Origin of the sequence: Pseudomonas sp. 18173, assembly GCF_050432945.1 — a bacterium.
In the GTDB taxonomy this organism is placed as follows: domain Bacteria; phylum Pseudomonadota; class Gammaproteobacteria; order Pseudomonadales; family Pseudomonadaceae; genus Aquipseudomonas.
This window is the reverse complement of sequence record NZ_JBKFTN010000002.1, coordinates 287,223-344,061: the sequence shown is the minus strand read 5'-3', so window position 1 is coordinate 344,061 and position 56,839 is coordinate 287,223. Positions and strand designations below refer to the sequence as shown.

General features: G+C 61.1%; 52 protein-coding genes (1 of these 52 running past the window's edge). 35 read left to right on the top strand and 17 right to left on the bottom strand.

Going from position 1 to position 56,839, the window contains the following annotated elements:
* A protein-coding gene (norR, locus tag ACLD1X_RS03695; protein ID WP_429366165.1) for a nitric oxide reductase transcriptional regulator NorR crosses the window boundary here: on the bottom strand, window positions 1–1,003 show its 5' portion. Its footprint begins 548 nt before the window's first position; only the first 1,003 of its 1,551 coding nucleotides appear in the window; its start codon is at window positions 1,001–1,003; its stop codon lies off the left edge, out of view.
* Between the two features lie 157 nt (window positions 1,004–1,160).
* Here norR and hmpA point away from each other — a divergent pair, with 157 nt between their 5' ends.
* The 8 genes from hmpA (at window position 1,161) to ACLD1X_RS03655 (ending at window position 9,397) form a co-directional block, all read left to right on the top strand.
* A complete protein-coding gene (gene hmpA, locus ACLD1X_RS03690) occupies window positions 1,161–2,342 on the top strand; it encodes an NO-inducible flavohemoprotein (RefSeq protein WP_429366164.1) in 1,182 nt (393 codons plus the stop codon).
* Window positions 2,343–2,631: 289 nt separating this feature from the next.
* Window positions 2,632–3,141 carry a disulfide bond formation protein B gene (locus ACLD1X_RS03685; protein WP_429366163.1) on the top strand — a complete coding sequence of 170 codons (510 nt, stop codon included), beginning with the start codon at window positions 2,632–2,634 and terminating at the stop codon, window positions 3,139–3,141.
* Window positions 3,142–3,978: 837 nt separating this feature from the next.
* Window positions 3,979–4,923 (top strand): ubiquinol oxidase subunit II, encoded by a 945-nt coding sequence (gene cyoA, locus ACLD1X_RS03680; RefSeq protein ID WP_429366162.1) that lies wholly within the window; start codon window positions 3,979–3,981, stop codon window positions 4,921–4,923.
* Between the two features lie 3 nt (window positions 4,924–4,926).
* Complete coding sequence (gene cyoB / locus ACLD1X_RS03675; protein ID WP_429366161.1) at window positions 4,927–6,957, top strand: cytochrome o ubiquinol oxidase subunit I; 2,031 nt, start codon at window positions 4,927–4,929, stop codon at window positions 6,955–6,957.
* Between the two features lie 3 nt (window positions 6,958–6,960).
* Complete coding sequence (locus tag ACLD1X_RS03670; RefSeq protein ID WP_429366160.1) at window positions 6,961–7,587, top strand: cytochrome o ubiquinol oxidase subunit III; 627 nt, start codon at window positions 6,961–6,963, stop codon at window positions 7,585–7,587.
* Window positions 7,588–7,926 (top strand): cytochrome o ubiquinol oxidase subunit IV, encoded by a 339-nt coding sequence (gene cyoD, locus ACLD1X_RS03665; protein ID WP_429366159.1) that lies wholly within the window; start codon window positions 7,588–7,590, stop codon window positions 7,924–7,926. It abuts the gene before it with no gap.
* Between the two features lie 11 nt (window positions 7,927–7,937).
* Entirely contained in the window at window positions 7,938–8,825 is an 888-nt protein-coding gene (gene cyoE / locus ACLD1X_RS03660; RefSeq protein WP_429366158.1) for a heme o synthase, read from the top strand.
* A gap of 362 nt (window positions 8,826–9,187) precedes the next feature.
* Window positions 9,188–9,397, top strand: coding sequence for a hypothetical protein (locus ACLD1X_RS03655; protein WP_429366157.1), 210 nt, complete (start codon window positions 9,188–9,190; stop codon window positions 9,395–9,397).
* Window positions 9,398–9,507: 110 nt separating this feature from the next.
* Here ACLD1X_RS03655 and ACLD1X_RS03650 read toward each other — a convergent pair whose 3' ends face one another.
* Window positions 9,508–10,926 (bottom strand): PLP-dependent aminotransferase family protein, encoded by a 1,419-nt coding sequence (locus ACLD1X_RS03650; protein WP_429366156.1) that lies wholly within the window; start codon window positions 10,924–10,926, stop codon window positions 9,508–9,510.
* 147 nt (window positions 10,927–11,073) lie between these two features.
* On the opposite strand from ACLD1X_RS03650, the gene ACLD1X_RS03645 reads away from it, so the two are divergent.
* The 10 genes from ACLD1X_RS03645 (at window position 11,074) to ACLD1X_RS03600 (ending at window position 20,394) form a co-directional block, all read left to right on the top strand.
* A complete protein-coding gene (locus ACLD1X_RS03645) occupies window positions 11,074–12,174 on the top strand; it encodes a hypothetical protein (protein WP_429366155.1) in 1,101 nt (366 codons plus the stop codon).
* Between the two features lie 43 nt (window positions 12,175–12,217).
* Window positions 12,218–13,498: a biotin carboxylase gene (locus ACLD1X_RS03640; RefSeq protein WP_429366154.1), complete on the top strand. Its 1,281-nt coding sequence runs from the start codon at window positions 12,218–12,220 to the stop codon at window positions 13,496–13,498.
* A 46-nt stretch (window positions 13,499–13,544) separates the two neighbouring features.
* Window positions 13,545–14,039 carry a RidA family protein gene (locus ACLD1X_RS03635; RefSeq protein ID WP_102701083.1) on the top strand — a complete coding sequence of 165 codons (495 nt, stop codon included), beginning with the start codon at window positions 13,545–13,547 and terminating at the stop codon, window positions 14,037–14,039.
* 83 nt (window positions 14,040–14,122) lie between these two features.
* Window positions 14,123–14,608 (top strand): cupin domain-containing protein, encoded by a 486-nt coding sequence (locus ACLD1X_RS03630; RefSeq protein WP_429366153.1) that lies wholly within the window; start codon window positions 14,123–14,125, stop codon window positions 14,606–14,608.
* Window positions 14,609–14,851: 243 nt separating this feature from the next.
* A complete protein-coding gene (yfcF, locus tag ACLD1X_RS03625) occupies window positions 14,852–15,496 on the top strand; it encodes a glutathione transferase (protein ID WP_429366152.1) in 645 nt (214 codons plus the stop codon).
* Window positions 15,497–15,528: 32 nt separating this feature from the next.
* On the top strand, window positions 15,529–16,869 hold the full coding sequence (locus ACLD1X_RS03620) for a KamA family radical SAM protein (protein WP_429366151.1): 1,341 nt from the start codon (window positions 15,529–15,531) through the stop codon (window positions 16,867–16,869).
* A 31-nt stretch (window positions 16,870–16,900) separates the two neighbouring features.
* The gene (locus ACLD1X_RS03615; RefSeq protein WP_429366150.1) at window positions 16,901–17,773 is read left to right on the top strand and encodes a branched-chain amino acid aminotransferase; all 873 of its coding nucleotides are present in this window, start codon (window positions 16,901–16,903) and stop codon (window positions 17,771–17,773) included.
* A gap of 21 nt (window positions 17,774–17,794) precedes the next feature.
* Complete coding sequence (locus ACLD1X_RS03610; RefSeq protein ID WP_429366149.1) at window positions 17,795–18,553, top strand: TauD/TfdA family dioxygenase; 759 nt, start codon at window positions 17,795–17,797, stop codon at window positions 18,551–18,553.
* Between the two features lie 66 nt (window positions 18,554–18,619).
* Window positions 18,620–19,579 (top strand): diiron oxygenase, encoded by a 960-nt coding sequence (locus ACLD1X_RS03605; protein WP_429366148.1) that lies wholly within the window; start codon window positions 18,620–18,622, stop codon window positions 19,577–19,579.
* Window positions 19,580–19,593: 14 nt separating this feature from the next.
* Window positions 19,594–20,394: an N-acyl homoserine lactonase family protein gene (locus ACLD1X_RS03600; protein WP_429366147.1), complete on the top strand. Its 801-nt coding sequence runs from the start codon at window positions 19,594–19,596 to the stop codon at window positions 20,392–20,394.
* Between the two features lie 114 nt (window positions 20,395–20,508).
* On the opposite strand, the gene ACLD1X_RS03595 is transcribed toward ACLD1X_RS03600, so the two are convergent.
* The 7 genes from ACLD1X_RS03595 to ACLD1X_RS03565 form a co-directional block, all read right to left on the bottom strand.
* Entirely contained in the window at window positions 20,509–21,939 is a 1,431-nt protein-coding gene (locus tag ACLD1X_RS03595; RefSeq protein ID WP_429366146.1) for a PLP-dependent aminotransferase family protein, read from the bottom strand.
* A 374-nt stretch (window positions 21,940–22,313) separates the two neighbouring features.
* Window positions 22,314–23,018 (bottom strand): hypothetical protein, encoded by a 705-nt coding sequence (locus ACLD1X_RS03590; protein ID WP_429366145.1) that lies wholly within the window; start codon window positions 23,016–23,018, stop codon window positions 22,314–22,316.
* A gap of 239 nt (window positions 23,019–23,257) precedes the next feature.
* Window positions 23,258–24,085: an ABC transporter permease gene (locus ACLD1X_RS03585; RefSeq protein WP_429366144.1), complete on the bottom strand. Its 828-nt coding sequence runs from the start codon at window positions 24,083–24,085 to the stop codon at window positions 23,258–23,260.
* 7 nt (window positions 24,086–24,092) lie between these two features.
* Window positions 24,093–24,965: an ABC transporter permease gene (locus ACLD1X_RS03580; protein WP_429366143.1), complete on the bottom strand. Its 873-nt coding sequence runs from the start codon at window positions 24,963–24,965 to the stop codon at window positions 24,093–24,095.
* 10 nt (window positions 24,966–24,975) lie between these two features.
* Complete coding sequence (locus tag ACLD1X_RS03575; RefSeq protein ID WP_429366142.1) at window positions 24,976–26,088, bottom strand: ABC transporter substrate-binding protein; 1,113 nt, start codon at window positions 26,086–26,088, stop codon at window positions 24,976–24,978.
* A 90-nt stretch (window positions 26,089–26,178) separates the two neighbouring features.
* Window positions 26,179–27,270: an ABC transporter ATP-binding protein gene (locus ACLD1X_RS03570; RefSeq protein ID WP_429366141.1), complete on the bottom strand. Its 1,092-nt coding sequence runs from the start codon at window positions 27,268–27,270 to the stop codon at window positions 26,179–26,181.
* A gap of 265 nt (window positions 27,271–27,535) precedes the next feature.
* Complete coding sequence (locus tag ACLD1X_RS03565; protein ID WP_429366140.1) at window positions 27,536–28,441, bottom strand: LysR substrate-binding domain-containing protein; 906 nt, start codon at window positions 28,439–28,441, stop codon at window positions 27,536–27,538.
* A gap of 150 nt (window positions 28,442–28,591) precedes the next feature.
* Between ACLD1X_RS03565 and ACLD1X_RS03560 the strand changes: the two genes are divergently transcribed.
* The 4 genes from ACLD1X_RS03560 (at window position 28,592) to ACLD1X_RS03545 (ending at window position 33,725) form a co-directional block, all read left to right on the top strand.
* A complete protein-coding gene (locus ACLD1X_RS03560) occupies window positions 28,592–30,196 on the top strand; it encodes a 5-guanidino-2-oxopentanoate decarboxylase (RefSeq protein WP_429366139.1) in 1,605 nt (534 codons plus the stop codon).
* An 81-nt stretch (window positions 30,197–30,277) separates the two neighbouring features.
* Window positions 30,278–32,026, top strand: a complete 1,749-nt coding sequence (locus ACLD1X_RS03555; RefSeq protein ID WP_429366138.1) for an amidohydrolase — start codon at window positions 30,278–30,280, stop codon at window positions 32,024–32,026.
* Window positions 32,023–32,973: a CobW family GTP-binding protein gene (locus ACLD1X_RS03550; protein ID WP_429366137.1), complete on the top strand. Its 951-nt coding sequence runs from the start codon at window positions 32,023–32,025 to the stop codon at window positions 32,971–32,973. The genes ACLD1X_RS03555 and ACLD1X_RS03550 overlap by 4 nt, the downstream gene beginning before the upstream one ends.
* A complete protein-coding gene (locus ACLD1X_RS03545; protein WP_429366136.1) occupies window positions 32,970–33,725 on the top strand; it encodes a class II aldolase/adducin family protein in 756 nt (251 codons plus the stop codon). Before ACLD1X_RS03550 ends, ACLD1X_RS03545 begins: the two co-directional genes overlap by 4 nt.
* Window positions 33,726–33,872: 147 nt before the next feature.
* Here ACLD1X_RS03545 and ACLD1X_RS03540 read toward each other — a convergent pair whose 3' ends face one another.
* Window positions 33,873–35,393 carry a HAMP domain-containing sensor histidine kinase gene (locus tag ACLD1X_RS03540; protein ID WP_429366135.1) on the bottom strand — a complete coding sequence of 507 codons (1,521 nt, stop codon included), beginning with the start codon at window positions 35,391–35,393 and terminating at the stop codon, window positions 33,873–33,875.
* Entirely contained in the window at window positions 35,390–36,109 is a 720-nt protein-coding gene (locus ACLD1X_RS03535) for a response regulator transcription factor (RefSeq protein ID WP_085714630.1), read from the bottom strand. The genes ACLD1X_RS03540 and ACLD1X_RS03535 overlap by 4 nt, the downstream gene beginning before the upstream one ends.
* A gap of 176 nt (window positions 36,110–36,285) precedes the next feature.
* Between ACLD1X_RS03535 and msrB the strand changes: the two genes are divergently transcribed.
* Genes msrB through msrA form a run of 3 tightly spaced genes read left to right on the top strand, consistent with a single transcriptional unit; the run spans window position 36,286 to window position 39,351 of the window.
* Complete coding sequence (gene msrB, locus ACLD1X_RS03530; RefSeq protein WP_429366134.1) at window positions 36,286–36,804, top strand: peptide-methionine (R)-S-oxide reductase MsrB; 519 nt, start codon at window positions 36,286–36,288, stop codon at window positions 36,802–36,804.
* A 33-nt stretch (window positions 36,805–36,837) separates the two neighbouring features.
* A complete protein-coding gene (locus ACLD1X_RS03525; protein ID WP_429366133.1) occupies window positions 36,838–38,613 on the top strand; it encodes a cytochrome c biogenesis protein DipZ in 1,776 nt (591 codons plus the stop codon).
* Between the two features lie 30 nt (window positions 38,614–38,643).
* Window positions 38,644–39,351 carry a peptide-methionine (S)-S-oxide reductase MsrA gene (msrA, locus tag ACLD1X_RS03520; RefSeq protein WP_429366132.1) on the top strand — a complete coding sequence of 236 codons (708 nt, stop codon included), beginning with the start codon at window positions 38,644–38,646 and terminating at the stop codon, window positions 39,349–39,351.
* Window positions 39,352–39,374: 23 nt separating this feature from the next.
* Here the strand turns inward: msrA and ACLD1X_RS03515 are convergent, their stop codons facing one another.
* Window positions 39,375–40,292, bottom strand: a complete 918-nt coding sequence (locus ACLD1X_RS03515; protein ID WP_429366131.1) for a LysR family transcriptional regulator — start codon at window positions 40,290–40,292, stop codon at window positions 39,375–39,377.
* Between the two features lie 102 nt (window positions 40,293–40,394).
* On the opposite strand from ACLD1X_RS03515, the gene ACLD1X_RS03510 reads away from it, so the two are divergent.
* Window positions 40,395–41,570, top strand: a complete 1,176-nt coding sequence (locus ACLD1X_RS03510; protein WP_429366130.1) for an aspartate aminotransferase family protein — start codon at window positions 40,395–40,397, stop codon at window positions 41,568–41,570.
* Window positions 41,571–41,578: 8 nt separating this feature from the next.
* On the opposite strand, the gene ACLD1X_RS03505 is transcribed toward ACLD1X_RS03510, so the two are convergent.
* The 4 genes from ACLD1X_RS03505 to ACLD1X_RS03490 all read right to left on the bottom strand — a co-directional run bounded on the left by ACLD1X_RS03505 (window position 41,579) and on the right by ACLD1X_RS03490 (window position 45,293).
* Window positions 41,579–41,833, bottom strand: a complete 255-nt coding sequence (locus tag ACLD1X_RS03505) for a Txe/YoeB family addiction module toxin (RefSeq protein ID WP_429366129.1) — start codon at window positions 41,831–41,833, stop codon at window positions 41,579–41,581.
* Window positions 41,830–42,084 carry a type II toxin-antitoxin system prevent-host-death family antitoxin gene (locus ACLD1X_RS03500; protein ID WP_057716335.1) on the bottom strand — a complete coding sequence of 85 codons (255 nt, stop codon included), beginning with the start codon at window positions 42,082–42,084 and terminating at the stop codon, window positions 41,830–41,832. The genes ACLD1X_RS03505 and ACLD1X_RS03500 overlap by 4 nt, the downstream gene beginning before the upstream one ends.
* 208 nt (window positions 42,085–42,292) lie before the next feature.
* The gene (locus ACLD1X_RS03495; RefSeq protein WP_429366128.1) at window positions 42,293–42,784 is read right to left on the bottom strand and encodes an adenylate kinase; all 492 of its coding nucleotides are present in this window, start codon (window positions 42,782–42,784) and stop codon (window positions 42,293–42,295) included.
* Between the two features lie 586 nt (window positions 42,785–43,370).
* On the bottom strand, window positions 43,371–45,293 hold the full coding sequence (locus ACLD1X_RS03490) for an alkaline phosphatase D family protein (protein ID WP_429366127.1): 1,923 nt from the start codon (window positions 45,291–45,293) through the stop codon (window positions 43,371–43,373).
* A 255-nt stretch (window positions 45,294–45,548) separates the two neighbouring features.
* Between ACLD1X_RS03490 and ACLD1X_RS03485 the strand changes: the two genes are divergently transcribed.
* The 8 genes from ACLD1X_RS03485 (at window position 45,549) to ACLD1X_RS03450 (ending at window position 54,726) form a co-directional block, all read left to right on the top strand.
* The gene (locus tag ACLD1X_RS03485; protein ID WP_429366126.1) at window positions 45,549–46,529 is read left to right on the top strand and encodes a quinone oxidoreductase family protein; all 981 of its coding nucleotides are present in this window, start codon (window positions 45,549–45,551) and stop codon (window positions 46,527–46,529) included.
* Window positions 46,530–46,542: 13 nt separating this feature from the next.
* A complete protein-coding gene (locus ACLD1X_RS03480) occupies window positions 46,543–47,391 on the top strand; it encodes a TauD/TfdA dioxygenase family protein (RefSeq protein WP_429366125.1) in 849 nt (282 codons plus the stop codon).
* 100 nt (window positions 47,392–47,491) lie between these two features.
* On the top strand, window positions 47,492–48,544 hold the full coding sequence (locus ACLD1X_RS03475) for a 3-keto-5-aminohexanoate cleavage protein (RefSeq protein WP_429366124.1): 1,053 nt from the start codon (window positions 47,492–47,494) through the stop codon (window positions 48,542–48,544).
* Window positions 48,545–48,635: 91 nt separating this feature from the next.
* Window positions 48,636–49,967, top strand: coding sequence for an MFS transporter (locus tag ACLD1X_RS03470; protein ID WP_429366123.1), 1,332 nt, complete (start codon window positions 48,636–48,638; stop codon window positions 49,965–49,967).
* On the top strand, window positions 49,964–50,626 hold the full coding sequence (locus ACLD1X_RS03465; protein WP_429366122.1) for a DsbA family oxidoreductase: 663 nt from the start codon (window positions 49,964–49,966) through the stop codon (window positions 50,624–50,626). The genes ACLD1X_RS03470 and ACLD1X_RS03465 overlap by 4 nt, the downstream gene beginning before the upstream one ends.
* Window positions 50,623–50,949, top strand: coding sequence for a Rieske (2Fe-2S) protein (locus ACLD1X_RS03460; RefSeq protein WP_429366121.1), 327 nt, complete (start codon window positions 50,623–50,625; stop codon window positions 50,947–50,949). Before ACLD1X_RS03465 ends, ACLD1X_RS03460 begins: the two co-directional genes overlap by 4 nt.
* Window positions 50,946–51,956, top strand: a complete 1,011-nt coding sequence (locus tag ACLD1X_RS03455) for a YeiH family protein (RefSeq protein ID WP_429366120.1) — start codon at window positions 50,946–50,948, stop codon at window positions 51,954–51,956. Before ACLD1X_RS03460 ends, ACLD1X_RS03455 begins: the two co-directional genes overlap by 4 nt.
* 211 nt (window positions 51,957–52,167) lie before the next feature.
* Window positions 52,168–54,726, top strand: a complete 2,559-nt coding sequence (locus tag ACLD1X_RS03450) for an RHS repeat-associated core domain-containing protein (RefSeq protein ID WP_429366119.1) — start codon at window positions 52,168–52,170, stop codon at window positions 54,724–54,726.
* Between the two features lie 50 nt (window positions 54,727–54,776).
* Here ACLD1X_RS03450 and ACLD1X_RS03445 read toward each other — a convergent pair whose 3' ends face one another.
* Window positions 54,777–55,829: an AraC family transcriptional regulator gene (locus ACLD1X_RS03445; protein WP_429366118.1), complete on the bottom strand. Its 1,053-nt coding sequence runs from the start codon at window positions 55,827–55,829 to the stop codon at window positions 54,777–54,779.
* A 355-nt stretch (window positions 55,830–56,184) separates the two neighbouring features.
* Here ACLD1X_RS03445 and ACLD1X_RS03440 point away from each other — a divergent pair, with 355 nt between their 5' ends.
* Window positions 56,185–56,751, top strand: a complete 567-nt coding sequence (locus tag ACLD1X_RS03440; RefSeq protein WP_429366117.1) for an RBBP9/YdeN family alpha/beta hydrolase — start codon at window positions 56,185–56,187, stop codon at window positions 56,749–56,751.
* Window positions 56,752–56,839 lie beyond the last annotated feature (88 nt).

Sequence of the window (56,839 nt, the reverse complement as noted above, 5' to 3'; positions counted from 1 at the left end):
TTGTCGCGGCGATCAGGCGTACGTCGACCTGATGCTCCTTGTCCGAACCCAGTCGCTGCAGTTGACCGCTCTGCAACACCCGCAGCAACTTGGCCTGCACGGTCAGCGACAACTCACCGACTTCATCGAGAAACAGCGTGCCGCCATTGGCCAGCTCGAACTTGCCACGGCGCTCGTTCATCGCCCCGGTAAAGGCGCCGCGGACATGGCCGAACAACTCGCTTTCCACCAGTGTGTCGGGCAACGCGGCGCAGTTGAGACTGATGATCGGTTTGTTGGCGCGGGGCGAGGCGGCATGGATGGCCTGGGCCACCAACTCCTTGCCGACCCCGGTTTCGCCAGTGATCAACACGGTCAGGTCGCTGCCGCCCACCAGGCTGATTTCCTCGACCAGACGTTTGTGGGCCTTGCTCTGGCCAATCATCTCGCGACTCTGCTGGCCGCTGGCCTGGCGGTAGACCTCGGCGCGTTGCTGTGCATCTTCGACCCGGTTGTTCAACCGCTCGATGCGTTCTGCGGCGTTGACCGTGGCGGCCGCGAGGCTGGCGAAGGCTTGCAGGGCATCCAGTTCGATGGGCTCGAAGCGTTCCGGATCGAGGGCGTCGAGGGTCAGCAGACCCCATGGCCGCTCGTCGATGAACAATGGGCAACCCATGCAGTCGTGGACTTCCAGGTGATCATCGAGGCCATCGACCAGACCGTCATAGGGGTCAGGCAAGTCGCAGTCGGTGGCAAAACGGGTCGGGCCGGGGCTGCTGAGCAGCGCCTGGAAACGCGGGTGCTCGCTGACCTTGAAGCGCCGACCGAGGGTGTCGGTGCTCAAGCCGTCGACGGCCAGTGGCACCAGCCATTCACCATCAAGGCGCAGCAGGGCGGCGGCGTCGCATGGCAGCAGGGCGCGCATGGCTTCCAGCAGGCGACGATAGCGTTCGCCTTCGGGCAGTTCGCGGGACAGGTCGGAGACCAGGGGCAGCAGGGCGGTGAGCAGCGGCTTTGCAGTCATAGTGACTCCGTGTAGTCGGTATGACTATAAAGCAGATAGTGTCTTAATGACTATTAAGTAATTAACCTATTGATTTATAACGATTAAAAAGTTGGCATGGAAGCTGATAAGCATAGGGTAATTCGTTAGCAACCCTAAGAAGACCTGGAGTCACCTTATGCTGAGCGTTCAAGACCGTGCAATCGTCAAATCCACCGTGCCGCTGCTCGAAAGCGGTGGCGAAGCGCTGATCACGCACTTCTACCGCATGATGCTCTCCGAATACCCGCAAGTCCGCCCGCTGTTCAACCAGGCCCACCAGGCCAGCGGTGATCAGCCGCGTGCCCTGGCCAATGGCGTATTGATGTATGCGCGCCATATCGACCAACTCGACCAGTTGGGCGACCTGGTGGCCAAGATCATCAACAAGCACGTGGCCCTGCAGATCCTGCCGGAACACTACCCGATTGTCGGCACCTGCCTGCTGCGGGCCATCGCCGAAGTACTGGGCGAAGAGATCGCCACCCCGGAAGTGATCGCAGCCTGGGGCGCGGCTTACGGCCAACTGGCGGACATTCTGATCGGTGCCGAATCCAGCATCTATGACCAGAAGGAACAAGCCCACGGCGGCTGGCGCGGGGCGCGGGAATTCATCGTGGCCGGCAAGGTCGAGGAGAGCGCAGAGATCACTTCGTTCTACTTCGAACCCGCGGACAAAGGCCCGATCCTGGTGGCGGAACCTGGCCAGTACATCGGCATGAAACTGATCCTCGACGGTGAAGAAATCCGTCGTAACTACTCGCTGTCTGCGCTGGCGAACAACGGCCAGTACCGTATCAGCGTCAAGCGTGAAGCCGGTGGTCGCGCGTCCAACTATCTGCATGACCAGATGCAGGTCGGGGCCAGCATCCAGTTGTTCCCGCCATCGGGCGATTTCACCCTGACCGCCAGCGACAAACCGCTGGTGCTGATCAGTGGCGGCGTCGGCATTACCCCGACCCTGGCGATGCTCGAAGCCGCGTTGGAAACCCGGCGGCCGGTACATTTCATCCACTGCGCGCGCAACGGCAGCGTGCATGCTTTCCGCGACTGGATTGACGGCCTGGCCGAGCGTCACCCGCAGCTCAAGCGCTTCTACTGCTATGCCGAAGATGACGGTGTGAGCCCGGCGGCGCACAAGGTTGGCTTGTTGAGCCAACAGCAATTGAATACATGGCTGCCGGAGCAGCGTGACCTGGACGCTTACTTCCTGGGGCCAAAAGGCTTCATGGCCGCGATGAAGCGTCACCTCAAGGCGCTGGGCGTGCCGGAGAAGCAAAGCCGTTACGAGTTCTTCGGGCCGGCGGCGGCACTGGAGTAAGCGGTTGGTGCGGTGAGTAAGCCCCACCGCGGCGCCTTCTTCGCGGGCAAGCCCGCTCCCACAGGGATTTGTGTCGATCCAGATTGATGTGAACGACACAAAACCTGTGGAAGCGGGCTTGCCCGCGATTGGGTCACCTCGATCCTGAACTGAAAAAAGCCAGAAAGTTAATCCCTTCTTAACCGTCTTGTCGTCTATTCCCCCGAATCCCCCCGACACGCTCCAGACTCTCAAAGGTCCGGGCCAGCGTGTAGACTGGCGGGCACTCGAAATCTTGAAGGGAAACGCGATGAGCGATGAATCCATGCGGTTGGGGCGTGAACGGCGCTACCTGGTGTTGTTGGGCATCATTTGCCTGGCGCTGATCGGCGGTGCGTTGTACATGCAAATTGTGCTGGGCGAGGCGCCTTGCCCGCTGTGCATCCTGCAACGTTATGCGTTGCTGCTGATCGCGATCTTCGCCTTCATCGGCGCGGCCATGCGCACCCGCCGCAGCATCACGGTGTTCGAAACCCTGGTAGTGATCTGCGCGCTGGCAGGCGCAGGCGTGGCCGGGCATCACGTCTTTACGCAGTTCTATCCGGCCGTCAGCTGCGGCATCGATGTGCTGCAACCGATTGTCGATGGGTTGCCGCTGGCGAAGATCTTCCCGCTGGGCTTTCAGGTCGATGGCTTCTGCTCCACGCCATACCCGCCGATCCTCGGTCTGTCGCTGGCGCAGTGGGCGCTGCTCGCCTTCGTGCTGATCGTAGTGTTGGTGCCATTGCTGACGTCGCGTAACCGCAAAGCGCTGCGCTGAGGTCATCTGCCACACGCATTGTCCGACAAAAAAGCCCCGGTCCTCGCAGAGGGAACCGGGGCTTTTTTTGTGCTGCCGGGCACATTTCAGAGGCCAGGTAAAAAGACCGTGATGTGTGGCAGCCAAGGGTGCGACACGTGTGCGACATGTTGTCACAGAGTCGGTGTCGCAGGGCGTTCGAGGAAGCCGGATTGGTGCGCGCAAACGTAACGAAATTGGGCTGTTTTGCAGGCTTGCGATTTTTTCCGTTGCGAACACAAACAGACAGTTTTAACACGCTCTGGCGAATGGCCAGAGCCCCCGTCATATCGGGGCTCTGGCAAGGTCACGGGCAGTGGAGAGGGACCCGATACTGTCTGAACTGTGGGTGGATGACCTACTTATTTTGGTGTTTTTGTTGAGAATCAATTTCGATAAGATGCGCCACTTTTGCGAAAACGGTTAATGATTGTTGCCGGTTCGGATAAAAATTATTTCGGGATGAGACATGGTTTATGGAGCGTTACATATCTACAATCGCCCGCACTGAATTCCCGGCACTGCTCAAATCTTAACCAGGTGTGAGCAGAAACAGGGTGTCGAGAAGTCTGGTGGCTTCAGGCGATGCCCAGGTGTCGGAGTCTCCAACTATCCGCACCAAATGGAATTGGTCTGTAACAAGGCCTTTGACCACGAATTCGAATAAGAACTCGCCGCAGGCCCAGGATTTGTCGAAACGCGTCTGACGCACGACGGGCATGCCCTTATTCAATCCAAGAAAATGCCAACCCTTGGCAGGGTGAAGTGTTGGCGATCAAAACCCAACTGCATTGCGCAAGCTGCTTTAGAGGTCGTGAGATGAGTAAAAACAGGTACCCCAGACTACTAGGCTTATTGCCGCTGATCGGCACGTTGCTGCTGTCAGGCTGCAACATGACCTTGCTCAATCCCAAGGGCCAGGTCGGTCTGGACGAGCGAAACCTGATCATCACCGCAACGCTGCTGATGCTGTTGGTCGTGGTTCCGGTCATCGTCATGACCTTCCTGTTCGCCTGGAAATACCGCGCGTCCAACACCAACGCTACCTACACCCCGAAATGGAACCACTCCACCAAGATCGAGATCGCGGTGTGGGCTGTTCCGGTGCTGATCATCATTGCCCTGGGGTACGTCACCTACAAGTCGACCCACGCCCTTGACCCGTACAAGCCGCTGGACTCCGACGTCAAGCCTGTGACCATCGAAGTGGTCGCGCTGGACTGGAAGTGGCTGTTCATCTACCCGGAACAAGGCATCGCCACGGTCAACAAGATCGTGTTCCCGGCGCACACCCCGGTTAATTTCAAGATCACTTCCGACGCCGTGATGAACTCGTTCTTCATCCCTGCTCTGGGCGGCCAGATCTACGCGATGGCGGGCATGCAGACCAAATTGCACCTGATCGCCAACGAGAACGCTGAAATGGACGGTATCTCCGCCAACTACAGCGGCGCTGGTTTCACCGGCATGAAATTCAAGGCGATCGCAACGACTCAGGAAGATTTCGACGCCTGGGTAAGCGAAGTCAAAAAGGCACCTAAACAGCTTGAACAAGCTGAATACGCAGCCCTTTCCAAGCCAAGCCAGAACAACCCAGTCGAGCTCTACTCCTCGGTGACGCCGAACCTGTTCCAGACCATCGTCGACAAGTACGAAGGCATGAAACCGGGTCCTAAGGTCAAGCACGAGAAAGAAGAGAAAGAAGAGAAAGAAGTGGCCGCTACGGACATGAACTCGCATTCAGCTGCCGGGGCAGAGGAGTAAACGATGTTTGGTAAATTAAGTTGGGAAGCGATCCCGTTCCACGAGCCGATTGTCATGGTGACCATCTCCATGATCGCGCTCGGTGGTCTGGCGTTGTTCGCTGCAATCACCTACTTCAAGAAGTGGACCTACCTGTGGACCGAGTGGCTGACCTCGGTCGACCACAAGAAAATCGGCGTGATGTACATCGTCGTCGCCATGGTCATGCTGCTGCGTGGCTTTGCCGACGCCATCATGATGCGTACCCAGTTGGCCATGGCCACCGAGGGTTCGCCTGGCTACCTGCCACCTGAACACTATGACCAGATCTTCACCGCTCACGGTGTGATCATGATCATCTTCATGGCGATGCCATTCTTCACCGGCCTGATGAACCTTGCAGTGCCGCTGCAGATCGGCGCGCGTGACGTTGCCTTCCCGTTCCTGAACTCCCTGAGCTTCTGGCTGCTGGTTTCCGGCGTGGTGCTGATCAACCTGTCCCTGGGCGTCGGCGAATTCGCCAAGACCGGCTGGGTTGCCTATCCGCCGCTGTCGGGCCTGCAATACAGCCCTGGCGTGGGGATGGACTACTACATCTGGGCGCTACAGCTATCGGGTCTGGGTACGACGCTAACCGGGGTCAACTTCCTGGCCACCGTGCTGAAAATGCGTACCCCTGGCATGAAGCTGATGGACATGCCGATCTTCACCTGGACCTGCACCTGGGCCAACGTCCTGATCGTGGCTTCGTTCCCGATCCTGACCGCTACCCTGGCGCTGCTGACGCTTGACCGTTACATGGATTTCCACATTTTCACCAATGAACTTGGTGGCAATCCGATGATGTACGTCAACCTGTTCTGGGCTTGGGGTCACCCTGAGGTGTACATCCTGATCCTGCCGGCGTTCGGTATCTTCTCCGAAGTCATCTCGACCTTCACCGGCAAGAAACTGTTCGGCCACCACTCGATGGTCTACGCATCGGGCGCGATCTCGATCCTGGGCTTCATGGTCTGGCTGCACCACTTCTTCACCATGGGTTCGGGTGCCAGCGTCAACGCCTTCTTCGGTCTGGCGACGATGCTGATTTCCATCCCGACGGGTGTGAAGCTATTCAACTGGCTGTTCACCATCTATCAAGGCCGTCTGCGTTTCACCAGCCAGGTCCTGTGGACCCTGGGCTTCATGGTGACCTTCGCCATCGGCGGCATGACCGGCGTACTGCTGGCCATCCCGGGTGCCGACTTCGTTCTGCACAACAGCCTGTTCGTGATCGCGCACTTCCACAACGTGATCATCGGCGGTGCGGTATTCGGTTACATCGCCGGCTTCGGCTTCTACTTCCCTAAAGCGTTCGGCTTCAAGCTGCACGAAGGTTGGGGTAAGGCAGCGTTCTGGTTCTGGATCAGCGGCTTCTTCGTCGCGTTCATGCCGCTCTATGCACTGGGCTTCATGGGCATGACCCGTCGTCTGAACGCCACCACCAACCCTGAGTGGGTGCCGTACCTGTACGTCGCCATGTTCGGTGCGGTGATGATCGCAGTCGGTATCGCTTGCCAGCTGATCCAGCTGTACGTCAGCGTGCGTGACCGCAACAAGCCGGAAAACATGTGCGAACACGGCGACCCGTGGAATGCACACACCCTGGAATGGTCGACCTCGTCGCCACCTCCGTTCTACAACTTCGCCGTGCTGCCAAAGGCCGACGTTGTCGATCCGTTCACCGAAGCCAAGGAAAACGGCACCGCGTACAAGGTTCCGGCCAAGTACGAGCCGATCCACATGCCAAACAACACCGCGACCGGTGTGGTCATGGGCGCGCTGTTGACCGTGTTCGGTTTCGCGATGATCTGGCACATCTGGTGGCTGGCGATCGCTAGCCTGGCAGGCACCGTGATCTACTTCGCGATCCACGCGGCCCGTGATGATCAAGGCTATATGGTGCCGGTCGACGTGATCGAGCGCATCGAAGCCGAGCAGCACAAGCGTCTGGTCGCGGCAGGGAAAATCCCGGCCACTGCCACCCGTGTTGAAACCTCGTTGGAACAGGCTTAAACCATGTCGAACTTAGTGACCAATGCTGGACACACCCATGTCGATGGACATGGGCATGATGACCATCACCACGATTCGGGCGAGATGACCGTATACGGTTTCTGGCTCTACCTGATGACCGACTGCATCCTGTTTGCATCGATCTTCGCAGCGTACGCGGTACTGGTTAACAACGTAGCGGGTGGCCCGTCGGGCCACGACATCTTCGAACTGCCATACGTACTGGGCGAAACCGCTCTGCTGCTGTTCAGTTCGATCACCTACGGCTTCGCCATGCTGGCGTTCTTCCGTGGCAACAAGAAGCAGGTCCTGGGCTGGCTGGCCATGACCTTCATGTTCGGTGCCGGCTTCATCGGCATGGAGATCAACGAGTTCCACATGCTGATCTCCGAAGGCTACGGTCCGAACCGCAGCGGCTTCCTGTCCGGGTTCTTCACCCTGGTCGGCACCCACGGTCTGCACGTGACCAGCGGTCTGATCTGGATGGCGATCATGATGTACCAGGTGCAGAAAAAAGGCCTGACGGCGACCAACAAGACCCGTCTGAGCTGCCTGAGCCTGTTCTGGCACTTCCTGGACGTGGTGTGGATCTGCGTATTCACCGTTGTTTATCTGATGGGGACTATGTAAATGGCTAACGCTCATTCCCACAATGGTCATGACGACGCCGGTCACGGCAGCGTCAAGTCCTACGGCATCGGCTTCATCCTGTCGGTGATCCTGACCCTGATCCCGTTCGGCCTGGTGATGTACCCGACGCTGCCGAAGTCGATCACCCTGATGATCGTCGTCGCGTTCGCAGTCATCCAGGTGCTGGTGCACCTGGTGTACTTCCTCCATCTGGACCGCTCGGCCGCGCAGCGTAACAACGTGATTGCGTTTGTCTTTGCCGCGATCGTGATTGTCCTGCTGGTTGGCTTGTCGCTGTGGATCATGTTCAGCATCCACACGTTCATGATGGCGAAGTGAGGTAAGTCCGCATGTCCCTCAAGCACTTTATCCAAATCACCAAACCGGGGATCATTTTCGGTAACGTGCTTTCTGTGGCAGGCGGATTTTTCCTGGCCTCCAAAGGGCATGTCGATCTGGCCATCTTCCTGGCCGCCATGATCGGCACGTCCCTGGTGGTTGCCTCCGGTTGCGTGTTCAACAACTGCATCGACCGCGACATCGACCTGAAGATGGAACGCACCAAGAACCGGGTGCTGGTCCAGGGCTTGATCTCCCTGAAACTGGCCCTGATCTATGCGACCGTCCTTGGTGTCGCCGGCGTTGCGCTGTTGTACAAGGTGGCCAACCCGTTGGCCGCGCTGTTCGCAGTCATCGGCTTCATCATCTACGTCGGCTTCTACAGCCTGTACCTCAAGCGCAAGTCGGTTCACGGCACGCTGGTGGGCAGTCTGTCGGGCGCCATGCCGCCGGTGATCGGCTACGTCGCGGTGAGCAACACCTTCGACATGGCCGCACTGACCCTGCTGGTGATGTTCAGCCTTTGGCAGATGCCGCATTCCTACGCCATCGCGATCTTCCGCTTCAACGATTACCTGGCCGCATCGATTCCGGTGCTGCCAGTCAAGCGCGGGATCCAGGTGGCCAAGAAGCACATCCTGATCTACATCCTGGCCTTCCTCGTGGCGACCTTGATGCTGACCTTCAGCGGCTACGCCGGCATGAGCTACCTCGCCGTCGCCGCGGCCATGGGCATGTACTGGCTGTACATGGCCTGGACCGGTTACAAGGCAGTGGATGACACGGTCTGGGCACGCAAGCTGTTCGTGTTCTCGATCTTCACCATTACCGCGTTGAGCGTGATGATGTCCCTGGACTTCAAAGTGCCGACCGAGCTGCTGCTGACGTACGCGCCTTAAGGTTTGGATGTTGTAAAGAAAAGCCCCGCCTTCGAGAGAAGAGCGGGGCTTTTTTTTGGTTCATCACGGATTACCGGGGAAGATTGGCGTTGGCGTTGGCGTTGGCGTTGGCGTTGGTTTTGTGAGTTGTGAGCTTATCCATTTGCCGAGGTGATTCAGCGCCACCCTGGCAAATGGATAAGCTCGCAGCACTCACAGCTACAGAGCAAAAAAACTTTCCCGACAATCCGAGAAGAACCTTTTTTTTGGGGGGGATTCGTGCAAAGCAATACATATTTACCGCATCAAGGCGTTTTGAATGGGCGATAGTTGAGTCCGTGTTGAGGACCAACACGAATCAAACACTCATGCCAGGAGGCATCATGTCAACGATCTCGACAAACGATATTATCTTCAATGCCGCTATTGGCAAAAAATACTCCGAAGCGCTGCGTGCGGTTTTGTCGGAGCTTACAGGGCGTGATGTTTGCGCCCTGGGTGGCGGATACCTCGACGGTCTGATAGCTGCCCCGGAGCATGTCATTCTGCATCTGGACGATGACCAGATGATCACCTCGTACAGTTTCGATTGACAGGACGCCCCGTTTTTCGAGAGAAAAGCGGGGCTTTCAATTGGACCTTTTGCCGGGTCGAATCGCGGCTTTCTCGAGCAGGCCCGCGTTCAAGGGGCAGGAGGCGTCAGCTATTTGTGTGGTGTGTCGAGCAAGCGCAAGAATCGCTCACGCACCTGCAAGCTATCACTGTGCGCCACATTGAAGCGCAGGAACTGACTGGCATTCGCGGCTTTGCTCAGCAACGTGCCCGGCGCCAATACCATATTGTTTTCCAGCCCTTGTCGAGCCAGCGTCTCGGCATGCAAGCCATCGGGCAACCGTGCCCAGATAAACACTCCTTCTCCCGGCAATGAAGACAATGAGCACCCGGCCTCCGCCAGCCAGCCCGCCACCCGGCTGTTGGATTCATACAAGCGATCCACCGTGCGCCGCGCATGCTTGGCGTAGCTGCCATCGCTGAGCATGGTGCAGGTGATCTGCTCTGCCAGCTCCGAGGTCACCCCGCCGCAGGCCATTTTCAGCGCGACCATGCGTGCCGCCAGTTGCGGCGACAGTACGGTGTAGCTGACCCGGCTGTTGGCGGTCAGGGTCTTGGAGAAACCTGAGACATAACTCACATTGTCCAGCCCGCTGGCCGCCAGGCGCGGCGTGCGGCGTTGCTGGATGTCGCAGTACAGATCGTCCTCGACAATGTGGAAACCGTATCGGTGGCTCAACTCCACCAAGCGATAAACCTGGGCCGGACTGAACGAGTGGCCGGTGGGGTTATGCAGTGTGCTGTTGGTCATGTACAGCACGGGTTTGTGGGCGATCAGCAGTTGCTCGAACGCGTCGAGGTCCATGCCGTCGCGATCCCGGGCAATGGTGATGACTTTGGCCCCGTGCAAGGCGAGGTTGGCGTGCATGTTGAAGTAGCAGGGGTCGTCGAGCAGCACGGTGTCGCCGGGTTTGACCAGCAGGCGCATCAGCAGGTCGATGGCCTGCATGGTGTTGGCGGTGGTGATGATCTGGTCCACCGGTGCTTCGATGCCGAAAGTCGCCAGTTTGACCCGCAGGGCCTGGCGCAACGGCAGGTAACCGCCGGCCACGCCGTACTCGCCCATGCGCAGCGACGTCGCTCGCAGGGTGCTGCGCACGGCTTTCTGCAATTCTTCGGCGGGCAGCCATGAGGTCGGCAGAAAACCGCAGCCGGGGCGCAGTGCGCCGTTGTCCAGCAGCAGTGCGCGGCGCACCACGCTCAGGGTGTCCTGGGGTTGCAGGTCCGGGCCGGTGCCGCTTTGCAGCGCGGCACTGGAGCGATGCACGTAATGCCCCGAACCCTGGCGCGACACCACCAGCCCCTTGGCCCGCAAGCGGTCCAGCGCATCGACCACCGTGGATTTACCCACATTCATCAAGTCGGAGAGTTCGCGAATCGGCGGCAGCTTGGCGCCGTGTGGCAGGCCACCGGTACTGATCGCCTGGGTCAGTTGATCGACGATCTGCTGCACCAGCGGCGCGCCGGGCTGGAATTCAATGGCTTTGATGACTGCACGTTGAACCTGCATTTTACTGGTCTCTGTGGCAGTAAAGTTCGTTGGATTCTATACGAACTTGCTCTGATCAGGACAAGCCTCTCTCTCTACCATGCCCTTACAGACTTTTCTGAGTGTCGGCCTTTCAGGCGGGCATTCACCCGGTTCTTGAGGTGTTGCATGAGTGTCGAAACAACGGTCGCGGTGGCCAAGCCGGTCATTAACCTGCGCTTGTTCACGATCCGGATCATCACCGCCGTCTCGCTGTTCGCGGTGCTGGGCAAGGCCAACGTCTGGCTCGACACTGCCACCAACAGCATCCTGGCCCTTGGATACCGCGCCTTGTTGCTGCTGTTGCCCCTGACGTTACTGGTGCTTGGCCGCCGTTCCCTGAGCGTCACGCTGCTGTGTGCCGGCCTTGGCCTGGTGTTGCTGGCGCTGACCAGCAATCAAGGCATGGTGATGTTTGCTGCTGCCCTGTTTGCCTACGGCATTGCCATTGCGGGTTACCTGATCAAGAGCGAAGCGGCCCAGACCAAGGAAGGCGCAGCCTACAACCGCGTGGCCATGAACATGGGCAGCCTGGTGGCGGGTTTGATCCTGCTGTCGCCGCTGCTCACACCGACGATGTTTTTCCTCGGCGCGGCGGCGTTCGTGTTGCTGTGCCTGCCGATCGCCCTCGGCGCCACCTTCACCAGCGAGCCGGTGGTGGCCCGTCCAGCCAGCCAGGTCGGCAGCAGTTGGGGCAATAAACTGCCCTGGGTGATTGCCGGGATCATCATGGGCATCAAGCTGTTCGGGGTGTTCTCGATCCTGCCGCAGGCGATCCTGCTCAAGACCGGCGAGCTGCCCACCTGGTACGGCTTGATGCTGATCCTCAACAGCGCCGTGGTGGTGTTCGCCCAGGTGCCGGTGATGAAACTGATCGAGCGCACCGGGCGCTTCAAGGTCGTGGCAGTGATCGGGATCATCGTCGGCGGCTTTGCCGTGCTGTCTTCGCCAGCCGCGTTCCGCGTCGAAACCCTCGCCGGGGCGCTGATCTGGGTGGCGCTGCTGTCGATCGCCGAATGCGCCTTCAGTTACCTCGATTACTTCTCGGTCAAACAAAACAACATGTTCGTCAAGGAAGTGTCCCTTGGGGTAGGGGCCGGGCTGACCGTGTTGATCATGCGAGTGGTGCCGGCACCGTACAACGCGCTGGTCCTCGCCGCCATCGGCGCCGGCGGGATCCTGGCCTGGTACTGGCTCAACCGTAAATCCAGCGTGTCGCTGCATGACTGAGTCAGCACCGTTGCGGTTTTCACTTGGCAGGTCGGGGGCATCAATGAATACGACTTCATGCGTAGTAGTGGTCGGTTACAACGGCAATCGCGTGCACGACATCCAGAAATTGCGTGAGCTGTGCAAGTCGCTCTACAACGCCAGGCTCATCCTGCTGGTCGAGAAGATTCAGCCCCATGACGATCAGGTGGCCGATCACGTCTGCTGCACTTCGCTGGCCGAGAAAGACATGGCAGCGTCCCTTGAGCTGGTGGTCGGGTGCCTGAATGCCGACCGCTGGAAGCTGATCGGCGTACTGCCGTTCTCCGACCGTGGCGTGCTGCTCGGTGCCGCGCTGGCCAGTCACTTCGGCTTGCCGGGCATTACCCCCGGCGAAGCCCGGGCGGGCCTGGACAAACAGATCTTTCGTCGGCTCGAAGCGGCGGCCGAATCCTCCCCGGAAGAGTACCGGCCGGTGTTTTCCGCTCGGGTCGAAAGCCTGCCGGAACTGCGTCAACGCGTCGTCGAACTGGGCGGCAAGGCCTTCATCAAGCCCGCGTGCGAAGGCGCGAGCCGGGGCTGTCGCGTCATCCATCATCCTTCGGAATGCGATGACGCCTGGCTCGCCCTGAAACCTTACCGCGAAGGCGGCATCGTCCTTGAAGAGCTGGTGCAGAACGCCCGTGAATACAGTTGGGACTGCGTGGCCGGCAGCACCTGGGTCACTGAAAAAACCACCACCGAAGGCGCCTATCGCGCAGAGATCCAGCAAGTCGTACCCGCACCGCTTCCGGCGCAGGTACAGGCACGTTTAATGGCAGCCGGTCGGCATATGGCGTCTTTGGTGTCCCTGGACAATGGCGCCTGGCACAACGAAGTGTTCCTGCGCAGCGACAACCTGACCTCCGCTGTGGAAACCAACATGCGCCCCGGCGGCATGCACATCTGGGACCTGGCCAAACGCGCCTTCGTCAATTTCGATCCGTGGGAACGCTGGGTGCGCTGGGCGGTGGAAGGCAAGACCGAACAGCACCAGCCAGTGGCTCGCGGCTACTGCGGTATTCGCCTGCTCAGGGCGCCCGCCGGCGGCATATTGCGCTCAACGCCCGACATCCAGGCCCTGGCTCATGCACTGCGTATCGACCTGGTGGAAGGGCAATACGCCAAACGTATCGGCGACTCGGTCAGCGCGCTGGTCAAGGACAATTTCTCATTCATCGGCCACATCGTGTTGTTCAACGAACACTACGGGCAACTGAGCAACGACCTGTTGCGTCTGGCCGAGGCAATTGAGGCACGCACTGAAGTGACTTGCCTGGCACCGGCCACCCGCGCGGTGTGTTGAGCCAGCAAGCAGCCGTTTTGCATTACTGATTAAGAGGGTTCGATCAATGATCCAGCACATGACCTGCGATGAACGCTTCATCGCCCTGGCCAAAGAGTTCGGTTATGACATCTATGGCGAAAACACCGCAGGTGGGCATTACGCGCCGCTGATCCGGCATCACGATGAGCTGTACATCAGCGGCCTGGTGCCGCGCATGAACGGCAAGATCCATTACCCCGGCCGCGTCGGACTGGACCTCAACATGGCCGATGCACAAGCGGCCGCCAGCATCAGTGCGATGCGTGGGCTGGCGCTGATCGTCGATGCCATCGGTTCGCTGGACAAGATCAAGTCCTTGATCCGGGTAACGGTCTATGTGAAGTCCACCGCGGACTTTGTCGATTTGAGCGAAGTGGCCAACGGCGCCTCGGATGTGTTCAGCCATGTGCTGGGCGATGCCGGTAAACATACGCGCACCACCGTCGGTGTTTATCAGTTGCCAAAAAATGCCGCGATAGAAGTGGACATGATTGCAGCCTTGCGCCCATCGGTTTTGTAAGTTATTTCCAGACTTTACAGCGCTGAACCGTTAACTTAAGGTTTAGCGCTAAAGTATGGGTAATAAAAAGAAAGGATGTGCGAATGGACAACTTTCAAGGTGCGTTTTTTTCATATAAGGATTTTCGTCAAAGCCTGCACCATAGAACTCAAAGTCCCAAGGTCTGGAAAGGCACCGAACTAGCGGGTATGCGCCAGGCCCTCGAAGCCAGCGACATTGATATTGTCGCTTTGGCTCACGATAAAAGCATCGAGGGCTGTGAAGTGACACCTGGCATGGCGATCGCCATGCAATGGCTGAACCCCGGTGTGACGCTCAATGGTCATGCCCATTCCTGGTGGCATCTGTTCGTTATCCAGTGCGGCAGCGGCGTGTTGACCCTCGGCGATGCCGACGGAGTCGAGGTCAGCAGTGGCGACGTGCTGCTGGTGCCGGCCTGGACCCGGCATGGGTTCGTCAACACTAGCAAACACGAGCCTCTGGCGATGCTGAACATGAGCAACATGCCGCAAATGGCACTGCTCTCGAACTTTGCCGACAGCCATGGCCTGATCACCACCCAGCCGTAATTTCCCGGCGCATCAGTCAAGGGAGCCAACCTGTGTTGGCTCCCTTTTTTTGCTTTTCAAACCTGCCCGGGTTTCGCCTTTTATAGCGGTATTGCCGGGTTTTCAGCCGCATATCTGTCGGTCAAAAACAACTTTCTGTATCGATTGAAACGAACAAATTCTGTATCTATTCAGCCTTCAATCAACTAACTACGATCACTTCCAATGCACGTTAATCCCTGCAGTCAGTGAATGGAGTGTTCTATGGAAAACAGGAAGCTAAAACTGTATATCGGCGCCGATTACGTCAGCGCTTTTGCAATGTCGGCTTTTGTGGCGCTCAAGGAAAAGCAACTTTCATTTGAACTTGTTACGGTTGATCTGAAAGCGCGCGAAAACTATAAGCCGAGTTATCGCGATGTTTCGTTGACATGCAAAATTCCAACGCTGGTTCACGAAGGCTTTGCCTTGTCGGAGTCATCGGCGATTGCCGAATACCTCGATGAACTCTCCCCCGGGCATAAAAAACTCTATCCGCAGGGCATCCAGCAGCGCGCCCGTGCCCGTCAATTGCAAGCCTGGTTGCGCAGTGACTTGTTGGTGGTGCGCAAGGAACGCCCGTTTGACCTGGTGTACTTCGGCAAGAAAAACACCGCGCTGTCCGAGGAGGCCCAAGCCGCCGTCGAGCGCCTGTTCTTCGTCGCCGAGCGTTTGCTGGAGGAGGGCGCCGAGCATCTGTTTGGTGACTGGAGCATTGCCGACACCGACCTGGCAATCATGCTCAACCGCCTGGTTGCCAATGGCGATCCGGTGCCGGCACGGCTCGCGGCCTATGTGCGTCGCCAGTGGGATCGCGACAGCGTCCGGGCGTGGATGGACATAGAGCGCAAAGCGCCGGCCATCGCGTAACAACACTCAGGGCAATCACCAGGAGCGCGGCCATGCAAGGACTGTCTGAGCACGAACGCTACAAACCCTATAACTCACGCACCATCCGCGACTCGCCTTACTGGCACAGGCTGACGCCGGCGTTGCAGGAGGCCATGACCGTGGTAGCCCGGGTCATGCCGTTTCGCACCAACGAATACGTGTTGGGCACGCTGATCGACTGGAACAACATTCCCGACGATCCGGTTTTCCGCATGACCTTTCCCCACAAGGACATGCTGCTGCCGGAGGAGTACGCCTCGCTCAAACAACTGATCGAGCAGGATGACAGCGCGGCGATCAAGCGTCGGATCGAGGCGATCTGGTTGCGCATGAATCCTCACCCGGCCGGGCAGTTGACCCACAACGGTGTCAGTCTCAACGGAAAAGTCCTGCCGGGCATCCAGCACAAGTACCGCGAGACCGTGCTGTTTTTCCCCGGTGCCGGTCAGACCTGTCATGCGTACTGCACCTTCTGTTTCCGCTGGGCGCAGTTCATTGGCGAAGAGGAACTCAAGTTCAATGCCCGTGAGTCCGAGGAGCTGCTGAGTTACTTGAGGCTGCACAGCGAAGTGACCGACGTGCTGATTACCGGCGGCGATCCGATGATCATGAACACCCGCTCGCTGGCCGGCTACATCGAACCGCTGCTGCAATTGCCACACCTGAAGAGCATCCGCATCGGCACCAAGTCCGTGGCGTACTGGCCGCAGCGATTTGTCAGCGACAAGGATGCGCCCGAGCTGCTGGAACTGTTCCGGCGCATTGTTGCGGCGGGGAAAAACCTGTCGGTCATGGGGCACTACAACCACCCGGTGGAGATCCGCCCGGCCATCGCCCGTCAGGCCATCGAGCGCATTCGTTCGACGGGCGCGACGCTGCGCATGCAGGCACCCGTGATCCGCCACATCAACGAGAACCCTGCCGACTGGGCAGCGCTGTGGACCGAAGGCGTGCGGCTCGGGGCCGTGCCTTATTACATGTTCGTCGAGCGCGACACTGGCCCCAGCCACTACTTCGCAATGCCGCTGGCCCGGGCCTTCGAGATCTTCCAGGCGGCGTATCGCACGGTATCCGGGCTGGCGCGCACGGTGCGCGGGCCGTCCATGAGCACCTTCTACGGCAAGGTGTTGATCAACGGCATCGAGACCGTCGCCGGGGAAAAGGTCTTCGTCCTGCAGTTCCTCCAGGCACGCAATCCGCAATGGGTGTTGCGCACCTTCCATGCGCGCTTCGATCCGCACGTGACCTGGTTCGACGACTTGCAACCGGCATTCGGCGAGCGTTCGTTCTTCTTTCAAACCGAACTCAGCGCCATGCCGGAATTGATACCGGTGTTGCTGGAAACAGCGTAGGAACATTCATGAACAATGGGGAGATATGGATATGAGCGGTATCCCGTTTGATCAGCGCGAGGGGGTTATCTGGCTCGACGGTGAGTTCGTCGAGTGGTCCCGGGCGCAGTTGCATGTGCTGACCCATGGCCTGCATTACGCGAGCACCGTGTATGAGGGCGAGCGGGTCTATAACGGCAAGGTCTTCAAGCTGCGCGAGCACAGTGAGCGGCTGTTTCGCTCGGCGCAATGGATGGACTTTGCCATCCCCTATGAGCTGGCGGAACTGGAAGCGGCAAGCCTTGAACTGCTGCAACGCAACAAGGTGGTCGACGGTTATCTGCGCCCCGTGGCCTGGCGCGGCAGTGAAATGATTTCCACCTCGGCGCGCTTCAACCGTGTCCACGTGGCAATCGCATGCTGGCAGTGGCCGAGTTATTTCGACCCGGCGGCGCGCATGGCCGGCATCCGCCTGAAAACCGCGAACTGGCGCCGGCCGCCGCCGAGCAGCAGCCCGTTCCAGGCCAAGGCATCCGGGCATTACCAGATCGCCACGCTGAGCAAGCACGACGCCGAGAACACCGGTTACCACGATGCGCTGATGCTCGACTGGCGCGGCCACGTTGCCGAAGCCACCAGCGCCAATGTGTTCTTCGTCAAAGGCCGGACGCTGCACACCCCGCTGGCGGATTGCTTCCTCGACGGCATCACCCGGCAGACCGTGATCGAGTTGGCCAAAGCGCTGGACTACCAGGTCGTCGAGCGCACGATCTTGCCTGTGGAGCTTGGCGACTTCGATGAGTGTTTTCTCACCGGCACCGCCGCCGAAATCACGCCGGTACAGAGCATCGATGAGCAGCGCTATCGACCGGGCGACGCCTGCCGCGACTTCATTGCCGCTTACACCTCAACCGTAAACGCCTGATCAACTGCCAGGAATCTCACCATGTCAGATCAAGGGATTGTTGCGTCTGAACCTAACATTTCGCTCGGCCACCGCCATGAAGAGCTGTCGACGGCGGGCTGGACGGTACTGACTCCCGACGAATTCGCCGATGATGTCGTAGGCACCCTTCGGGAGTTCGGTCAGATCATTCCGCAGTTCAACGGCCAGATGGCCTTTGCCATCACCCGCAAGCCGGGTTACGAAGACTTGCCGTATTCCCAGAGCATGAACGGCATCGGCCCGCACACGGAGGCGCCGGTATACGGGCCACCGCCGCGCTACCTGGCGTTGCATTGCCATAAACAGGCCGCGTGCGGTGGCGGGCACACCGGATTGGTCGACGGTTATGAATTTCTCAAGTCCCTGGAGCGCAGCGAACCGCAACTGCGTGAGTGGCTGGATGACACGCCGGTAGAATTCGTCGCCACTGCCAAACCGGGTGAACCGGGCCAGCGACGGGTCAAGGAGTACATCCTCACGCCGACGGAAGACGGGGATATTTTCCGCTTCAGCTACAACCAGTTTCACTACGGCGACGTGAATCCGTCCAAAGAAGCCCTGCAGCAATCGCGGGTCGCCAACAGCGTCTCGCCGCTGGCCAGGTTTGCCGTGCTTGGCGAAGCGTACTTCGTCGAGCACAACGTTCCGGTGCTGATTCCCGACGGATGCCTGCTGATTTGGGATAACTGGCGGATGATTCACGCCCGCAGTCGTTACACTGACCCGGCGCGCAACCTGACCCGCTATTGGCTGGCCTGATTTTTCCGTCGCCCTACATTCTTTTGGCGTACCCCTGGCGGGTACGCGCCTTACAGGTATCGCGTCATGCAAACAGCAATCGAGATCGCCCAGGTCGATCATCAACTGATCGTGCGGCTCAACCAGGCCTGGACCAAGCGCGCCACGGTGTGTTCACCCGACAGGGGCCAGGTGGAAGAAGCGTTCGACCCCGCGCGCCCGGACTACCCGGAGTGCATGGTGCCGTTCTTCCATCATCCGAAATTCCAGGCCTTGAGCGACGAGCTCAAGAGCTGCGTGGTGACCTGGGGCTGGATCGGCTACAACCTGCGCACCGTCACTGCCGAAGAGCACGTGGTCAATCCGGCGCTGAGCGTCATCGCCAAGCAGTATCTGGGCAAGGATGACTGGCACTTTCGCGAGGCCATGCAACAGACCCTGATCGACGAGCACTACCACACGCTGATGCACCTGCGTGCCATCGAGCGGACCAAACTGGACCGGGCGCTGGACCAGGATCTGGATCTGCCGCCGTCCGTCACTTACCTGCGCCTGAAGGCCCTGCATGCCGAACTGCCAGAGCAATGGCAGCGGGATCTGGCGGCGATCACTTTTGCGGTGGTGGCCGAGATCAGCGTCAACGCCTATCTGGACCTGCTGGCAGACGACCAGACCATTCAGCCGCAGAACCGCCGCGTAGCCGAACTGCACAACCGCGACGAATATGCCCACAGCAAGGTGCTGGCCGAAGTGGCGAAAGTCATGTACGCCAACATGCAGCCCACCCAGCGGGAATTTTTCGCACGCAACCTGTCGGTGGCGCTGAGTGCGTTTATCGCTCAGGACTACTCCATGTGGGAGGCGATCCTGACGCAGCTCGGGGTCGAGGATGCGGCGCTGATCATTGCCGACACCCGCGAGAGCAACAGGAACGCGACCATCATGCGTGACTACAGTGGCCTGCATAAATTGGCCCATGACCTGGGCATCAGCGACCAGATCGATTTCGATTTTCGTCCGACCCTCAAAACCACGGCGGCCGCCTGAACCCGGAGGTGCTTATGTCCACGCCTGTGTACGAAGTGTTCGCCATCCGTGTCGGTGCCAATGCCCAGCGCACCGCCAGGGAGAATTTTCTCTACGACGCCTGCTGCGGCGATCCGAATGCGCCGATGCCACTCGATTACTACTTCTGGGTCATCCGCAACGAGCAGCAGGTGATCGTGGTCGACACCTGTTTTCAACCGGCCACGGCGCACCGGCGCAATCGCCAGATGTATCGCCTGCCGGAAGAATCCCTGCGGCAACTGGACATCGATCCGACGCAGGTCGAGCACCTGATCCTCACCCATTTGCATTGGGATCATGCCGGCAACCTCGGGCTGTTCCCGAAGGCGACCGTGCATTTGCAGGAAGCGGAACTGCGCTTCTGCACCGGGCCGAAAATGCTCCATCGCACGGTGAATAAAACCTACGAGGTCGAGGACGTGATGTCGGCGCTACCGCCGCTGTTCGAAGGGCGGATGCGCTTGCACAACGCTGTTGTCGAGGTCGTGCCTGGCGTGACCCTGCACCCGGTGGGCGGGCATACGCCGGGCAGTCAGGTCGTGCGGGTGAACACTGAGCGCGGCTGGATCGTCCTGGCCTCGGATGCCGCGCATTTGTGGGTCAACATTCGTCAGCGCAGTCCGTTTCCGATTCTCGATGACCTGGCGCAAACCCTTGAAGCGTTCACGGAGATCGATCGCCTGGCCGATGGCGAAGACCACGTCATCCCCGGCCACGACCCGCTGATCGCCGAGCGTTTCCCGCACTGGAATGACGACTCACATATCATTTGCCTGCACCAACCCCCGATCTGAAGATCACCTTAAACACTGTGGGAGCGGGCTTGCTCGCGAAGACGGCAGTACATTCAACATTGATGTGTTTGATGTACCGCTTTCGCGAGCAAGCCCGCTCCCACAGGTTCGTGGTCAACCCTGGTTTTTCAGGATGCGCCCCAAGGTCTGCACGGCCTCATCAATCCGCGGCGAATACGGCGCGCCGCAACCAATGCGCACAAAGTGATCGAAACGCCCGGCATTGGAAAAGATATCCCCAGGTGAAATCTGGATGCCGACCTTCAGCGCTTCTTGGAAAAACGCCATCGATGAATACCGGCGAGGCAGTTCCACCCATAGCAACGTGCCGCCTTGCGGATGGGTGACGCTGGTGCCGATGGGAAAATAGCGGCTGATCGCCGCGCTCATTTGCTCGCGTTGTACGGTCAGGGTTTTCCTCAATCGCCGCAGGTAACGTTCGTAGGACGGCGTGCGCATGAATTCGCTGACGGCCAGTTGCGATAACGCCTCGCACCCCCGTGACTGCGTATGTTTGAGCATCTCCACACGGTCGTGCCATTTGCCGGCGCTGATCCAGCCCAGGCGCATGCCCGGTGCCAGGGTTTTGTTCAGCGAGGCGCAATAGATCACGTTGTCGCTGCGGTCCCACTGTTTGAGCGTGGACAGCGGCTGCTCGGTGTCCACCAGGTCGCCGTAGGTGTCGTCCTCGATCAGCACGGTGTTGTGCTCGGCACACAGTTTCACCAGCCGTGCCTTGTTGGCGTCGGGCATGATGCTGCCCAGCGGGTTTTGCAGGTTGGGAATGACGATCAATGCCTTGACCCGTTCCGGGCCTTGCAGCAGCAATTGCAGGGCCGCCAGATTGAGCCCGGTGTGGGCCGAAGCCGGGACTTCCAGCACCCGCAGGCCCAGGCTTTCGAGGATTTGCAGCAGGCCGTAGAACGTCGGCGACTCCACGGCCACGGTGTCACCTGGGCGGGTGACCGCACGCAGGGCCAGGTTGATCGCTTCGGTGGCACCGTTGGTGATCACGATCCGTTCGGGGGCCAGGTGGGTCTTGCTGGCCAGTGCCCGCCGGGCCAGGATGCTGCGCAAGGCGCTGTTGCCGCAGGTCGGGCCCGCAGTGCCGAGCAGGCCGGCGTCGTAGCGCAACGACTTGATCATGTTGTCTTGCAAGGCCTTGAGCGGATACAGCTCCGGCGCGCAGTAGGCGCTGGCGAAGTTGACCTTGATTGTCGCCCGTTGACTGGCCTTGAGCACCGTTGAGACCTGCTCATGAATGCCGACATAGGCACTGGCATCCGGCGCTGGCACCAAGGCAATCGGGGCAGGTTTGGGCACGTTGTCGGGCTGACGGATGTAGTTGCCGGAACGCGGCCGGGCTTCCAGCACACCGCAGTCTTCCAGTTCGCGGCATACCTGCACGGCGGTTGACAGGCTGACGGCATGTTTTTCCATCATCAAGCGGATCGAGGGGAAGCGTTCACCGGTTTTCAAGGTGCCGCTGCGGATGGCGTCCAGGTAGTGGTTGGCCAACTGGCGATACAAGGGGGGCGTGTTCATGATGACCTCGGCAGTTGCACCACTGAGGTCTGGGCTGGAAAGTGAGTTGACGCTCCCCGCAGGCGGACCCGTGGTGCTCATGGGTGAAGGGAAGGGTTGTTCTGCGTCGATACTGGAAGAGTAATCGCGGATTTGCCCGAATCACGGGCAATAAAAAGCCCCGCACGGATGGCGGGGCTCTTGAGTCGCTGAGGACCTTGTGGCGAGGGGGCTTGCCCCCGTTGAGTGGCGCAGCCGCCCTAATCAAGTCACTTGAGTTCTTTCAGAAAAACCACGGTCACTGATTTTACGACGGCTTCGCCGCCGAACGGGGCGGTGCGGCGATCCGACAAGCCCCCTCGCCACAGGCAAGCTCCTCACCACAACTGTCGCGATTACTGCGCGGCGATGCTGTAGCCGTCAAACGCAGTCTGCTGCTGCAGGGCGGTGATGATGTTCTTGCGGTTGACCGCTTGCTCGGCGCCGCTGTTGTCCAGGAACGTCTCGCTTTGCAGCTCCGCCTCTTCGCCTTCGCCAACGAAAGTGAACCCAAGGAATTCCAGGGCTTCACGGTCGACGTTCAGGCGCGAGCGCGGGGTGCGCAGCGGCAAGGTGACGCTCATGCCGTCCTTGCTGATGGTGAACACTTCGACTTCTTTCCTGGCCTTGGCGGCTTTGCTCTTGCCGCCGCTCGGGTTGCTGATGGCCTGGTGGGTCTGGTTCAGCACCTTCAGGGCCAGGCCGTAGACGATTTCCTGGAAAGCCGGGTCGTCCTTGAAGCTGGACAGGATGCGGCTGATCGGGAATTTGCTGCTCAGGTCTTCGAGGGCGGCAATGTCGGCGGCCTCGGCGTCCTTGAGTTGCTTGAGCTGGCCCATCAGTTCGTAGGCCTTGTCATCGTCGAAGCTGTCGTGGGCCTGACGGATCGCAGCGCGCAGTTCGCGGATCTGGTCGCTTTCGCGAGTGGACTGGAAAGCGTCCAGCACCATCTCGCTGATGGTTTTCGCCTGGGGTACGTGTTGTGAAAGATTGATGGAGTTTTCGTATTCCGCTTTGGACGACAAGGTGACTACGGATTCAGCGGTATTGGAATCGGACATTGAAATTTCACTACTTCTTTGAACTTGAATAGGGGCGAAAAAGCCCGGGGGCTTTTTCAGGCCGACTAATCTATTGGACCTGTGCTGCGTTGTCACGGATGAACAGGCGGCTGGTCAATTTTTTGCCTTTCTGCAGGAGCGAGCCTGCTCGCGATGGACGTCAACGATAACGCTGGCAGCCTGACGCCCCGCGTTGTTCTGTCGTCCATCGCGAGCAAGCTCGCTCCTACAGGTTGAGATCAGGAATGCTGCAGCTTCTGCGCCCGTTTATCCGCCAGGTGTTGCACCACCAACCGGCCAATCAGCACCAGCAAGGTCAGGCTGATCAACAGCACCGAAATCGCCGCAACGCTCGGGTCGACGTTGTCGCGCAAGCCGCTCCAGATGCGTTTGGGCAAGGTATCGACGTTGACGCTGGTGACGAACAGCGTCACCGCCACTTCTTCCCACGACAGGGCGAAGCCCAGCAGGGCTGTGGAGGCCAGGCCCAGTTTCAGGTTCGGCAGGATCACCATGAACGTGGTCTGCATCAGGCTGGCCCCGAGGTTTCGTGAGGCCAGTTCGATGCGCCGGTCAATCTGGCTCAAGGCAACCAGCATGGTCACCACGCCGTACGGCACCACCATGATCACGTGGGCAATCACCACGCCGGTCAGGGTGTCGTAGCCCATGCCCGGCGCGAAGCGACCGAGCCTGGTTTCCATGAAGTACAGCACCAGCGCGGAAATCACCGGCGGGATCGCCATCGGCAACAGCACCAGGCCGATCAGCGCCGTGGCCAGTTTCGAGCGCATGTACCAGATGCCGAGGCTGAAGCTGGCGGCCAGCAAGGTGGCGATGATGCTGGTGGCGAAGGCGATGGTCAGGCTCTGGCTGATCGCGTGGAACCAGTCCGGGTTGCTGACCAGCGCCTCATAGTGGCGCAGCGACCAGTTGCCTTCGGGCATCGACAGGAAGCGTTTGCTGGTGAACGACACCGGAATGACCGTCAGCAGCGGGAACAGCATGAAGGCCATGGCGACCACGGCCAGCAGCCGGGTACTCAGGCTTGTGCGATGGGTATTCATAGTGATCTCAACCTACCAGACGGTTCACGCGGGTCATTTTCAGCAGCACCCAGATCAATGCGCTGACCAAAGTCAACAGCACGACGCTCAGTGCAGCCCCCAGGCCCCAGTTGCTGGTCTGGAACATTTGCAGGAACACGTATTCGGCGATCATCACCGTTTGCCCGCCACCCAACAGCACCGGGGTGATGAAGAAGCCCAGGCAGAACACGAAGACCATGATGAACGCGCCCAGAATGCCCGGCAGGGTCTGCGGTAGCAGCACTTGCCAGAAGGTGCGCAAGGCACCGGCACCCAGGCCGCGAGACGCCATGAGCACACGTTGATCGAGTTGACGCATGGTCGACAGCAGCGGGAACACCGCATAAGGGATCATCACGTGGAGCATGCCGATGACCACGCCTATTTCATTGCGGCTCAGTTGCAGCGGTTGATCGATCAGCCCCATGCCCATCAGGCCATTGTTGAGCACGCCGTTGCTGCGCAGGGCGATCAGCCAGCCGAAGGCCCGTACCAGCACGGAAATCCAGAACGGAATGAAGATGCAGATCTCCACCACACGCTGCCAGAACGGCGGACTGAACACCCAGCAGTAGGCCAGCAGATAACCGATCATCAAGGCCAGGCCACTGACCGTCAGGCACAGGCGCAGGGTGCGCCAGAGCATTTCATGGATCGCCGGGTCGGTGGCGATGCGCTGGTACTGCTCGATGCCTGGCGTGGGCAGCGAGAAGCTCCAGCCGACCACGCCGAGGAACGGCAACACGTAGAACACCAGCAGCAATACCGGCAGCGGAAACAACAGCAAGCCGCGCTCCAGGCCCGGCGAACTAAACCGGGGTCTGGGGCTGGTCAGGGTTGTGGTCAGGGTCGTAGTCATGGTCGATGGCTCACTTGGACAGCCGCGTCAGATACTCTTCCAGGGCTTTGGAGTAGTTGTCGGCGTACCACTGGGCGTTGAGAGCGATCTGTTTTTTCAGGTTTTCTTCGGAGGCGCAGTTGGCTTCAAGTTGCTTGGCCGACATCAGCTTTTGCGTGGCGCTGTTGGACGGTCCGTTGCCCAGCAGCTCGAACAGTTTGAGCTGGCCTTCGGGCTGCAAGGCTTGCTGGATGAACTGCATGGTCGGTTGCGTGCCGCCCGGGTTGCCATTGAGCACCGCCCAACTGCTGGAGTTGATGAAACCGTTGTCGAAGCTCCAGCGCACGCGGTTGTCGGTGTCTTCGCTGAGCAGCTTGGCGCGGGTGTGCCAGATCGCCCCGACCGACACTTCGCCGTCGACCATCAGTTGCTGGCTCTCGGCACCCGAACTCCAGAACGACAGCACGTGAGGCTTGATCTCGTCGATCTTCTTCATCGCTCGTGGCACGTCCAGCGGGTACAGCTGATCGGCAGGAACGCCGTCGGCGAGCAGGGCCGCCTCGAGCATGCCGTTCATCCATTTGTACAAGGTGCGCTTGCCGGGGAATTTCTTCACATCCCAGAAATCGGCCCAGGTCTTGGGTCCGTTGTCGCCGAATTTTGCGCTGTCCCAGGCCATGACATAGCTGAACTGGTAGCTGGCGATGCCGAAATCGGAGGAGAGCGTCGGGGCCACCTGATCGCGCTGGATGGTGTTGTAGTCCAGTGGCTGCAGGATCTTTTCCCGGCCCAGGACGATGGCGCTGTAGCTCTCGACGTCGACCACGTCCCAGCTCGGTTGACCGCTGGCCAGTTGCGAGCGGATCGCGCCCTCGGTCGGGCCGGCGCCGTCGATGCGCACCTGGATGCCGGTGTTTTTGGTGAAGGTGTCAGTCCAGGCTGACTTGAATGCGTTCAGGGCGTCGCCACCCCAGTTGACCACCACCAGCGGCTTGTCCGCCGACCAGCTGATGCCGCTGCGCAGCGCCAATGGCACCGCGGCCAGCAGGCCCATGGCCTGGATGAAGGTGCGACGGTTGATCTGACCGTCACGGGCCTTTTCGATAAGCACTTCGATGCAGTCTTGTTGGTGATCCTGGCGCATGGGCAAGTCCTCAAGCGGCGGGTGCTTCTGCGCACACCGACCTTTTTGTTGTCATGGGAAGAGAGCTTTGTGACGCAAGTTTTTGCCGGTTCAGGCCTGTAGCAGGAAGCTTTGCTGCACGGGCCAGCTCAGCCACACCGGAGCGCCGCCGGGCATCGACGCGCCCGGGTGATTGCCGGGCACGGACAGGTTGATCGGCAGCGTATCGCCGCCAACCTTGAGCGCCAGATGGGTGCTGGAGCCCTGGTAGACCTTGTCGGTGAGTTGCGCGGGCATGACGTTGTAGCCATCACGGGTCGGGCACTCGCTGTGCAGTTCCATGTGCTCGGGGCGCACGGCCAGCACAATGGGCGCCTGGCTCAGCGCGTTCGGGGCCTGGGCATGCAAGACGCTGGTGCCGCAACGGCCGCTGGCGGTCTGGCCGTTGCGGGTCAGGTTATCCAGCGGGAACAGGTTCATCTTGCCGAGGAACTCGGCGACGAAACGGCTTTCGGGGCGGTTGTAGATGTTTTCCGGGGTGTCGACCTGGGTCAGCTTGCCGTGGTTGAAAATCGCGATGCGCGAGGACAACGCCAGGGCTTCGTTCTGGTCGTGGGTGACGAACACGAAGCTGGTGCCGACCTGGCGGTGGATGCGTTGCAGCTCGGTTTGCAGTTGTTCGCGCAGGTTCTTGTCCAGCGCCGACAGCGGCTCGTCGAGCAGCAGCAGTTCCGGCTCGAACACCAGCGCCCGGGCAATCGCCACGCGCTGCTGCTGGCCGCCGGACATCTCGGCAGGCTTCTTGTGCATGTGCGCACCGAGGCCGACCACTTCAAGGATGTGCTTGACCCGGCGGTTGCGTTCTTCGACGGGGACTTTGCGGATGCGCAGCGGGTAGGCCACGTTGTCGGCCACGCTCATGTGCGGGAACAGCGCATAACCCTGGAACACCATGCCGTAGTTCCGCTTCTCGGCGGAGCGCCTGATGATGTCGACGCCTTGCTCCATCAGCTTGCCCGAGGTCGGGCTGAGGAAACCGGCCAGGATCATCAGCAAGGTGGTCTTGCCCGAGCCGGACGGACCCAGCAGTGTAAGAAATTCACCTTTGCGAACGTCGAGATCGACGTTATCCAGCGCCGCGAAACGGCCGTAATACTGGCTGATACCTTGAGCGCTGAGCTGGATCGCTGAACGGCTGGACACAATGAGGTTCCTCTTTTTATTGCCCACATGACGTACGAGGACGGATGCAAATCCGACATGGGCTTTGGGCTCATTATTGTTAAAAATATCGCTACATCAATGGAATTATTTTGCCCTTATTGGTTAGTTTTATTACTCAATACCAACCCTGTAGGAGCGAGCCCTGCTCGCGATGGTCGCTAACGATTACGCGGGAAACCTGACACCCCGCGGTGTGTCGGATTTTTCGCGAGCAGGCTCGCTCCCACAGGGTATGCGGTGAGTTTTAGAGCGTGTCTTGCCAGGTCTGGTGGGACGATTGCAGCTGGGTCTTCACCCAATTGCTGAAGGCCTGGACCACTGCGCGGTCGGCCTTCTGCGGGTCTGCCGCGAGGTAGTAGCCACGGTGCAGATCGATGCTGATGTCGAACGGTCGCACCAGCAAACCCTTGGATAACGCATCGCCGCTAATCAGGTTGTCGCCGATGGCGATGCCCTGGCCGGCAATGCAGGCAGACTGCGCGCAGTGCGCATCGGAGAACAGGATGCCGCTCCCCGCGTTGACCCCGGAAGCGCCGGCGGCGGTCAGCCACACGCGCCAGTCCGAGTAGTCGGTCATGTGCAGCAACGGGTAGTTGCTCAGTTCCTGCGGGCTTTTCAGGCCGCTCAAGGCGTTGATCAGACGCGGGCTGCACACCGGGAAAAAACGCAGTGCCACGATCTCTTCAACAATCATCTCCGGCCAGTCGCCAATCCCGTAGGCGATGAACAGGTCGACGGCCGGGTTGTGGGTGTCGTCCGGCGTACGGGGCGAGATCAGCTGGAGTTGCACTTGCGGGTATTGGCGCAGAAACGCACCAATGTGGTGGCACAGCCAGTAGGTGGCGAACCCCGGCGCGCAGCTGACGCACAGCCGCCCGGAGATTTCCTGGTCATCGACCAACTGCCCGGCATCGAGCAGGTTCAACAGAATTCCGTGCACTTCCCGCGCATAACGTTCGCCCTGCCAGGTCAGGCCGATGCCCCGGCCGATACGCTCGGTCAAGGCAAAACCGACGCACTCCTCAAGCTTGCTGATCTGGTGACTGATGGCGCTGCGGGTCAGGTTCAGTTCACGGGCCGCGACCGACACGCTGCCCAGACGGGCAACCGCATCCAGCGCGCGAAGGGCTGTCATCGAAGGAAAACGCATAAATCATCCCATTATTGTTTTGGGTGGCACATATGGTGACGTAAATCGAACAGTCAGGCCAAAAAAAATCGATTGTTGTATCGGTTGATTCAACAATACTAGCCCCATTCGTCGTTGGGCCGATGCGGCCCTTTATCCAAGAGGTGCTGCATGACCCGTTGTGCCGAGGCGCTCGTTCAGTTGCTGGAAGGTTATGGTGTTGAAACCGTCTTCGGCATTCCCGGCGTGCACACCGTCGAGTTGTATCGTGGCCTGCACGGCAGTCGCCTGAAGCACATCAGCCCGCGCCACGAACAGGGCGCCGGGTTCATGGCCGACGGTTATGCCCGTGCCAGCGGCAAGCCCGGGGTGTGCTTCATCATCACCGGCCCGGGCATGACCAACATCATCACCGCCATGGGCCAGGCCAATGCCGACTCGGTGCCGATGCTGGTGATCTCCACCTGCAACCGTCGCGAACACCTGCGCCTGGGCCATGGTCATCTGCATGAACTGCCGGACCAGCGCGCGCTGGTCGCCGGGGTCTGTGCTTTCAGCCATACGCTACAACACCCGGCGCAATTGCCGGAAGTGCTGGCGCGGGCCTTTGCCTTGTTTGGCTGTACCCGGCCGCGACCGGTACACATCGAGATTCCGCTGGATGTGCTGGAGATGTCGGCCGACGGCCTGGACCTGCGCCCGCGCTCGTTGCCTGCCGCGCCGGCCCCGGCGCCGGAAGCCATCGATGCGGCGATTGCCCTGATCAGCAGCGCCAGGCGTCCATTGATCCTGGCCGGTGGCGGTGCGCGCCGGGCGGCGCAAACCCTGACCGCGCTGGCCGAACGTCTGCAGGCCCCGGTGGCGCTGACCACCAATGCCCGCGGTTTATTGGGCCCCGAACATCCGCTGTTGCTCGACGGTGTGCAGTCGTCAGCCCATGGGCGCGAACTGTTCGCCGAGGCTGACGTGGTGCTGGCGGTCGGCACTGAGCTGGGAGAAACCGATTACGACTTTTTTGGCCTCGGCCCGTTGGCGTTCAACGCGCCGCTGATTCGTCTCGACATCGACCCGCTGCAAGTGCTCGGCATGCAAACCGCTACGGTCGGCTTGCTGGGTGACGCCGAACAGGGCTTGCGCGCGCTGCTGGCACGACTGCCGCAACGTGAGGCAGACGCCACTTGGGCGAGCGAGCGGGTGGCTCGCGTCAATGCCATCGAACATGCCGGCTGGAACGCCCGACAATCACGTATGCAAGCGCTGCTCGATACCGTTCGCGATCACTTGCCGCAGCCGCTGATCGTCGGCGATTCGACCCAACCGGTGTATCAGGGCGCCCTCGGCTACCGTGCGCCAACCCCCAACAGCTGGTTCAACGCCGGCAGTGGCTACGGCACCCTCGGCTACGGTTTGCCCGCCGCCATCGGCGCCAAGCTTGCCCAGCCACTGCGCCCGGTGGTGGCGTTGGTGGGCGACGGTGGCCTGCAGTTTTCCAGTGCCGAACTGATCGCCGCCAAAGAGGCCGGCGTCGGCGTGATCCTGCTGCTGTGGAACAACGCCAGCTACGCGGAAATCCGCGACTACATGAATGCCAGGGCAGTGCCGTTGCTGGGGGGGGACATCCTCACGCCGGACTTCGCCGCCCTCGCGCAAAGCTGCCACGTCAGCCATCACCGGGTGAGCAATCTGCAGGGTTTGCGTGAGCTGTTGGGGCAACTCGGCAATCGCGATGAACCGGTGATGATCGAGGTCGACGCCGAAACCTTTCTGGCTGACTAAAACAACAACAATTTTTCAGGCCCCCGATGCGCCCGGCGCCCGGTGGACCTTTCAATCTCCCTGAACTCAAAGGTGGCTTACATGGCTGAGTCCGATAACTTTTCCTCTACCCATTCCGTGCAGGGGACCTACGCCGACCTGATCCTGGCCAACGGTCGCATCTACACCCAGGACCCGGCCAACCCGTGGGCCGAGGCCGTGGCCATCCGCGACGGCAAGTTGATCGGTGTTGCCAGCCTCGGCCAGATCGAGATGTTCAAGGGCCCGAACACTCGCGTGCACGACCTGCAAGGCGCGTTCTGCATGCCGGGCCTGCACGACATGCACACTCACCCCGACCTTGCACTGGCGCCACGCTACGCCGATGACCTCGACGTCGGCATCGAAGACCCGACCCCGGAACAACTGCGCGAAAGCATCCTCGCCTACGCCGACAGCCATCCCGGCGACGGCTGGATCTACGGCCAATACTGGGTGCGCTACACCTTCCGCGAAGCTGGCCTGACGCCAGGCCGCGAGTGGCTCGACAGCGTCATGCCGGATCGCCCGGTGGCGCTGCTCGATCGTATGTGGGGCACCATGATGGTCAACTCCAGGGCGCTGGAGCTGGCCGGTATCGACCGCCACACGTCCGACCCACGCAACGGTTACTTCGAGCGTGACGAACTGAGCGGCGAACCCACCGGCCTGATGATCGACGGTGCCTACGCGATGATCCACGCCGCCATGCCACCGACGCCGGTCAGCGTGCTGCGCCGCGCCTATCGCGATGGCGTGCATTTCCAGAGCTCGCGCGGCGTCACGGCGAGCAAGTACGTGCACGTCTGTGAACAGCGCCTGCAGGCATTGAAGGAGCTGGACGACAGCGGCGAATTGACGGTGCGCATCGAAGCGGCGATCAGTTGGCAGGACGACATCTTCCCGGTGCGCCGTCGCTGGGAACTGCTGGCCGGCGAACGTCACTACTACCGCAGCGCGCGCCTGAGCGCCAACGCGGTGAAGTTCCATTTCGACGGCACGGTCGAGCCGAAATCCTCGTACCTGCTGACCCCTTGGCCGCAGGAATCGAGCTGGCGCGGCAAGCTCAACCTGACCCCGGAACACATCACCGACATGGTGGTGGACATGGACCGCAAGGGCATCCGCGTGATCGCCCACTGCACCGGCGACGGCGCCTCCGACGTGTTCCTCGATGCCGTGGCCGAGGCCCGTCGTCGCAACGGTTTCAGCGGTGTGCGCCACCAGTGTGCCCATAGCACCTTGCTGCACCCGGGCAACCTGCCGCGCTTCAAGGAACTGAATGTCATCGCCGAATTTTCCCCGGCCGCCTGGTACCCGACGCCGTTCGCCAGCGGTGCGCGTTCCGGCTACGGCCAGGAGCGCCTCAAGCGCATCTACGATTTCAAAGGCGTGCTCGCTGCCGGCGGCACAGCGGTGATGGGCACTGACTGGCCGGTGGCGTCCATCGACCCGTGGCTGGCGCTGGAAACCATGATCACCCGACAGAACCCGTGGAACGATGACCCGGCCTGCTTCGGCGACCCGATCAGCCTCGAACAGGCGCTGACCGTGATCACCAGCAACGGCGCCGTGGCCATGGGCCTGGAACACAGCACCGGCAGCCTGCAAACGGGCAAGTCGGCGGACCTGATCGTCATCGACCGCGACCTGTTCGCTGCACCGGCACGCAACTACATCCACAAGACCCAGGTGCTGCTGACCTTCGTTGAAGGGCAACTGGTCTACGACCGCCATTCGACCCTCGAAGCAGTCGGTCTCAAGGCTGTGTGGCAGGGCGAACCACCGGTGCTGGAGGGCAAGGCAGAATGACTTCGCCACGCATCGCCGTGACCGTCGTCTCGGGGTTTCTCGGCGCCGGTAAAACCACGCTACTCAACCGCATGGTGCGCCGTGCCGAAGGCAGTCGGCTGGCCGTGATCGTCAACGACTTCGGTGAGCTGAACATCGATGCGGCCATCGTTTCCGAAGTCACCGACGCGGTGTACAGCCTGCAAAACGGCTGCATCTGCTGCACCGTGCAGGAAGACCTGCTGGCGCAACTCGGCAGCCTGGCGCAGCTTGATCCAAAGTTGGAGCGCATCGTCATCGAGTGCAGCGGTGTCTCCGATCCGCAACGCATCGTGCAGACCCTGGCCTATCCGCAACTGCGCAGCCAGATGCAACTGGACATGGTGATTACCGTGGTCGATGCCACCCGCCATCTGCAACTCGAGGGTGAGTACGCGCGTTTGGCCCGGGCGCAGGTAGCCGCTGCCGACCTGTTGTTGCTGAACAAGACCGATCTGGTCGACGAATCACAGTTGCAGACCTTGCGCGATGCCTTGGGCGCCCGGACCCGGGTGCATGAAAGCGTGCAGGCCGAGTTGCCCGATGCGCTGTGGCTGGACACCGACCTGGACCTTGAGCCGCGGGCGCAGAAACCGCTGACCCGGGTGGCCGACGGTGATCACGGCGAGATGTTCAGCAGCTGGTTGTGGCAGCGCGACGCGGCCCTCGATGTCGAGTGCTTGCGTGGCTGGCTGAAGGCGCTGCCCGGTGATGTCTTCCGGGTCAAGGGCCTGGTGTTGCTGACGCCGGGGAGCACGGCGCACTGGCTGCAACATGTCGGCACCCGCAGTCAGTTTCTGCCGGCGACGGATGACGCCCAGGCCGGCTCCACGCGCCTGGTGTTTATCGCCCGCCGCGGCTTCGATGGCTGGGAGGCATTGGCGCAAGGGCTGGAAGACTGCATCGTGAAAGAGGGCGTCGGGGCATGACATCGACAGAGCAGCGTTTGCGCGAAGAACTGGCGGCCTGTTACCGCCTGGTTGCGCACTTTCGCATGACCGATTTGATCTTCACCCACATCTCGGTGCGCATTCCGGGGCCGGAGCATCACTTTCTGATCAACCCTTATGGGCTGATGTTCGACGAGATCACCGCGTCGAATCTGGTCAAGATCGACCTAGATGGCCACGCCGTGGAACCGTCGCCGTACCCGGTCAACCCGGCCGGCTTCGTGATCCACAGCGCCATCCACGGCGCCCGGGAAGATGCGCAATGCGTGCTGCACACCCACACCCGATCGGGGTGCGCGGTGGCGGCGTTGCAGTGCGGGTTGTTGCCGGTCAACCAGATTTCCATGGAGTTCTACGGCCGGGTCGCTTATCACGACTACGAAGGCGTGGCGCTGGACCTGAGCGAACAGCAACGGTTGGTGGCGGACCTGGGCGACAAGCCGGTGCTGATGCTGCGCAACCATGGGTTGCTGACCGTCGGCGAAACCGTAGGGCAGGCGTTCATGCGCATGTACTACCTGGAAAAGGCCTGTGACATTCAGTTGGCGGCCATGGCTGCCGGTGAACTGGTGCTGCCATCGGCGCAGGTGTGTGAGCACACCGAGCGCCAGTTCAATGATCCGGGGCGGGGGCTGGAGGAGGGTGAGCTTGCTGACCCGGATGCCATGCAACTGGCCTGGGCGGCGTTGTTGCGCATGCTGGAGCGGGTGGCGCCGGGGTATCGGGACTGATCCGGATTCTCGGTTGTGTGAACTGGCCTCTTCGCGAGCAAGCCCGCTCCCACAGGGTGAGTGGGTGTACGCAAAATCTGCGAACAACAAAAACCACTGTGGGAGCGGGCTTGCTCGCGAAGGCGGTGTGTCAGGCACCACAACCGTTCAGGCCTGCCGCGGGGTATTCAGGTTCATCGACCGCTCCGCCAACGCCGAAGCGGTCTCTTCATCGATCGGCAACGAAAAACGAAACGTCGCCCCCCGTCCCGGTACATCGATCAACTGAATCTCGCGCCCGTGCAATTGCAGGATGCGGTGCACGATCCGCAGCCCCAGCCCGCCATCGCGCCGTGCGCCGCCGATGTTGAACGGGCGCAGGAACAGGCCTTCGCGCAGTTCCGGGGCAATGCCGGGGCCGGTATCGCTGACCGTGACTTCGATGAATGAGCCTTGCGGACGCAGGCCCAACTCGACTTCGCCACCGGACGGGGTGTGGCGCAGGGCATTGTCGAACAGGTTGGTCAGCACCCGCTCGATCAAGCCGAGGTCCGCGCAGGCCGCCGAGGCATTCGGTGCGAACGTGGCCTTGAGTTCGACCTTGCGCGCTTCGGCGGTGAGTTCGAATTTCTGGAAGATGTCCTGGGCCAGGTCAGTCAGGGAAAAGCGTTCCAGCACCGGCTGCACGAAGCCGTGTTCCAGCCGCACCAGTTCCAGCAGCGACTGCGCCAGACCGCCGACCTTGCGGCTCTGGTCCAGCGCAATGCCGAGGTAGCGACGGCGGTCGGCAGGGGACAGCGTGGCGTCCTTGAGCGACAGGGTTTCCAGATAACCGTGCAGCGAGGCCAGCGGCGTGCGCAGGTCGTGGGAGATGTTCGCCACCAGCTCGCGACGTTCCTGATCCTGGCGGGTCAAGGAGCGCCATTGTTCGCCCAGGCGGGCCTGCATCTGCCGGAACGCGGCATCGAGCACGGCGATTTCATCGTGGCTGGCGGCTTTTTCCAGTGTGACGGGCAGGGCCGGTGTGACCGGGACGCCATCGATGTCGAACTGGCTGACCGTTTCGGTCAGGCGGCGCAACGGCCGGGTGATCAAGGCAAACGCCGTGAGACCGGCAATCAGGCACAGCAGCGCCACCAGTCCGATGGACAGCAGCGCCGTGTTGAGCGCCGCGCTGGTGGCGCCGCGTTCGGCCAGGCGGTCGTGATCCTCACCGAGCAGCACCACATAGAGATAACCGGCCGGCTTGCCATCCACCTTCAGCGGCGCGGCGCTGAACACCTTGCGCGCATCGACGCTGCGCGGGTCGTCGCCGAGAATCGGCAGGGCATCGCCCCGCAACAGGCGCTGGATCGGCGCCAGGTCGACCCGCTCGCGACGGATCCGGCCCTCGGGCGCGGCACTGCCGACAATCTTGCCTTGGGTATCGAGCAGGTACACCTCGACGCTGGGGTTGACCTGCATCAGTTTGCTGAACAGATCGCGCACGGCATTGGGCATCAGGCCCTGGGTGTCCATCAGCACCGTGTCGCGGGCGATGTGCTGCGCCAGGTCCCGGGACAAGCCTTGCACCACTTCCTGCTCATGCATCTGGTTGGAGCGCACCTGCATCCACGCCGACGTGCCGCAGCACACCAGCAGCAGCAGGGCGAACACCAGGGACAGGCGTTGCGTCAGGGTCAGCCTCATGGCTGCGGCTCCTCACCGGTGGCGAACTTGTAGCCACGGCCCCAGACCGTGAGGATGCGCACCGGTTGCGCCGGATCGGCCTCGATCTTGGCGCGCAGGCGGTTGATGTGGGTGTTGACCGTGTGCTCGTAGCCTTCGTGACTGTAGCCCCACACGGCATTGAGCAGGTCCATGCGCGAGAACACCTTGCCGGGCTGGCGGGCGAAAAAGTACAGCAAGTCGAACTCCCTGGGCGTGAGGTCCAGGCGTCGTCCGTCGAGGGACACTTCGCGGGTGATCGGGTCGATGGCCAGGCCGTCGGTGAGCAGGCTGCCGGCATCCATCTTCAGGTTGCGCGCCATGGCATCGACCCGGCGCAGCAGCGCCTTGACCCTGGCCACCAGTTCCAGCATGGAGAAGGGCTTGGCCAGGTAGTCGTCGGCACCCAGTTCGAGGCCGAGAATCCGGTGCACTTCGCTGGAGCGCGCACTGGTGATGATGATCGGCGTGTAGCGGGCCATGGCGCGGGCGCGGCGGCAGATTTCCAGGCCGTCGACGCCGGGCAGCATCAGGTCGAGGATCAGTGCATCCCAGTTGCCTTGCTGCAGCAGGCGCATGCCTTCATCGCCATCGGCGCTGTGCACCACCTCGAACTGCTCGTCACGCAGGTGCAGGCAGATCAGGTCGGCGATGTGCAGGTCGTCCTCGACCACGAGGACTCGTTTGGTCTGTTCCATCCAGCTCAATCCTTCGGCGCAATGGGCGCATTGTGCGTAATGCCGCTGCATGGGCATTGTGCGGGTTTTTCGGCGCCCGAGTTATCACGAATTGTTTAACTTCCCGTGAGGATTTGGCGATCACCCAAAGCCTAGGCTCTGTCCCATGAAACACCCCTGGATTTTTGGAGGCGAGCATGTTTTCACGACGGCAATTTCTTGTAGCGGGCGGCGGGCTGGGGGTTGCAGCCGTGGCGATCGGCCTGTTGCCGAAGTTTTCCACAGGCTCGGCCTTGATCGGTGAAGCCAACGCAGCGGAGGTATTCGAAGTGACCCACAGCGACAGTGAATGGCACGCGATCCTGAGCGACGAGCAATACGAAATCCTTCGCGAAGAAGGCACCGAGCGCGCCTACAGCAGCCCGCTGAACAACGAGCACCGTGACGGCACCTTCGCTTGCGCCGGTTGCGACCTGGCGTTGTTTTCCTCGGCGACCAAGTTCGACAGCCGCACCGGTTGGCCGAGTTTCTGGGCGCCGCTGGACCAGGCCGTGGCCACCCGCCAGGACCGTACCTTCGGCATGGTCCGCGAAGAGGTTCATTGCCGGCGCTGCGGCGGGCATCTGGGGCATGTCTTCGATGACGGCCCGAAACCCACTGGCCTGCGTTACTGCATGAACGGCCTGGCGATGAAATTCGTGCCGAAGACGGTGTGATTCTTTTCCATTCACTTTTTGCAGGTAATCGCCATGTGGCTGCTGGTCCTCGCTTATCTCGGTGGTGTGCTGACGATTGTCAGCCCGTGCATTCTGCCGGTGTTGCCGTTTGTCTTCGCCCGCACCGGGCAACCCTTCGTCAAAAGCGGATTGCCGCTGCTGACCGGGATGGCACTGACCTTTGCGCTGGTCGCCACTTTGGCGGCAGTGGGCGGCGGCTGGGTGGTGCAGCTCAATCAGTACGGGCGCTGGCTGGCGCTGGTGTTCGTCGCGCTGTTCGGTCTGACGCTGTTGCTGCCGCAATTGGCCGAGCGCCTGACCCGGCCATTGGTGGCAGCGGGCAGTCGTCTGTCGCAGGCGGCGGGTGCCGATGCGCAGCCACGTCCCGCTGCCTCGTTCCTGATCGGCGTGGCCACCGGCCTGCTGTGGGCGCCGTGCGCGGGGCCGATCCTGGGCCTGTTGCTGACGGGCGCGGCGCTGCAAGGCGCCAGTATACAAACCACCTTTTTGCTGCTGGCGTACGCCGCGGGTGCTGCCACGTCCCTCGCGCTGGCATTGCTGTTGGGCGGCAAAGTCTTCACGGCGATGAAACGCTCGATTGGCGCCGGCGAATGGCTGCGTCGCGGTCTAGGCGCGGCGATGCTGGCCGGTGTCGCGGCGATTGCCCTGGGGCTGGACACCGGGGTTCTGGCGCGGTTTTCCACGGCGTCGACCGGCGGTATCGAGCAAGCGCTGGTGGAAAAACTGAGCGGCAAGTCACCGCGCAGCAGCGAGGCGATGAAAGCGCAAAGTCCGGCCGCCGAGGGGGTGATGCCGGTGGCAGACAAGACCCCGGGCACCTTGCCGGTCGAAGGCAACCTGCCGTCGCTGGAGGGTGCTGTGCAATGGCTCAACTCGCCACCTCTCGATGCCCAGGCATTGAAAGGCAAGGTGGTGCTGGTGGATTTTTGGACCTACTCCTGCATCAACTGCCTGCGCTCGTTGCCCTATGTGAAAGCCTGGGCCGAGAAATATCGCGATCAGGGGCTGGTGGTGATCGGCGTGCATGCGCCGGAGTTTGCCTTCGAGCGTGACGTCAACAACGTCACCAAGGCCATGAAGGACCTGGGCATCAACTACCCGGTGGCCATCGATAACGAGTTCAGGATCTGGCGTGCCTTCAACAACGAATACTGGCCGGCGCATTACTTTGCCGACGCCCAGGGACGCATTCGTTATCACCACTTCGGCGAAGGCGAGTACGCCGAGTCGGAGCGGGTCATCCAGCAATTGCTGCGCGAAGCGGGTGCGGCCAAGGTCGCGGACGGGCTGATCAGTGCCAAGGCCGACGGCGTGCAAATGGCCCCGGACAACAGCGAAGTGCAGTCGCCGGAAACCTACGTCGGCTATCAGCGTGCGGAGCATTTCGTGCCGGAAACCGCGCTGGCGCCGGACAAGGTCGCGGCCTACAACCCACCGTCGCAACTGGCCCTCAACGACTGGAGCCTGGGTGGCCAATGGCATGTAGGCCCGGAGCGCGCCACGGCCAGCGCAGCGGCCAGCCGCATTGTCTATCGCTTCCACGCCCGTGACTTGCATCTGGTGCTCGGTCCCGGTGTCGATGGCAAACCGGTGCGCTTCAAAGTGCTGATCGACGGCAAGGCGCCGGGCGATGACCACGGCATGGACGTGGCACCCGACGGCAGCGGCACCGTGACCGACCAGCGCCTGTATCAACTGGTGCGGCAGAGCGGCGGTGTGACCGACCGCACCTTCAGCATCGAGTTTCTTGATCCGGGGGCGTCGGCGTACGCCTTCACCTTCGGCTGATCACTGTTCAACGCTTCAGGAGTTCGCCCCATGAAAACCCTCTTCACCTGGCGCCGTACCCTGCTGGGGCTGGCGGCTGCCGGCATCATCAGCCAATGCTCGGCTTTCTCTTTCGGCAGTGCCGAACAGGCGGTCATCATTCCAGCGCCGGCACTCGACGAAACCACCCAGGCCCGCAGCGAAACCGCGGTGTTCGCCGGCGGCTGCTTCTGGGGCGTCCAAGGGGTGTTCCAGCATGTCAAAGGTGTGAAAAACGCCGTCTCCGGCTACGCGGGCGGGGCGGCCAATACCGCGCAATACGAGCGGGTCAGCAACGGCAATACCGGGCATGCGGAATCGGTCGAAGTCACGTTCGATCCCGGCCAGGTCAGCTACGGCACCTTGCTGCAAATCTACTTTTCAGTGGCGCACAACCCCACCGAGCTCAACCGTCAGGGGCCGGACAGCGGCACCCAGTATCGCTCGGCGATCTTTACCAAAAGCACTGAGCAGCAGCGGGTCGCACAGGCCTACATCACCCAGCTCGACGCCGCGCATGTCTTCGACAAGCCGATCGTGACCAAACTCGAAACCTTCAACGGTTTCTACCCGGCGGAAGAAGAACATCAGGACTTCCTGACCGAGCATCCGACCTATCCGTACATCGTGATCAATGACTTGCCGAAGGTCGCGCAGTTGAAACAGCTGTACCCGAACCGTTACCAGGAACAACCGGTGCTGGTGAAGGCGGGGATGTAAATGGCGATCAGCGACTGCATGGCCTATTCGGCCGACGGGTGCTTGCCCCACCTCTGTACGGCGAATTCGACGAAACGGCGCAGCTTCGGCAAACGATGGCGATCCTGGGCATAGACCAGGTGCATCGGCCGACTGGGCGGGCAGTAATCGGGCATCAAGGCCAGCAGCTTTCCGTCCTTGATGTCCTGTTCGACCAAGGCGTCGGGCATCATCACGATGCCCATGCCGGTCCGCGCGGCCTGATGCAAACCGGCCGAACTGTTGATCAGCATCGGCCCGCCGACCCCCACGCTGACTTCGCCATCGGGACCGGCCAGGCGCCATTCCTTTTGCACCGATTGCCAGTCATCGCCGGCCGGATAGGCAAAGGACAGGCAGTCGTGGTGTCGCAGGTCTTCAGGCGTTTGCGGAGTGCCCCGACGGGCGAGATATTCCGGTGAGGCGCACATGGTCAGGGTGTAGTCGATCAGCGGGCGGGCGATCAGGTTGGAGGGCTCCAGCGCGCCGAGGCGAAACGCCACGTCCAGACCGTTTTCCAGCAGGTCCGGGCGGCGGTTGGTCAGCACTACGTCAAGTTTCACCCGTGGGTTCTGCCGGCTGAACTCACTCAGTGCCGGTGCCAGGCGCTCGGTACCGAAGGTCAAGGGGGCGGTGATGCGCAAGGTGCCGCTCGGCTCGTCGAGCGCCTGTTCGGCCAGGCGCTCGGAATCGGCCACCAGCCCCAACACTTCCAGGCAGCGCTGGTAATACGCGGCGCCGAACTCGGTCAGCCGCTGGCGCCGCGTCGTGCGGTTGAGCAGGCGCACACCCAGCCGTTGCTCCAGGGACTTGAGGTGGTTGCCGACCATGGTCGTGGACATTTCGCACTGCAAAGCAGCGGCGGTCATGCTGCCGGTTTCCACCACTTTGACGTAGACGTTCATTGCCTGGAATAAGTCCATTATCAAGCCCTGCTTTTAAATGATCGAAGTATTACGCTGTTTATCCAGTTCTGGTGGCTAACCATACTGCAAAAACACCGACCCTTGCTGGAGCTTGATGTCATGACCGCCGCCTGCCTGATGAGCACCTATCAACCCCTGGCCTTGAGTTTCAACAAGGGCCTGGGCACTCGCCTGTGGGATCAGGCCGGTCGCGAATACCTGGATGCGGTGGCCGGTGTGGCGGTGACCAATGTCGGTCACTCCCATCCGAAAATCGTTGCCGCCATCGTTGAACAGGCCGGGCTGCTGCTGCACACCTCGAACCTCTACAGCATCGACTGGCAACAGCGGCTGGCGCAGAAACTGACCCGGCTGGCGGGCATGGACCGGGCGTTTTTCAACAACTCCGGGGCCGAAGCCAACGAAACCGCACTGAAAATCGCCCGGCTGCACGGTTGGCACAAAGGCATCGAGCAACCGTTGGTGGTGGTCATGGAGAACGCATTCCACGGCCGCACCCTCGGCACATTGTCTGCCAGCGATGGCCCGGCGGTACGCCTGGGTTTCAACAAACTGCCGGGGAATTTCGTCAAAGTGCCGTTCGGCGACCTCGGCGCGCTGGACAAGGTGCAGCAGGCCTATGGTTCACGGATCGTGGCGGTGCTGATGGAGCCGATCCAGGGCGAAAGCGGCGTGCAGCTGGCGCCACCGGGCTATCTCGGCGCCGTGCGCGAACTGTGCAACCGGCGCTCATGGCTGTTGATGCTCGATGAAATCCAGACCGGTATCGGCCGCACCGGCCAGTGGTTCGCGTTCGAGCACGAAGGCATCGTCCCGGACGTCATGACCCTGGCCAAAGGCCTGGGCAACGGCGTGCCCATCGGCGCTTGCCTGGCCCGTGGCAGGGCGGCTGAACTGTTTACGCCGGGCAGCCACGGCAGCACCTTCGGTGGTAATCCGCTGGCTTGCCGGGTCGGTTGCACGGTGCTGGATATCGTTGAAGAACAGGGGCTGCTGGAAAACGCCCGGCGTCAGGGTGAGCGCCTGCTCGACAGATTGCGCGCAGAGTTGGCGGGTAATCCGAATGTCATGGCGATTCGTGGTCAGGGGCTGATGATCGGCATCGAGCTCAAGCAGCCGATCCGTGACCTGAGTTTGATCGCGGCACGGGATCATGGCTTGCTGATCAATGTCACGCGGGGCAAAACCATTCGCCTGCTGCCGCCGCTAACCATTGATAAGCGGGAGGTGGAGATGATTGTCAGGGGGGTTAGTCGGGTAGTGAAAGCGGGCTGAGGTTCTGCTCAGTAATGGTATCTGCACATCACGATACGTATTTCTCCGTCTTCAATGGCGTAGACCAGACGATGCTCAGCCGTAATCCGGCGTGACCAGAACCCGCTCAAGTTATGCTTGAGCGGTTCGGGTTTTCCAAGGCCGTCGAAAGGCTCACGTTGGATAGCCTTGACCAACAGGTTGATACGTTTGAGCCCAGCCTTATCGTTCTGCTGGAACCAGAGATAGTCGTCCCAGGCTTCAGGGGTGAACTCGATATTCATTCTTCAATCAGTTGCCTGGCTTTGGTTTTGCCGGCTCGCAGGTTACCGATTGATTTGATCAAGCGTTCAGCGTTGGCTGGGGAGCGGAGCAGATAGGCGGTCTCTTCGAGAGCGTTGTATTCGGCCAATGACATCATCACTACCGGCTCGCCTTTCTGGCGAGTTACCAGTAGCGGGGCGCGATCTTCATTCACCCGGTCCATGGTTTGCGCCAGATGTGCCCGAGCGTTGGTGTAGTTGATGGTTTCCATGTGTTTGTCCTCGCTTGATGCAGAGAACGTACAGAAATGAGTACATGTTAGCAAGGCGATACCTACGAGTGGTTGTTACGTAGAAAGTGCATCCACATTTGTATCAAGTATCGCTGAATGTTCCTCAGGACGTTTCCGAGACAGGTGTAATCCCATTCTGAGATACATGCCATCCAACAGGCTTGTGTCCGACCACAGCTCCGAATGCTTACGAGTGACGAACCAGTGCGGTGATTTCCTCCCGACCTTCCAACCTGATTTTCGCACCGCAAAACCCCTCGAACAGTTGCTGATGCGCCGCAAACCCACTGGACTCCTGCCGTTGGTGATAGCTGCCCGCCCATTCCAGCAAGGCGATCAGCAACAGGTCCTGTTCATCGCGTCTGGCCTCGCGTTGTCGAATGTTGGCCACACATTCTTCGTCCCCGACACTCAGCCAGATCAACGTTGTGGCTCGGTGGAGGATTTCGCTGAGGATCCAGCCGTAGACGCCTTCGATCACCCAGTGCTCTTCGCTTGCCGCGCGGCGTGCCATTCCCAGTGCTTCGTTTCGGGGGCGGGCGATGCTGTGTTCGTCGCAGAGCCAGTGAATCTGGTCGAGGTCGGTCCAGGGGGCGTGTAATTGCTTGGCCAGCCGCTGTGCCAGCCAGCTCTTGCCGGAGCCGGAGTTGCCGATGATCAGGGTTCGGGTGAGGTCCATGGGCGACACCGTTCAAATGTGGGAGCGACTGTTTGCAAGTTGATCTGATATTACCGCTGCACCCGATCCAATTGTGGGAGCGGGCTTGCTCGCGAAGGCGGCCTGACTGATTACATATCCGTTTCTGGGTAACGGCGACTGATGGTTTCGCCCTTACGGCGAGTCCCTTTGGCAAACGCCCCAAAGGAACCAAAGGTCTCGCCCCGAACGTCCGGCCCCTCGCCTGGGCTCGGGGTTCCTTCGCTCCGGTGTCCATCCGGGGGCATTGCCCTCCGGTCGGCTGCGCTCGACCTGCATGCAATGGGTTCGACTGCGTCGAACGGCGCTGCGCGCCAGTCCCCGGATGAACACCTCCGCTCAGTCTGCCGAGGGGGCGGGTGGATCAAGATCAAGAGCGGCAGGCGAGCTAACGCTCGGCCTGTTGGGTGGTGAAAAGCGTCTGTGTACGCCGATCCGCAGTTGCTCTGCTCTTGTGTGGGAGCGGGCTTGCTTGCGAATGCGGTGTGACAGTCGACATCTTCTTCTCTGACCCACCGCTTTCGCGAGCAAGCCCGCTCCCACAGTTTTTCGTGGCGTCTTCTCTGCCTCAGTCGTCGCTTTGCGGGGCAATCATCCGGGTCTTCGGTGAGCCGTTCGAGTTGTGTTGGTAGATCGTCTGCGGTTGCCCTTTTTCGTTGAAAAACACCTGGCCGATCCCCGCCGAGTTCCATAGCCGCTCGCCGGCTTCGGCGTGTTCCGGGACGTGCGGGACGATGCGCATGCGTCGACGTTTGGTCAGCCAGTTGAGCGGTGAGCGTGGTGAGTACAGCCAGCGGTTGAGGCGGTCGAACCACTCGAGCAGGGCGGCCGGGAATTCGTTCTTGATGCCGCTGCTGGTGATCTGCCAGATGCGTGGCCCGGCTTTGCGGTGGCGGATCAGCACTTCGTAGACGAAGGAGTAGTGCACGTCGCCCGACAGCACGACGTAGTTACCCGGCGTGCGCGAGTGGCGGAAAATGTTGAGGATTACCTGCGCCGCGCCGCGATGGGCCATCCAGTTTTCCGCGTCCACCAGCAGTGGATAACCGCACCAGCTGAACACCCGTTGCACGGTTTCGATCAGTTTGACGCCGAAGATCGGGGCCGGCGAAACGATGATGGCGCTCGGGTGGTCCAGCAGGTCCTGTTGCAGTTCGCTGAGGGCTTCCCAGTCGAGCAGGCCGGAAGGCTGCTTGAGGTTCATCTCGCTGCGCCAGCGCCGGGTGCGGGTGTCGATCACCACCATGGCCGGGGTCGTCGGCAGCACGTAATGCCAGTGCTGAAACTTCAGCAGCTCATCGATCAAATCATCCTGGACCCTGCTCTCGAGGTGACGCTCGTGTGCGCTGGCGCTCAAGGCTCCGGCCTTTTCCAGCAGGGCAGCGAACGCATCCGGATTGTTGCCCCAGCCCTGGCACAGCATGTACGCCAGTAGTGCGTTGCCGATGATGCGTCGGGAGAACGGATGGCCGTAGGCGGTTTCCTCCCATTGTGCGGACAGGTTCCAGTCGTCGGTGATGTCGTGGTCGTCGAAGATCATCAGCGTCGGCAGGTGCGCCAGGGCCCGTGCAACGTGGCCCAGGCCTGCCTTGAAGGCATCGATGCGCGTCTGTTCAAGGGCGTAGCGCTTGAGTCGTTCCGGTGTCAGCGTCGGCGGCTGGGGCGTGATCAGGGTCCAGGGCGTTGGCGACCAGACCAGCACATACATGGCCATGACTTCGGCGAAGGTCACCAGATGGTTGTCGGCACTGCTGCTGGTGAAAATCGGCTTGCGCGCCCCACCGAAGAAGCGATCACGCAGGGTTTCGTTGCTTTTCAGCGACGGAAGCAAATCAGCTCGGTGGTAGTAACTGGCCGGGTGCTCGTAGAGCCTGGCGCTGTCGCTGACCACGGCACCTTCCAGATGTTCGCCGAACAACCCCAACCGCTCGATCAAGGCGTGAATCGCCCGCAACATCGGCCCCGCGACATCGTCGGCGTAGACCTGATCGCCGGTCATCATCAGCAGTGCCGGGCGGTCCTTGGCGCTGTGTTCCTGCGCCAGCAACCGGTCGACGCAGAGCACGCCGTCCGCCGCCGGGTGATGTGGCTTGCGGCAGGAGCCGTGCAGCAACTGGTCGACCCGTGCGCGCAGGACGAAGTTCGGGCATTGGGCATCGCCATACAGCAGGTGTGGCGCCCAGTCGGCGATGCCCTTTTCCGCGCCATCGATCAGCAGGTCATAGTCGATCGACTCATCGCAGGGCAGGGCGCAATCGAGGTGCACATCGATCAGGTGCACAAAGGCATGAGCCCCCACTGCAATCACCGTGCATTGCCCGGCATCGAGGCGGATATCGCCGACGCCTTGCAAGCGCAAGGTCAGCGCCAGCGCCCGGGAACCTACCAGCCACAGCACCAGCCGCGTGGGCTCAAGACGCCGCAACAGCGGGCCCGCCAGGACCGGCGGCAGGGTTTGGTGATCGTCGGGCAGTGGCAGTGTTTCGGGCATCCGGGGTCAAGGCTCTTGGGGCATCGAGGCGGGCGATGATAGCGCAGGTGGCGACGGTGCAACCCGCCGGCACCGGTCGCCACCGGAAACAAAAAATGACAAGCCCCCGGGCAGCAAGGAGCGAGCTGACCCGCCTGTCACCAAATGAAAAGCCATTGTCGTCTGATGAGAAGCGTCCAAAAGGGCCTCGTCCTACAGTCCAATCAGCGCAATTCGATGCAACACGCCCATATTGCAGATTGGAGAATAAGAAAAATGGCAAAAGCCGTACGCTTTTACGAAACCGGTGGTCCCGAAGTTCTACGTTATGAGGACGTCGAAGTCGGCGAACCCGGTCCAGGTCAGGTTCGGCTTCGTCATGTGGCAGTCGGCCTGAACTATGCCGACACCTATTTCCGTAACGGTACCTATCCGATTCCTATGCCCAACGGCATGGGTGTCGAGGCCTCTGGCGTCGTCCAGGCCGTTGGTGAAGGGGTCACCAACGTCGAAGTCGGCGATCGCGTCACCTACACCGGTTTCCTCAACACCCTCGGCGCCTACAGCACCGAGCGCCTGATCGCGGCCGCGCCGCTGATCAAGCTGCCGGAAACCATCAGCTTCGAAACGGCTGCCGCGATGACCATGCGCGGTTTGACCTCTTCGTACCTGATGCGCCGCATCTACGACTTCAAGGCTGGCGACACCATCCTGCTGCACGCCGCTGCCGGTGGTGTCGGCCTGATCGTTTCGCAGTGGGCAAAATTGCTGGGCCTGAACGTGATCGGCACGGTGTCGACCGAGCAAAAGGCCGAAATCGCCCGCGCTCACGGTTGCGACCATACGATCAATTACAGCCATGAAGACGTCGCCGCTCGCGTTCGCGAACTGACCGACGGTGTGGGCGTCAACGTGGTGTTCGACAGCGTTGGCAAGAACACCTTCATGGGTTCGCTGGATTCGTTGAAACCCCGTGGCCTGATGGTCTGCGTGGGTACCGCATCCGGACCGATCCCGGCGTTCGACCCGGTGATGCTGGCGATGAAAGGTTCGCTGTACCTGACCCGTCCGGCCCTGGCCAACTACATCAGCGACCCGGCGGAAAAAGCCGCACTGGCCGGTGAGTTGTTCGACCACGTCGGCAGCGGCCGGATCAAGATCGAGATCAACCAGCACTACGCGTTGCAGGACGCCGTGCAGGCCCATCGCGACCTTGAGTCACGCAAGACCACTGGCTCGTCGATTTTCGTCATTTAAGGAGCGGCCAGCCATGAAAGTCGAACAATTGACCTGCAGCATTGGCGCCGAACTGATCGGCGTCAATCTGGCCGACGCCGTCCATGACGACGGTCTGTTTGCCGAGATTCGTGCCCAGTTGCTCAAGCACCGCGTGGTGTTCCTGCGTGATCAGGACATCACCCGCGCCGATCACGTGGCCTTCGCCCGTCGCTTTGGCGAGCTGGAGGATCATCCGGTGGCCGGCAGCGATCCGGATCACCCGGGGCTGGTGCGGATCTACAAGAATCCGGACCAGCCGATGGACCGCTATGAAAACGCCTGGCACACCGACGCCACCTGGCGCGAGGCGCCGCCAATGGGGTGCGTGTTGCGCTGCGTGGAATGCCCGCCGGTCGGCGGCGACACCATGTGGGCCAACATGGTCCAGGCCTATGCAAACCTGCCGGAAGACGTAAAGGTCAAGATTGCCGACCTGCGCGCCCGGCACAGTATCGAAGCGAGTTTCGGCGCGGCGATGCCGATCGAAAAGCGCCTGGCGCTCAAGGCGATGTACCCGGACGCCGAACACCCGGTGGTGCGCACCCATCCGGAAACCGGCGAGAAGGTGCTGTTCGTCAATGCCTTCACCACCCACTTCAGCAACTACCACACCCCCGAGCGGGTGCGCTTCGGCCAGGACGCCAACCCCGGCGCCAGCGAATTGCTGCGCTACCTGATCAGCCAGGCGTACATCCCCGAGTATCAGGTGCGCTGGCGCTGGAAGCCCAACAGCATCGCCATCTGGGACAACCGCAGTACCCAGCACTACGCCGTCATGGACTACCCGCCGTGCCATCGCAAGATGGAGCGTGCCGGGATCATCGGCGACAAGACGTTCTGATCGAACGCCACCTGCATCAGCACTCGTTAACACGTCTGCCCGGCACGATCCCGGGTGGACGGAACAATCATAAGAACTGCCCTAAGAACTGGAGTAGACCATGCAATTCTTCGACGATTCCCTGCACCCGGAAAACATGGAAAAGGTAGTCATCACCGTGGCCCCGTACGGCCCGGAATGGATGCCTGAAGATTTCCCGGAAGACATCCCGCTGACCATGGACGAGCAAGTCCAGAAAGCGGTCGATTGCTACGAAGCCGGCGCCACCGTACTGCACTTGCACGTGCGTGAACTGGACGGCAAGGGTTCCAAGCGTCTGTCGAAGTTCAATGAGCTGATCGCCGGTGTGCGTGAAGCGGTGCCGGACATGATCATCCAGGTCGGCGGCTCGATTTCCTTCGCCCCGGAAAGCGACGGTGAAGCGGCCAAGTGGTTGTCCGACGATACCCGCCACATGCTGGCCGAGCTGACGCCAAAACCGGATCAGGTCACCGTGGCGATCAACACCACCCAGATGAACATCATGGAGCTGCTGTATCCGGAGTACCTCAAAGGCACTTCCCTGGATAACCCGCTGATCCATGCCGCCTACAGCGAAATGACCGTACCGGCCGGCCCGGCCTGGGTGGCCGAGCACCTCAAGCGCCTGATGGACAACGGCATCCAGCCGCACTTCCAGCTGACCGGCATGCATGCGATGGAAACCCTCGAGCGCCTGGTGCGCAGGGGCATCTACAAGGGTCCGCTGAACCTGACCTGGATCGGTATCGGTGGCGGTTTCGACGGCCCGAACCCGTTCAACTTCTTCAACTTCATCCACCGCGCGCCGGACGGTTGCACCCTGACCTCCGAATCGCTGCTCAAGAACGTGATGCCGTTCAACACCATGTCGATGGCCATGGGCATGCACCCGCGTGTGGGCAACGAAGACACTATCATTGATCACAAGGGCGATCGCTTCGGCTCGGTGGCACAGATCCAGCAGACCGTGCGCATTGCCCACGAACTGGGGCGCGAAATCGCTACCGGCAAGGAAGCTCGCGAGATCTACCGTATCGGCGTGCAGTACGAAACCGTCGAGGAAACGCTGCTGGCCAACGGCATGGCCCCCAACCGCAAGGCTGGGCAGAAAGGCGTGCCGCAACGCGGCTGACCGATCAGGTGCGCGAGGGGCCGTGACCGCTCGCGCACCGAGCTGCAACACGCTTGATAAAAACAATAAAACGAAGCTTTGAGGAGGCTGCATGGCCTTTCACCCAATCGCCGCCGACGATGACGACACCGGTAGTGTCGGCGTTGCGCGCCAATATGCCTGGATCGTCTTTGCACTGACGTTCGGCCTGTTGATTTCCGATTACATGTCGCGTCAGGTACTGAACGCGGTATTCCCGTTGCTCAAGGGCGAGTGGGCGTTGAGCGACGGCCAGCTCGGTCTGCTCAGCGGCATCGTTGCATTGATGGTGGGCCTGCTGACATTCCCGCTGTCGTTGATGGCCGACCGTTTCGGCCGGGTCAAGAGCCTGGCGCTGATGGCAATGCTCTGGAGCCTGGCGACTCTGGGCTGCGCGCTGGCGCAGGACTACCAGCAGATGTTCATCGCACGATTCATGGTCGGCGTCGGCGAAGCCGCCTACGGCAGCGTGGGCATCGCCGTGGTGATTTCGGTGTTCCCCAAACACATGCGCGCCACCCTGGCCAGTGCCTTCATGGCTGGCGGGATGTTCGGCTCGGTGTTGGGCATGGCCCTGGGCGGCGCCATCGCGGCCAAGCTGGGCTGGCGCTGGTCGTTCGCCGGCATGTCGCTGTTTGGCCTGATGCTGGCGCTGCTCTATCCGCTGATCGTCAAGGAAGCGCGCATCGCTCCGCAGCGTGCCGCTCAAGTGGCGAACAAGGCAAAGGTGGCGGTCAAGCGGCCGTTGCGCACGCTGTGGTCCAGCCGTTCGGTGGTGGCGACCTACGTTGCCAGCGGCCTGCAGCTGTTCGTCGGCGGTACGGTGATGGTGTGGATTCCAAGCTACCTCAACCGCTACTACGACATGCCCACCGACAAGGCCGGCGGCATGGCGGCGATCATCGTGTTGTGCAGCGGTACGGGCATGATTCTGTGCGGCATGCTCAGCGATCGTCTGTGCCGCCACTCGCCCGAGCGCAAGGTCAGCCTGGCCATCGGCTTTTGCCTGGGCAGCTGCCTGCTGTTGTCGGCGGCGTTCGCCTTGCAGGCAGGGCCTGTGCAATTGCTGCTGATCTGCCTGGGCATGCTGATTGCCACCGGCACCACCGGCCCGTGCGGCGCGATGGTTGCCAACCTGACCCATTACTCGGTGCACGGTACGGCGTTCGCCACGCTGACCCTGGCCAACAACATGCTGGGGCTGGCACCTGGGCCGTTCATCACCGGCCGGGTGTCGGACCTGATCGGCCTGCATGCCGCGTTCCAACTGGTGCCACTGGTCAGCCTTGCGGCGGCAGCGGTGTTCTTTTATGCCAAGTGTCATTACCACAGAGATATTGCCCGCCTTCAGGGTCAGAGCGTGCCTGACCCCGTCAGTGAAGCCGGGCTAGAGGTGAAGTTGTGAGTCGTCGTTTACGTATTGATGTGTTTTTCGATTTTATCTGCCCCTGGTGCCTGATCGGCAAACGTCAACTGGAGCATGCGCAGGTACAGTTTCGCAGTCGCCACCCGGACGTGCAGATCACCACGGTGTGGCATGGCGTGCAGTTGTTGCCTCAGTTGCCGGTGCAGGGTGAGCCCTTCGCCGATTTCTATCGCAAGCGCCTGGGCAACGCTGACGCCGTGACCATGCGCCAGGCCCAGGTACAGCAGGCTGCCGGGGCGGTCGGACTGACCATCGACCTCAGCCGCATCGAGACGATGCCCAACACCGCGGACGCTCACCGTCTGTTCGAACGCGTCAGCAAGACGGGCAATGCCAGTCAGCGTGAGATGTTGCTCGAACGACTGTTCGCCGCGTATTTCCTGAGACGCGAAAACCTCGGTTGCCGTGAGACCTTGCTCGACATTGCCCGCTCCTGTGGCGTCGATGCGGACGCGGTGCTCGATTGCCTGAAGGGCGACGCCACGCCATTCGAAGGATCGCCCGATGCGACCAGTGGTGTGCCGAGCTTCCAGTTCGACCGCCGCATGACGGTGATCGGTGCCCAGCCTGCCCAGGCGCTGCTCGGGGCCATGAACGAAGCCCTCAAGGCCAGTGATCTCGAGCGGCAACCGGCATGACCCGGCGTATTCCGGTACCGGCCGGCAAACACCCGCAGGCCGGTGGCCGGGCGCTGTTCGAATTCGAAGACAAAAGCCTGGCGTTGTTCAACGTCGACGGGCAGTTGTTTGCCATCGACGACAGTTGCCCGCACCAGGGTGCGTCGCTGTGTGGCGGGCGGCTTGAGGGGCGGGTGATTCAATGCTGCGCCCATGGCCTGCGCTTCGATTTGCACAGCGGCTACCTGCTGAATTCCAAAGCCGTAAAAGTCACGAGCTACCCGGTCGAGATCATCGACGACCAGGCGTTCATCGTCATCGCTCCCGAGGAGGCCGCGCCATGAGCGCCATCGCTCTCACCCGTATCCACAGTCGCACGCGCGAACTGGCACCGGGCTTTATCGTCAGCCTGATCGTGGCCGCTGCCGCGTCGTTCCTGTCCGAGCACTACGGTGCGCCGGTCATGCTGTTCGCCTTGCTGCTGGGCATGGCCCTGAATTTTCTTGCCGATGACGGCCCCTGCAAGGCCGGTATCGAGTTCACCGCCCGCACGGTGCTGCGCATTGGCGTGGCGCTGCTGGGCATGCGCATCACCCTGGAACAAATGGCGGCGCTGGGCTGGAAGCCGATAGCGCTGGTGGTGATCCTGGTGGTGGTGACCATCAGTGTGTCGGTGATCGCGGCCAAGGCCCTGGGTTTCCAGCGCCTGTTCGGCATGCTGACCGGTGGCGCGACGGCCATCTGCGGTGCCTCGGCGGCTTTGGCCCTGGCGGCGGCGCTGCCGAACCATCCGCAGAAAGAACGCGCCACATTGTTCACGGTGATCGGTGTCTCGGCGTTGTCCACGCTGGCGATGATCGTCTACCCGATGATCGCCAACTGGCTGCATTTATCGCCGCAGGTGGCGGGGGTGTTCCTCGGCGCCACGATCCACGACGTGGCCCAGGTGGTCGGCGCCGGCTACAGCATGTCGACCGAGACCGGCGACACGGCCACGGTGGTCAAGCTGATGCGCGTTGCCATGCTGCTGCCGGTGATCGTCACCGCGGCGATGATCACCCGCATGCAAGGCGCCGACACCACCGGCAAGCGCCCGCCGCTGTTGCCGTGGTTCGCCGTCGGCTTTCTGATCCTGGCCTGCATCAACAGCACCGGATGGGTGGCGCCTGCGGTGCAAGGATCGGTCAACGAACTGTCGCGCTGGTGCCTGGTGATTTCCATCAGTGCCCTGGGTATGAAGACCCGGCTCAAGGAGCTGGCGGCGGTCGGGATCAAGCCGATCCTGCTGATGGTCGGGGAGACGGTGTTCCTGGTCGTGCTGGTGCTGTTGTTGCTGCACTGGGGGCTCTGAACGCGTCACCACCCATGGTTTTATGGCAGGGCAACACGGTATTGACTCCTCATGCCGTGGGGCTCCCGACCGGTGTCACAAACACCGGTTCTTCACGGCGACTGTACCAGCAGTCGCCGTTTTTTTGTGGTGGCCAGTCGTCAGTGTTTTGGCATCCACCTGTAATTTCTGACAGTAGACGCTACCCGACAGCAAATGCTATCCAGTGTCCATGAACAATCCCGGTGTGCATCACGCAACGCCCACACTCGCGGTCATGGACTCGCGAGGGCTTGCGGTGCGCGGTGTGGGCTACTGGCGCGCGCAGGCCGGACAAGCGCCGCAGGCTCGGGTCACGCGGCAGGTATTCGATGCGGCGGGGCGCGGGGTTGAACAGTGGGATGCGCGGTTGCCGATTTCGGCATTGAGTCATGGGTTTAGCCTGACGGGGCAAGTGCTGCTGACTGAAAGCGTCGATGCCGGTTGGCGTGTATCGATGCTCGGTCAGACCGGTGAAGCCCTGGTTCAGTGGGACAGTCGCGGCACGCGGCAGGACTTTGAATACGATACGTCGATACGCCCAGCGGTGGTGATGGAGCAGGCGCGTGGTGAGGCGGTGCGGGTGGTCGAGCGCTTCGAGTATGGCGGCGCCCATCTTCAGGTCGGCAATCAGTGTGGCCGGCTGATTCGTCACGACGACCCGGCCGGCACCCGGCATATGCCCGAGTACGATGTGCTGGGGCTGGCGACGAGTGAAATCAGCCACTTTCTCACTGTGTTGGACACTCCCGATTGGCCACAGGACGAGTCGGCACGTGATGCATTGCTTGAATCCGGGATGGGGCTGGAGAGTCGCTGGGCCTATAACCCTGCCGGCGACTTGCTGAGTCTTACCGACGCCAGCGACAACCGTCGGCGGTTCAACTACAGCGTGGCTGGACAGCTCAAGGAGGGTTGGCTGCAACCGGCGAATAGCCCGGCACCCGGACAGTGCCTGGTGCACGATATTCGTTACAACCCGAGCAGTCAGGTCGAGCGGGAAACCGCTGGCAACGGCGTAGTCACCGAGGCCGAGTACGCACCCAACGATGGGCGTTTGCTACGCTTGGTCGCCGCATTGCCCGGTGCGTCACCCTTGCAGGATCTGCGTTATGAGGTCGATGCGGTGGGTAATATCGTGAGTATCGAGGACCATGTCCTGCCTGTGCGTTTCTACAAGAACCAGCGCATCGAGGCGCTGCGCAGCTTCGGCTATGACAGCCTGGGCCAGTTGATCAGCGCCACCGGGTGGGAAACCGAACAAGCCGCTTCTTATCCGATGACCCGCTATCGCACCTTCAACGACGCCAACGCCGTGGTCAATTACCGCGAGGAATACGATTATGACGCGGCCGGCAACCTGACCGAATTACGGCACCTCGGCGCGCAATCATTCACCCGGCGCTGGGTCATCGCCCCGAACAGCAATCGCAGTCTGCTCGAAGAGGATCAGCCGGCGGATTTCGACAGCCGCTTCGACCGCAATGGCAACCTGCGCTTTCTGCATCGTGGCCAGGCCATGTCCTGGGATTTACGCAACCAACTCACCAGCGTTTCGCCCGTACAACGGGAAAACGAAGCCGACGATACCGAACGCTACCTCTACGGCGGCGGAGGCAAACGCCTGCGCAAAGTCCGCACGGCCCTGACCGGTACTCGTACCGTGTTCGCCGAAGTGCGTTACCTGCCGGGACTGGAAATCCATCTGCGCAATGGCGCCCCGTCGCACCAGGTAATCGACCTCGAAGCCGGCCGCAATCGCGTGCAATGGCTGCTCGGGCCCGGTGCGCCGGAATATGCGTTGCGTTACCACCTCACCGACCACCAAGGCTCCGGCACGCTGGAACTCGATGAACATGCCCAGGTGCAGAGCCGCGAAGTGTATTACCCGTTTGGCGGTACGGCGTGGGAAGACCACCGCGATCAGAGTGGCGCCTGGAAAACCCTTCGTTACTCGGGCAAGGAGCGTGATGCGACCGGGTTGTATTACTACGGTTATCGCTACTTCGCGCCGTGGCTGGGGCGGTGGATCAATCCCGACCCGGCAGGGGCAGTGGATGGGTTGAACCTGTATCGGTTCGTGGGCAATTCGCCGGTGGGCAAAGTAGACCGGGATGGACGGGTGGGGAGTCCGGCTGGCCAACGAACTTCGAACGTCATCGAGTTTGATGTGGATGAGTTGCTTGCGAGACCGATAGATCCAAGTCAGTCTGCTGAAATTGAGCGGTTGGCAAGAGCACTGGGCCCCATCACCGTGGATCTGGATCTGGATCACATACTTGCAAGCCCAAGGCCTGAGCAGGAAGCCCGTATGCTTGAAGAGTGGAGCGCCACGACAGGCCAGCCAATGAGAGCTCCCGTTGCTGGCCCTTCCTCGGCGGGTGAGCCTCCTACGCCAAGTGGTCCTGCCTGTCCCACCTGTGGCAAAGTCTTTTCACGTAAGCACAACCTTAACCAACATTTGAGAACACATACCGGTGTGCGGCCTTATGGCTGTAAAGAACCGGAATGCACTGCAGCATTTTTTCGGTTGGCAGGTCTGGCTAGACATTTGAGAACACATACCGGTGTGCGGCCTTATGGCTGTAAAGAACCGGAATGCACTGCAGCATTTAAGCAGTCGGGAAACCTGGCTCAACATCGTCGAACACATACCGATGAGCGTTCGTATCGCTGCATGAAACCTGGTTGTAACCGGGCGTTCAAGTGGCCATCGAGTCTCAAAAAACATCACCGAAAACATGCCGTTTAATAACTATTCATAGGCAAGTTTCATGTCCGGACTACGATGGTCCCGTGGAATCAGGGTTCTTTGGGAACCGGCTGCCCCGCAACATCCACCTGAACCTTCGCAGCCCCCTGCTTCTGCGTGCGCCAAGTCGCCGGCGGCATACCGAACTGGCTGATGAACCACCGTGTAAACGAACTCGCCATCGAGTAGCCGAGCATGTCGGCAATGCGGCTGAGCGAGTAGTTCGGGTTGTCCAGGTAGCGCAGCACCAGGTCGCGGCGCACGTCGTTGATCACATCGTTGAAGGCGCAGCCGTCGTCCTTGAGGCGGCGTTGCAGGGTGCGCACGTTCATGCCCTGGCTCTGGGCCACCTGTTCGATGGTGGCGCGCCCCATGGGCAGCAGCAGGTAGATGGCCTTGCGCACCTCGAACAGCATCGAGGCGCCTTCATGGTTCTGCAGTGAGTCGAGGTAGCTCTGGGCGTAGCGCGCCATGGCCGGGTCGGCGTTGGGGTTGGTCATGTCGAGGCTGATGTCGGGGCAGACGATGCCGTTGAACTCGCTGCCGAACTCCAGGTTGCAGCCGAACAGCCGGCGATGCAGGTGCAGGTTCTCCGGTGGCTGGTGCATGAAGTTGACGCTGTAGGGGTGCCAGTGTGAGCCGAGCAGGGCCGAGCACAGCCGGAACATCACGCCGATGGCCAGCTCCGTGGCCTGGCGGCTGGGCATTGGCGTTTCGGTGACCACCTCTTCGCGAATGATCACCATCTTGCCGGCCTCTTCAATGAAGATGGCCAGCGAATCGTTCATCAGGTGCCGGTAGTTCACCACAACCTGCAAGGCATCGCGCAGGGTGCGCTGGTGGCTGAGCAGCAGGCTGACCACGCCGAAGTCCGAGAGCTGGCGCGACTCGGCCATGCTCAGGCCGAAAGTCTGGCAACCGCTGGCGGCGGCGGAATCTTCCAGCAGGCGCACCGCGGCATCGATGGGGATGCGGGTTTCAGGCGCTTGCAATTGGGCTCTGCTCAGGCCGACGCCTGCCAGGACATCTCGCGGGTTGAAACCCAGGTACTGGGTGACCTCCAGGTAGTTGGTCATGACGGCGGCGCGGACAAGCTTGGGCATGCGAAGGTCTTCCCTGGGCCGATGGCGATTGGCGTGAGCGTGGCGACTATATCCAGCGTATCAACAGTTGAACAGTTGTCATGTTGTTGATGGTTTTCATGCCGTCGGTCACGCAATCTCTGCGTGGGTTGATGGGATCGTCCCGCATCCGTTGATTACAGTGACCCTGCGCCAACCTGTGGCACTTTTCGACCAGCGGTCATAGTGTCCTGCTGTCCGACAATTTGTCATCAAAAGAAAAGTGCATGACGTCCAATGTAAAGCGCTTTGGGTGGTCGCTCTTTAATGTCGACCCTACAAAAAGCCTCTGGCGAAAACAGCCAGTCGAGTTATCGAGAAAGCGAAGGTGTTGACTGTGGACAAACTGCAAACTGCCGCCACCATTCTGATCGTTCCGGGTCTGCGCGAGCATGTGGCCGAACATTGGCAAACGTTGCTTGCAGACAGGCTGGGCAAAGTGCGCAGTGTTGCGCCGCTGGAGACCGACAAGCTCGACTGCATGGCCCGTGTGCGGGCGATTCAACACGAACTCGAACAAATCGACGGGCCCGTGATTCTGGTGGCCCACAGTGCCGGCGTGCTGATGGTCGCGCACTGGACGGCGCATTACAGCCGTCCGATCAAGGGCGCCTTGCTGGCCGCGCCACCGGACCTCGATGCGGTCTGGCCGGCAAACTATCCGTCTTCCGAAACCCTGCGTAGCCAGGGCTGGAACCCTCTGCCCCAAGGCCCGCTGCCATTTCGCAGCATCGTGGCCGGCAGCACAAACGATCACCTGGCCAGCCTGTCTGCGGTCACCCGCATGGCAGAAGGCTGGGGCGCCGAATTGCTCAATCTGGGCGATGTCGGCCATCTCAATCCGGCCGCAGGATTTGGCCATTGGCAGCAAGCCGAGGCACTCATCCTGCAGCTGGACCGCTAGTACAGGAACCGGTCTGGCAGCACGCCAACCGGCATTTGCCCTCACTCCTGAGAACGCAGACCCGAAGAGGAATGCGCGAGGGCGGCTG

Coding starts and splice junctions, on each gene's coding strand:
- ACLD1X_RS03495 (WP_429366128.1), bottom strand. CDS start 42,784: ATGGACCTCACCCGAACCCTGATCATCGGCAACTCCGGCTCCGGCAAG.
- ACLD1X_RS03635 (WP_102701083.1), top strand. CDS start 13,545: ATGATCCAGCACATGACCTGCGATGAACGCTTCATCGCCCTGGCCAAA.
- ACLD1X_RS03515 (WP_429366131.1), bottom strand. CDS start 40,292: ATGGACTTATTCCAGGCAATGAACGTCTACGTCAAAGTGGTGGAAACC.
- ACLD1X_RS03450 (WP_429366119.1), top strand. CDS start 52,168: ATGAACAATCCCGGTGTGCATCACGCAACGCCCACACTCGCGGTCATG.
- cyoE (WP_429366158.1), top strand. CDS start 7,938: ATGTCCCTCAAGCACTTTATCCAAATCACCAAACCGGGGATCATTTTC.
- ACLD1X_RS03470 (WP_429366123.1), top strand. CDS start 48,636: ATGGCCTTTCACCCAATCGCCGCCGACGATGACGACACCGGTAGTGTC.
- ACLD1X_RS03640 (WP_429366154.1), top strand. CDS start 12,218: ATGAATACGACTTCATGCGTAGTAGTGGTCGGTTACAACGGCAATCGC.
- ACLD1X_RS03645 (WP_429366155.1), top strand. CDS start 11,074: ATGAGTGTCGAAACAACGGTCGCGGTGGCCAAGCCGGTCATTAACCTG.
- ACLD1X_RS03610 (WP_429366149.1), top strand. CDS start 17,795: ATGTCAGATCAAGGGATTGTTGCGTCTGAACCTAACATTTCGCTCGGC.
- ACLD1X_RS03565 (WP_429366140.1), bottom strand. CDS start 28,441: ATGCGTTTTCCTTCGATGACAGCCCTTCGCGCGCTGGATGCGGTTGCC.
- ACLD1X_RS03605 (WP_429366148.1), top strand. CDS start 18,620: ATGCAAACAGCAATCGAGATCGCCCAGGTCGATCATCAACTGATCGTG.
- cyoA (WP_429366162.1), top strand. CDS start 3,979: ATGAGTAAAAACAGGTACCCCAGACTACTAGGCTTATTGCCGCTGATC.
- ACLD1X_RS03485 (WP_429366126.1), top strand. CDS start 45,549: ATGGCAAAAGCCGTACGCTTTTACGAAACCGGTGGTCCCGAAGTTCTA.
- ACLD1X_RS03655 (WP_429366157.1), top strand. CDS start 9,188: ATGTCAACGATCTCGACAAACGATATTATCTTCAATGCCGCTATTGGC.
- ACLD1X_RS03540 (WP_429366135.1), bottom strand. CDS start 35,393: ATGAGGCTGACCCTGACGCAACGCCTGTCCCTGGTGTTCGCCCTGCTG.
- ACLD1X_RS03595 (WP_429366146.1), bottom strand. CDS start 21,939: ATGAACACGCCCCCCTTGTATCGCCAGTTGGCCAACCACTACCTGGAC.
- ACLD1X_RS03560 (WP_429366139.1), top strand. CDS start 28,592: ATGACCCGTTGTGCCGAGGCGCTCGTTCAGTTGCTGGAAGGTTATGGT.
- ACLD1X_RS03510 (WP_429366130.1), top strand. CDS start 40,395: ATGACCGCCGCCTGCCTGATGAGCACCTATCAACCCCTGGCCTTGAGT.
- ACLD1X_RS03480 (WP_429366125.1), top strand. CDS start 46,543: ATGAAAGTCGAACAATTGACCTGCAGCATTGGCGCCGAACTGATCGGC.
- yfcF (WP_429366152.1), top strand. CDS start 14,852: ATGGAAAACAGGAAGCTAAAACTGTATATCGGCGCCGATTACGTCAGC.
- ACLD1X_RS03475 (WP_429366124.1), top strand. CDS start 47,492: ATGCAATTCTTCGACGATTCCCTGCACCCGGAAAACATGGAAAAGGTA.
- ACLD1X_RS03580 (WP_429366143.1), bottom strand. CDS start 24,965: ATGACTACGACCCTGACCACAACCCTGACCAGCCCCAGACCCCGGTTT.
- ACLD1X_RS03670 (WP_429366160.1), top strand. CDS start 6,961: ATGTCGAACTTAGTGACCAATGCTGGACACACCCATGTCGATGGACAT.
- ACLD1X_RS03630 (WP_429366153.1), top strand. CDS start 14,123: ATGGACAACTTTCAAGGTGCGTTTTTTTCATATAAGGATTTTCGTCAA.
- ACLD1X_RS03550 (WP_429366137.1), top strand. CDS start 32,023: ATGACTTCGCCACGCATCGCCGTGACCGTCGTCTCGGGGTTTCTCGGC.
- ACLD1X_RS03455 (WP_429366120.1), top strand. CDS start 50,946: ATGAGCGCCATCGCTCTCACCCGTATCCACAGTCGCACGCGCGAACTG.
- ACLD1X_RS03505 (WP_429366129.1), bottom strand. CDS start 41,833: ATGAATATCGAGTTCACCCCTGAAGCCTGGGACGACTATCTCTGGTTC.
- ACLD1X_RS03615 (WP_429366150.1), top strand. CDS start 16,901: ATGAGCGGTATCCCGTTTGATCAGCGCGAGGGGGTTATCTGGCTCGAC.
- ACLD1X_RS03535 (WP_085714630.1), bottom strand. CDS start 36,109: ATGGAACAGACCAAACGAGTCCTCGTGGTCGAGGACGACCTGCACATC.
- ACLD1X_RS03460 (WP_429366121.1), top strand. CDS start 50,623: ATGACCCGGCGTATTCCGGTACCGGCCGGCAAACACCCGCAGGCCGGT.
- ACLD1X_RS03600 (WP_429366147.1), top strand. CDS start 19,594: ATGTCCACGCCTGTGTACGAAGTGTTCGCCATCCGTGTCGGTGCCAAT.
- ACLD1X_RS03620 (WP_429366151.1), top strand. CDS start 15,529: ATGCAAGGACTGTCTGAGCACGAACGCTACAAACCCTATAACTCACGC.
- ACLD1X_RS03525 (WP_429366133.1), top strand. CDS start 36,838: ATGTGGCTGCTGGTCCTCGCTTATCTCGGTGGTGTGCTGACGATTGTC.
- ACLD1X_RS03500 (WP_057716335.1), bottom strand. CDS start 42,084: ATGGAAACCATCAACTACACCAACGCTCGGGCACATCTGGCGCAAACC.
- ACLD1X_RS03585 (WP_429366144.1), bottom strand. CDS start 24,085: ATGAATACCCATCGCACAAGCCTGAGTACCCGGCTGCTGGCCGTGGTC.
- ACLD1X_RS03590 (WP_429366145.1), bottom strand. CDS start 23,018: ATGTCCGATTCCAATACCGCTGAATCCGTAGTCACCTTGTCGTCCAAA.
- ACLD1X_RS03445 (WP_429366118.1), bottom strand. CDS start 55,829: ATGCCCAAGCTTGTCCGCGCCGCCGTCATGACCAACTACCTGGAGGTC.
- ACLD1X_RS03545 (WP_429366136.1), top strand. CDS start 32,970: ATGACATCGACAGAGCAGCGTTTGCGCGAAGAACTGGCGGCCTGTTAC.
- ACLD1X_RS03575 (WP_429366142.1), bottom strand. CDS start 26,088: ATGCGCCAGGATCACCAACAAGACTGCATCGAAGTGCTTATCGAAAAG.
- ACLD1X_RS03685 (WP_429366163.1), top strand. CDS start 2,632: ATGAGCGATGAATCCATGCGGTTGGGGCGTGAACGGCGCTACCTGGTG.
- msrB (WP_429366134.1), top strand. CDS start 36,286: ATGTTTTCACGACGGCAATTTCTTGTAGCGGGCGGCGGGCTGGGGGTT.
- cyoB (WP_429366161.1), top strand. CDS start 4,927: ATGTTTGGTAAATTAAGTTGGGAAGCGATCCCGTTCCACGAGCCGATT.
- ACLD1X_RS03555 (WP_429366138.1), top strand. CDS start 30,278: ATGGCTGAGTCCGATAACTTTTCCTCTACCCATTCCGTGCAGGGGACC.
- ACLD1X_RS03490 (WP_429366127.1), bottom strand. CDS start 45,293: ATGCCCGAAACACTGCCACTGCCCGACGATCACCAAACCCTGCCGCCG.
- ACLD1X_RS03650 (WP_429366156.1), bottom strand. CDS start 10,926: ATGCAGGTTCAACGTGCAGTCATCAAAGCCATTGAATTCCAGCCCGGC.
- cyoD (WP_429366159.1), top strand. CDS start 7,588: ATGGCTAACGCTCATTCCCACAATGGTCATGACGACGCCGGTCACGGC.
- msrA (WP_429366132.1), top strand. CDS start 38,644: ATGAAAACCCTCTTCACCTGGCGCCGTACCCTGCTGGGGCTGGCGGCT.
- hmpA (WP_429366164.1), top strand. CDS start 1,161: ATGCTGAGCGTTCAAGACCGTGCAATCGTCAAATCCACCGTGCCGCTG.